This is a genomic window from Vibrio hannami (assembly GCF_029589055.1).
Taxonomy (GTDB): Bacteria; Pseudomonadota; Gammaproteobacteria; order Enterobacterales; family Vibrionaceae; genus Vibrio; species Vibrio hannami.
Genome location: NZ_JARQZP010000010.1, coordinates 1 through 47,316 on the forward strand (window position 1 = coordinate 1; position 47,316 = coordinate 47,316).

The 47,316-nt window shown below is 58.4% G+C and carries 70 protein-coding genes and 1 pseudogene; 24 read left to right on the top strand and 47 right to left on the bottom strand.

Annotated elements, in window-relative coordinates:
- Positions 1-68 precede the first annotated feature (68 nt).
- Positions 69-332, bottom strand: coding sequence for a hypothetical protein (locus P7F88_RS25285; protein ID WP_277829341.1), 264 nt, complete (start codon positions 330-332; stop codon positions 69-71).
- A 573-nt stretch (positions 333-905) separates the two neighbouring features.
- Between P7F88_RS25285 and P7F88_RS25290 the strand changes: the two genes are divergently transcribed.
- The 5 genes from P7F88_RS25290 to P7F88_RS25310 all read left to right on the top strand — a co-directional run bounded on the left by P7F88_RS25290 (position 906) and on the right by P7F88_RS25310 (position 3,689).
- Entirely contained in the window at positions 906-1,217 is a 312-nt protein-coding gene (locus P7F88_RS25290; protein ID WP_277829342.1) for a hypothetical protein, read from the top strand.
- Positions 1,218-1,407: 190 nt separating this feature from the next.
- On the top strand, positions 1,408-1,818 hold the full coding sequence (locus tag P7F88_RS25295) for a hypothetical protein (protein WP_277829343.1): 411 nt from the start codon (positions 1,408-1,410) through the stop codon (positions 1,816-1,818).
- 250 nt (positions 1,819-2,068) lie between these two features.
- Positions 2,069-2,314, top strand: a complete 246-nt coding sequence (locus tag P7F88_RS25300) for a hypothetical protein (RefSeq protein WP_277829344.1) — start codon at positions 2,069-2,071, stop codon at positions 2,312-2,314.
- A gap of 215 nt (positions 2,315-2,529) precedes the next feature.
- Positions 2,530-2,766 (top strand): hypothetical protein, encoded by a 237-nt coding sequence (locus tag P7F88_RS25305; RefSeq protein WP_277829345.1) that lies wholly within the window; start codon positions 2,530-2,532, stop codon positions 2,764-2,766.
- Between the two features lie 623 nt (positions 2,767-3,389).
- Positions 3,390-3,689: a hypothetical protein gene (locus tag P7F88_RS25310; protein ID WP_277829346.1), complete on the top strand. Its 300-nt coding sequence runs from the start codon at positions 3,390-3,392 to the stop codon at positions 3,687-3,689.
- Positions 3,690-6,602: 2,913 nt separating this feature from the next.
- On the opposite strand, the gene P7F88_RS25315 is transcribed toward P7F88_RS25310, so the two are convergent.
- The 10 genes from P7F88_RS25315 to P7F88_RS25350 all read right to left on the bottom strand — a co-directional run bounded on the left by P7F88_RS25315 (position 6,603) and on the right by P7F88_RS25350 (position 13,400).
- On the bottom strand, positions 6,603-6,776 hold the full coding sequence (locus tag P7F88_RS25315; protein WP_277829347.1) for a hypothetical protein: 174 nt from the start codon (positions 6,774-6,776) through the stop codon (positions 6,603-6,605).
- A gap of 14 nt (positions 6,777-6,790) precedes the next feature.
- Positions 6,791-7,138 (bottom strand): hypothetical protein, encoded by a 348-nt coding sequence (locus P7F88_RS25320; RefSeq protein WP_277829348.1) that lies wholly within the window; start codon positions 7,136-7,138, stop codon positions 6,791-6,793.
- A 290-nt stretch (positions 7,139-7,428) separates the two neighbouring features.
- Positions 7,429-8,445, bottom strand: a complete 1,017-nt coding sequence (locus P7F88_RS25325; RefSeq protein ID WP_277829349.1) for a replicative DNA helicase — start codon at positions 8,443-8,445, stop codon at positions 7,429-7,431.
- Entirely contained in the window at positions 8,402-8,800 is a 399-nt protein-coding gene (locus P7F88_RS26570; RefSeq protein ID WP_422128619.1) for a DnaB-like helicase N-terminal domain-containing protein, read from the bottom strand. The genes P7F88_RS25325 and P7F88_RS26570 overlap by 44 nt, the downstream gene beginning before the upstream one ends.
- On the bottom strand, positions 8,797-9,084 hold the full coding sequence (locus P7F88_RS25330; protein ID WP_277829350.1) for a hypothetical protein: 288 nt from the start codon (positions 9,082-9,084) through the stop codon (positions 8,797-8,799). Before P7F88_RS25330 ends, P7F88_RS26570 begins: the two co-directional genes overlap by 4 nt.
- Before the next feature lie 288 nt (positions 9,085-9,372).
- Positions 9,373-9,699: a DNA cytosine methyltransferase gene (locus P7F88_RS26575; RefSeq protein WP_422128622.1), complete on the bottom strand. Its 327-nt coding sequence runs from the start codon at positions 9,697-9,699 to the stop codon at positions 9,373-9,375.
- On the bottom strand, positions 9,696-10,298 hold the full coding sequence (locus P7F88_RS25335; protein ID WP_277829351.1) for a hypothetical protein: 603 nt from the start codon (positions 10,296-10,298) through the stop codon (positions 9,696-9,698). Before P7F88_RS25335 ends, P7F88_RS26575 begins: the two co-directional genes overlap by 4 nt.
- A gap of 334 nt (positions 10,299-10,632) precedes the next feature.
- Positions 10,633-11,043, bottom strand: a complete 411-nt coding sequence (locus P7F88_RS25340) for a DNA cytosine methyltransferase (RefSeq protein WP_277829352.1) — start codon at positions 11,041-11,043, stop codon at positions 10,633-10,635.
- A 1,371-nt stretch (positions 11,044-12,414) separates the two neighbouring features.
- On the bottom strand, positions 12,415-12,867 hold the full coding sequence (locus P7F88_RS25345) for a hypothetical protein (RefSeq protein ID WP_277829353.1): 453 nt from the start codon (positions 12,865-12,867) through the stop codon (positions 12,415-12,417).
- A gap of 386 nt (positions 12,868-13,253) precedes the next feature.
- Positions 13,254-13,400 carry a hypothetical protein gene (locus P7F88_RS25350; RefSeq protein WP_277829354.1) on the bottom strand — a complete coding sequence of 49 codons (147 nt, stop codon included), beginning with the start codon at positions 13,398-13,400 and terminating at the stop codon, positions 13,254-13,256.
- Between the two features lie 16 nt (positions 13,401-13,416).
- Here P7F88_RS25350 and P7F88_RS25355 point away from each other — a divergent pair, with 16 nt between their 5' ends.
- On the top strand, positions 13,417-13,578 hold the full coding sequence (locus P7F88_RS25355) for a hypothetical protein (protein ID WP_277829355.1): 162 nt from the start codon (positions 13,417-13,419) through the stop codon (positions 13,576-13,578).
- A 366-nt stretch (positions 13,579-13,944) separates the two neighbouring features.
- On the opposite strand, the gene P7F88_RS25360 is transcribed toward P7F88_RS25355, so the two are convergent.
- Entirely contained in the window at positions 13,945-14,364 is a 420-nt protein-coding gene (locus P7F88_RS25360; protein ID WP_277829356.1) for a hypothetical protein, read from the bottom strand.
- A 195-nt stretch (positions 14,365-14,559) separates the two neighbouring features.
- Between P7F88_RS25360 and P7F88_RS25365 the strand changes: the two genes are divergently transcribed.
- The 18 genes from P7F88_RS25365 to P7F88_RS25450 all read left to right on the top strand — a co-directional run bounded on the left by P7F88_RS25365 (position 14,560) and on the right by P7F88_RS25450 (position 23,230).
- Complete coding sequence (locus P7F88_RS25365; RefSeq protein WP_277829357.1) at positions 14,560-14,922, top strand: hypothetical protein; 363 nt, start codon at positions 14,560-14,562, stop codon at positions 14,920-14,922.
- Between the two features lie 119 nt (positions 14,923-15,041).
- A complete protein-coding gene (locus P7F88_RS25370) occupies positions 15,042-15,317 on the top strand; it encodes a hypothetical protein (RefSeq protein ID WP_277829358.1) in 276 nt (91 codons plus the stop codon).
- Positions 15,310-15,522 carry a hypothetical protein gene (locus P7F88_RS25375; RefSeq protein ID WP_277829359.1) on the top strand — a complete coding sequence of 71 codons (213 nt, stop codon included), beginning with the start codon at positions 15,310-15,312 and terminating at the stop codon, positions 15,520-15,522. The genes P7F88_RS25370 and P7F88_RS25375 overlap by 8 nt, the downstream gene beginning before the upstream one ends.
- A gap of 567 nt (positions 15,523-16,089) precedes the next feature.
- Complete coding sequence (locus tag P7F88_RS25380) at positions 16,090-16,905, top strand: PD-(D/E)XK nuclease-like domain-containing protein (RefSeq protein WP_277829360.1); 816 nt, start codon at positions 16,090-16,092, stop codon at positions 16,903-16,905.
- 19 nt (positions 16,906-16,924) lie between these two features.
- Entirely contained in the window at positions 16,925-17,473 is a 549-nt protein-coding gene (locus P7F88_RS25385) for a hypothetical protein (RefSeq protein WP_277829361.1), read from the top strand.
- Positions 17,474-17,484: 11 nt separating this feature from the next.
- On the top strand, positions 17,485-17,778 hold the full coding sequence (locus P7F88_RS25390) for a hypothetical protein (RefSeq protein WP_277829362.1): 294 nt from the start codon (positions 17,485-17,487) through the stop codon (positions 17,776-17,778).
- A 219-nt stretch (positions 17,779-17,997) separates the two neighbouring features.
- Complete coding sequence (locus P7F88_RS25395; protein WP_277829363.1) at positions 17,998-18,162, top strand: hypothetical protein; 165 nt, start codon at positions 17,998-18,000, stop codon at positions 18,160-18,162.
- Positions 18,159-18,392 (top strand): helix-turn-helix domain-containing protein, encoded by a 234-nt coding sequence (locus tag P7F88_RS25400; RefSeq protein ID WP_277829364.1) that lies wholly within the window; start codon positions 18,159-18,161, stop codon positions 18,390-18,392. Before P7F88_RS25395 ends, P7F88_RS25400 begins: the two co-directional genes overlap by 4 nt.
- A 108-nt stretch (positions 18,393-18,500) precedes the next feature.
- Entirely contained in the window at positions 18,501-18,809 is a 309-nt protein-coding gene (locus P7F88_RS25405; protein WP_277829365.1) for a hypothetical protein, read from the top strand.
- Between the two features lie 337 nt (positions 18,810-19,146).
- Entirely contained in the window at positions 19,147-19,500 is a 354-nt protein-coding gene (locus tag P7F88_RS25410; RefSeq protein WP_277829366.1) for a hypothetical protein, read from the top strand.
- 79 nt (positions 19,501-19,579) lie between these two features.
- A complete protein-coding gene (locus P7F88_RS25415; RefSeq protein ID WP_277829367.1) occupies positions 19,580-19,816 on the top strand; it encodes a hypothetical protein in 237 nt (78 codons plus the stop codon).
- Entirely contained in the window at positions 19,813-20,256 is a 444-nt protein-coding gene (locus P7F88_RS25420) for a hypothetical protein (protein WP_277829368.1), read from the top strand. The genes P7F88_RS25415 and P7F88_RS25420 overlap by 4 nt, the downstream gene beginning before the upstream one ends.
- A 39-nt stretch (positions 20,257-20,295) precedes the next feature.
- Positions 20,296-20,673, top strand: coding sequence for a hypothetical protein (locus tag P7F88_RS25425; protein WP_277829369.1), 378 nt, complete (start codon positions 20,296-20,298; stop codon positions 20,671-20,673).
- A gap of 270 nt (positions 20,674-20,943) precedes the next feature.
- Positions 20,944-21,150, top strand: a complete 207-nt coding sequence (locus P7F88_RS25430) for a hypothetical protein (protein ID WP_277829370.1) — start codon at positions 20,944-20,946, stop codon at positions 21,148-21,150.
- Positions 21,147-21,329, top strand: coding sequence for a hypothetical protein (locus P7F88_RS25435; RefSeq protein ID WP_277829371.1), 183 nt, complete (start codon positions 21,147-21,149; stop codon positions 21,327-21,329). Before P7F88_RS25430 ends, P7F88_RS25435 begins: the two co-directional genes overlap by 4 nt.
- Positions 21,330-21,430: 101 nt before the next feature.
- A complete protein-coding gene (locus P7F88_RS25440) occupies positions 21,431-21,763 on the top strand; it encodes a hypothetical protein (RefSeq protein WP_422128628.1) in 333 nt (110 codons plus the stop codon).
- A gap of 669 nt (positions 21,764-22,432) precedes the next feature.
- Positions 22,433-22,726: a hypothetical protein gene (locus P7F88_RS25445; RefSeq protein ID WP_277829373.1), complete on the top strand. Its 294-nt coding sequence runs from the start codon at positions 22,433-22,435 to the stop codon at positions 22,724-22,726.
- A gap of 276 nt (positions 22,727-23,002) precedes the next feature.
- Positions 23,003-23,230 (top strand): hypothetical protein, encoded by a 228-nt coding sequence (locus tag P7F88_RS25450; RefSeq protein WP_277829374.1) that lies wholly within the window; start codon positions 23,003-23,005, stop codon positions 23,228-23,230.
- A gap of 375 nt (positions 23,231-23,605) precedes the next feature.
- Here P7F88_RS25450 and P7F88_RS25455 read toward each other — a convergent pair whose 3' ends face one another.
- The 35 genes and pseudogenes from P7F88_RS25455 to P7F88_RS25615 form a co-directional block, all read right to left on the bottom strand.
- Positions 23,606-24,049, bottom strand: a complete 444-nt coding sequence (locus P7F88_RS25455) for a hypothetical protein (RefSeq protein WP_277829375.1) — start codon at positions 24,047-24,049, stop codon at positions 23,606-23,608.
- Complete coding sequence (locus P7F88_RS25460; RefSeq protein ID WP_277829376.1) at positions 24,027-24,344, bottom strand: hypothetical protein; 318 nt, start codon at positions 24,342-24,344, stop codon at positions 24,027-24,029. Before P7F88_RS25460 ends, P7F88_RS25455 begins: the two co-directional genes overlap by 23 nt.
- A 32-nt stretch (positions 24,345-24,376) precedes the next feature.
- Positions 24,377-25,045, bottom strand: coding sequence for a hypothetical protein (locus P7F88_RS25465; protein WP_277829377.1), 669 nt, complete (start codon positions 25,043-25,045; stop codon positions 24,377-24,379).
- Between the two features lie 10 nt (positions 25,046-25,055).
- Complete coding sequence (locus tag P7F88_RS25470; protein ID WP_277829378.1) at positions 25,056-25,316, bottom strand: hypothetical protein; 261 nt, start codon at positions 25,314-25,316, stop codon at positions 25,056-25,058.
- Positions 25,262-26,086, bottom strand: coding sequence for a hypothetical protein (locus P7F88_RS25475; protein WP_277829379.1), 825 nt, complete (start codon positions 26,084-26,086; stop codon positions 25,262-25,264). Before P7F88_RS25475 ends, P7F88_RS25470 begins: the two co-directional genes overlap by 55 nt.
- Positions 26,087-26,122: 36 nt before the next feature.
- Positions 26,123-26,353 (bottom strand): hypothetical protein, encoded by a 231-nt coding sequence (locus P7F88_RS25480; RefSeq protein ID WP_277829380.1) that lies wholly within the window; start codon positions 26,351-26,353, stop codon positions 26,123-26,125.
- Positions 26,274-26,495, bottom strand: a complete 222-nt coding sequence (locus P7F88_RS26580; RefSeq protein ID WP_422128631.1) for an LPD1 domain-containing protein — start codon at positions 26,493-26,495, stop codon at positions 26,274-26,276. The genes P7F88_RS25480 and P7F88_RS26580 overlap by 80 nt, the downstream gene beginning before the upstream one ends.
- Positions 26,419-27,000, bottom strand: coding sequence for a hypothetical protein (locus tag P7F88_RS25485; RefSeq protein ID WP_277829381.1), 582 nt, complete (start codon positions 26,998-27,000; stop codon positions 26,419-26,421). Before P7F88_RS25485 ends, P7F88_RS26580 begins: the two co-directional genes overlap by 77 nt.
- A gap of 256 nt (positions 27,001-27,256) precedes the next feature.
- The gene (locus tag P7F88_RS25490; protein ID WP_277829382.1) at positions 27,257-28,351 is read right to left on the bottom strand and encodes a hypothetical protein; all 1,095 of its coding nucleotides are present in this window, start codon (positions 28,349-28,351) and stop codon (positions 27,257-27,259) included.
- A 16-nt stretch (positions 28,352-28,367) separates the two neighbouring features.
- Entirely contained in the window at positions 28,368-29,105 is a 738-nt protein-coding gene (locus tag P7F88_RS25495; RefSeq protein ID WP_277829383.1) for a hypothetical protein, read from the bottom strand.
- Positions 29,106-29,314: 209 nt separating this feature from the next.
- A complete protein-coding gene (locus tag P7F88_RS25500) occupies positions 29,315-30,274 on the bottom strand; it encodes a hypothetical protein (protein ID WP_277829384.1) in 960 nt (319 codons plus the stop codon).
- Positions 30,252-30,446: a hypothetical protein gene (locus P7F88_RS25505; protein ID WP_277829385.1), complete on the bottom strand. Its 195-nt coding sequence runs from the start codon at positions 30,444-30,446 to the stop codon at positions 30,252-30,254. The genes P7F88_RS25500 and P7F88_RS25505 overlap by 23 nt, the downstream gene beginning before the upstream one ends.
- A 1,300-nt stretch (positions 30,447-31,746) precedes the next feature.
- Positions 31,747-32,481: a hypothetical protein gene (locus tag P7F88_RS25510; RefSeq protein ID WP_277829386.1), complete on the bottom strand. Its 735-nt coding sequence runs from the start codon at positions 32,479-32,481 to the stop codon at positions 31,747-31,749.
- 1 nt (position 32,482) lies between these two features.
- A complete protein-coding gene (locus P7F88_RS25515) occupies positions 32,483-32,881 on the bottom strand; it encodes a hypothetical protein (protein WP_277829387.1) in 399 nt (132 codons plus the stop codon).
- Between the two features lie 498 nt (positions 32,882-33,379).
- Entirely contained in the window at positions 33,380-33,577 is a 198-nt protein-coding gene (locus P7F88_RS25520) for a hypothetical protein (RefSeq protein WP_277829388.1), read from the bottom strand.
- Positions 33,577-35,202, bottom strand: a complete 1,626-nt coding sequence (locus P7F88_RS25525; protein WP_277829389.1) for a hypothetical protein — start codon at positions 35,200-35,202, stop codon at positions 33,577-33,579. The genes P7F88_RS25520 and P7F88_RS25525 overlap by 1 nt, the downstream gene beginning before the upstream one ends.
- A gap of 66 nt (positions 35,203-35,268) precedes the next feature.
- The gene (locus P7F88_RS25530; RefSeq protein WP_277829390.1) at positions 35,269-35,895 is read right to left on the bottom strand and encodes a hypothetical protein; all 627 of its coding nucleotides are present in this window, start codon (positions 35,893-35,895) and stop codon (positions 35,269-35,271) included.
- Positions 35,896-36,082: 187 nt separating this feature from the next.
- On the bottom strand, positions 36,083-36,337 hold the full coding sequence (locus P7F88_RS25535) for a hypothetical protein (protein WP_277829391.1): 255 nt from the start codon (positions 36,335-36,337) through the stop codon (positions 36,083-36,085).
- 47 nt (positions 36,338-36,384) lie between these two features.
- Positions 36,385-36,957: a phage major capsid protein gene (locus P7F88_RS25540; RefSeq protein WP_338405583.1), complete on the bottom strand. Its 573-nt coding sequence runs from the start codon at positions 36,955-36,957 to the stop codon at positions 36,385-36,387.
- Positions 36,848-37,309 carry a hypothetical protein gene (locus P7F88_RS25545; protein WP_277829392.1) on the bottom strand — a complete coding sequence of 154 codons (462 nt, stop codon included), beginning with the start codon at positions 37,307-37,309 and terminating at the stop codon, positions 36,848-36,850. The genes P7F88_RS25540 and P7F88_RS25545 overlap by 110 nt, the downstream gene beginning before the upstream one ends.
- Before the next feature lie 195 nt (positions 37,310-37,504).
- Positions 37,505-38,026, bottom strand: coding sequence for a hypothetical protein (locus tag P7F88_RS25550; RefSeq protein WP_277829393.1), 522 nt, complete (start codon positions 38,024-38,026; stop codon positions 37,505-37,507).
- Between the two features lie 423 nt (positions 38,027-38,449).
- Entirely contained in the window at positions 38,450-38,593 is a 144-nt protein-coding gene (locus P7F88_RS25555) for a hypothetical protein (protein WP_277829394.1), read from the bottom strand.
- A 44-nt stretch (positions 38,594-38,637) separates the two neighbouring features.
- The gene (locus P7F88_RS25560; RefSeq protein ID WP_277829395.1) at positions 38,638-38,916 is read right to left on the bottom strand and encodes a hypothetical protein; all 279 of its coding nucleotides are present in this window, start codon (positions 38,914-38,916) and stop codon (positions 38,638-38,640) included.
- The gene (locus tag P7F88_RS25565) at positions 38,850-40,469 is read right to left on the bottom strand and encodes a hypothetical protein (RefSeq protein WP_277829396.1); all 1,620 of its coding nucleotides are present in this window, start codon (positions 40,467-40,469) and stop codon (positions 38,850-38,852) included. Before P7F88_RS25565 ends, P7F88_RS25560 begins: the two co-directional genes overlap by 67 nt.
- Positions 40,453-40,653 carry a hypothetical protein gene (locus tag P7F88_RS25570; RefSeq protein WP_277829397.1) on the bottom strand — a complete coding sequence of 67 codons (201 nt, stop codon included), beginning with the start codon at positions 40,651-40,653 and terminating at the stop codon, positions 40,453-40,455. Before P7F88_RS25570 ends, P7F88_RS25565 begins: the two co-directional genes overlap by 17 nt.
- A gap of 44 nt (positions 40,654-40,697) precedes the next feature.
- Positions 40,698-41,324 carry a phage terminase large subunit gene (gene terL / locus P7F88_RS25575; protein WP_277829398.1) on the bottom strand — a complete coding sequence of 209 codons (627 nt, stop codon included), beginning with the start codon at positions 41,322-41,324 and terminating at the stop codon, positions 40,698-40,700.
- 363 nt (positions 41,325-41,687) lie between these two features.
- A complete protein-coding gene (locus tag P7F88_RS25580; RefSeq protein ID WP_277829399.1) occupies positions 41,688-42,278 on the bottom strand; it encodes a terminase large subunit domain-containing protein in 591 nt (196 codons plus the stop codon).
- Positions 42,279-42,299: 21 nt separating this feature from the next.
- Positions 42,300-42,617, bottom strand: a complete 318-nt coding sequence (locus tag P7F88_RS25585) for a hypothetical protein (protein ID WP_277829400.1) — start codon at positions 42,615-42,617, stop codon at positions 42,300-42,302.
- Positions 42,598-42,900, bottom strand: a complete 303-nt coding sequence (locus tag P7F88_RS25590) for a hypothetical protein (protein ID WP_277829401.1) — start codon at positions 42,898-42,900, stop codon at positions 42,598-42,600. Before P7F88_RS25590 ends, P7F88_RS25585 begins: the two co-directional genes overlap by 20 nt.
- 213 nt (positions 42,901-43,113) lie before the next feature.
- Positions 43,114-43,281 (bottom strand): Rz1-like lysis system protein LysC, encoded by a 168-nt coding sequence (lysC, locus tag P7F88_RS26585; protein ID WP_422128637.1) that lies wholly within the window; start codon positions 43,279-43,281, stop codon positions 43,114-43,116.
- Positions 43,282-43,533: 252 nt separating this feature from the next.
- Positions 43,534-43,722, bottom strand: coding sequence for a hypothetical protein (locus P7F88_RS25595; protein ID WP_277829402.1), 189 nt, complete (start codon positions 43,720-43,722; stop codon positions 43,534-43,536).
- Between the two features lie 13 nt (positions 43,723-43,735).
- Positions 43,736-44,842, bottom strand: a pseudogene (locus P7F88_RS25600) (DUF4376 domain-containing protein); the annotation flags it as partial.
- Between the two features lie 1,076 nt (positions 44,843-45,918).
- On the bottom strand, positions 45,919-46,371 hold the full coding sequence (locus tag P7F88_RS25605) for a hypothetical protein (RefSeq protein WP_277829404.1): 453 nt from the start codon (positions 46,369-46,371) through the stop codon (positions 45,919-45,921).
- Positions 46,372-46,390: 19 nt separating this feature from the next.
- Entirely contained in the window at positions 46,391-46,654 is a 264-nt protein-coding gene (locus P7F88_RS25610) for a hypothetical protein (RefSeq protein WP_277829405.1), read from the bottom strand.
- A gap of 450 nt (positions 46,655-47,104) precedes the next feature.
- The coding region (locus tag P7F88_RS25615; protein ID WP_277829406.1) for a hypothetical protein at positions 47,105-47,316 on the bottom strand (212 nt) is incomplete at its 5' end.

Below are 47,316 nucleotides of genomic sequence, written 5' to 3' on the forward strand. Positions count from 1 at the left end.
AAACTGCCCCCTCACCTCGATCTCGCTTGTTTTCGTATAATCTACATTGCTCATGTTTTTGGCCTTATTTATTCATTCTGTTCATGTTTGTCGTTTTTGGCGTGATCTTTGAATGGTTGCGGTTTGATGGTTTTGGCCCACCGCCTGGTCTTGCCGCCGTCATCCATGTTGAGTGCTTGGATGCCGTTGACGATGTTTTGAGGGGAGAGGGCTGCGCCCTTTTCTCTTAGTATGTTCTCTATGAGTTGTTTGTCTTTGGGGTCTGTGTCTTTGAGGGTTCTTTTTGCGCAGCAGGAAGCATCGACGGCGAGGACATCCGCGAGGCGGCGCACGGTTGCGGGGTCTTCTGGGTTCTGGCGGTATCCCCGTGTTCGCACGCTGTGTCGCGCCTCGCATGCGCCAGTTTTTGCAGCGCACGCCTTTGCGTGGTAGCGGTCCTACAAATGTGCATGTTTTGGACTTCGGCGCCCACCTGGTGGATTGATCAAGTCGCCGTTGCTCTTTGCGTGAGGTTCTCGACTGTGCCGGAATGTTTGCGCTTGGGCGGCTTCGCCGCTGCCGTTGCTACTCTCTCTACGAATTCATCCCACGTGTTGGGGTGCTTCGGTATGCCCTTATTGATGACATAGAAGCCGCGTCCGTCTGGTTTGCCTCTGATTTGGATGCCATGGCTTGGGCGTTTATCGCGCTCGATCGGTTACTCAAAGAACTGCTTGAAATCGGCCCTATTTTTGTTGTTTGTTGCGTTTATTATCTATATAGGTGTTGACTTAGTAAATTTTCACACCTATTTATGGGGTGTCGCCACTGAGGCGACCCGGACCCTGAAACCACGGAAATCACCGAGAGCGAGATGAACGCTCTAACCACCGCACGGGCTGTCTACGCGAGACATGGCGCTGCGCATGGCTGCACTTGTTGAGCAACATCCATTGCAAGGCGATGACGACGACAGCGACAAGGCCGAAGAAGCACGGCAAGCAATTCATGACGATCCCCTGTCCCTGCGTGGTGCGCTCGGGCTGGGCCAACCTTGGCTTGAAAAGCGAGATTGCCGAGTTCGAGATACTGCTGGCTGGGCCTGCTGCGCGTATCCCATTGGCAGCATTGATAGCTATGGCATGCGGGACAACGTGCAGCGGGTGCAGGGTGGGCGCCCTTGGACCTTCTTTCCTGCATCCTACCGGCGAGGACGAGGTGCTGAACCTCTATTGTGAGCAATTTTACATGGGGGAGATGTGAGCTATGAGCATCTTTAAGCAAATCACCATTCTGATTTCAACCGCCCACTGAGCGAGCGCGCCAAATCGCGCCGCTGTGTGAAGCCTACAATAAGCCCGAGCGAAGCCGGCACGGGACGTGGCTTCTACATGGACAGTGATGACACGATAGGAGACGGCGTTTTCCTTGCGCGTGATCACTGGCTCGACGTGGGCCTACCAATATGGCGCCAATCAGTTTACGGCCATTGTGCTGCGCTTGCCGCGTGGAGCGGGGCTTTCTGAGTGGAGCATGGGCGCAGGCATGTATGCGAGTGTCGGATCCACAATTTACGAAACTGAAGGTTGCGCGATGTATGCAGCCGAACAGGAAGCCGAGAGCGCTTGTGTTGCGGAGGCTGAGTATCAGGAGGAATGGCAAGAGGCGCAGCGCGCGGCCGAACAAGTTGCGGACTTGTGGCGCGAGGCACGCGAACACATTGCCAGCATCCGCTACTGTCGAGCGCCGATTGCGACCATGCGTCATGCCCGCATCGCGGCCGTGATCCAAACGCATTGGGCGACTTGCGCGAGGCACGCAGCGGGGCGCACGCCTTGACGCGCAGGCGCGGCGAGCGCGAAGGGTTTTTCATTATGACCTACACTTACGCCATGGGCTACAAGACACGCGAGGCTGCAGAACTGGCCCTTATCGCAGCGCTTGAGGAAGCCAGATCGCTGGCAAACGGAAAAGGCCCGCGTGCGGATGTATCGCTCTGACATCCACAAAGCCTATCGCTACCGCATCGAGCTGCGTCATTGACCTACCTAGCGTCCCGCCATGCGCGAGGCGTCACTGTGGTAAATCCATGACAGCAAAAGGAAAGATCATGAACCGTAATTACAGACACCAGACGTTGCATCCGAATGGGCTGACGGCGCGTACCGACATGGTGGTAGCTGTGGCAATCCACGCGATTGCTGATGGAAAACGCACTGCGGAACAGATTTGGGAGGCTCCGACCGCAAATGAGTGGGACCATGTATGTATGGCCGTTGAGGAATACATAAGGCACGGCGATTTTGATGCTGATGAGCGGTTATTGCTGGGGTGAAACAATCCCTGACCGCCAATGACATACCCACAGACACGGCGCCGATGGGCTTCTCAGAGCGTCGCACCGGGCGCGGAGGCTCTACCTGCCCGAGACGCAGCTCGCCCCTCACGCATGACGAGAGCGAGCGAGAAGCCCCGAAAACCCGCTGACCTTGGCCTGTTCGACGAAGCGGGCCGGGCGCGAATCGATATGTTTGAATGAAAGGAAGCACTATGGATATCGGACTATACTTTGTTGGTAAACTCAAAAGCTGGCAGCGCCTGACGTGCAAAGCTGGCACGGCTCACAGTTGGCACGCGTGGGCGCGTGGCTCTACCCATTTTTACGATCTGCCCGACAGCACAACCCTTGAGGAGTTTAAGATCGCGGCGGAAGTGGCTTGGGGTGAAGATTGCGACTATGCCGAGATTTGGGGGGGTGGCGGCTATGCTCGCGTAGTTTTTTTCTGAAAGGATGCCCCGCGCCTCCCCATGAGGGGCCAAAGCCGGCGCGGGGCTGGCCAAAGGAGGCCGGAGCCACACCCTAACCCGATTGAAAGGATCTCCGCAATGCTGGACGCTGAGCAACTGGACGCCATGACGCCCCACGAGCGTTGGCGCATCTACGACGGGCTGGCCCAAGGGAAGCTGGCACACCACGCGCTACAAAGTCGAGGTGGCCAAGGCGTTTGGATACACGCGCCCCACCATGGTCCTGCAGCTAATGGCAGGACAAGCCCGGAGCGCATTCCTTTTGCCGTGATTGCGTGCCTTCGCCGACTTGGGCTTGGATTGACCAACTTGAGGAGGTAGCCGAAAGTCTACGGCGCCGCGGCGACCCACGCCACCAACATCGCGGACAAAATCACCCCTCCATAATCGCCCGATCTCAGCTTAACGGCGGCAAATCAAACTCCGGTCCAGTTTTGGGCCGGTTTTTTATGTAACGGAGCGTCAATTGTAAGCGTGCGGGCAACTTTCACCCTTATCTGGATCACGCTCATGTCCCAAAAGCTCACCGCAACCCGCATCTGGCAATCAACCAGCATTGTCGCCTGATGCTTTTTTTCAGCCAGAGGCGAAAGGCGGCGCCGATGGCCATGCTGCAAAAAGGCTACCGGTCGAGAGAAGGCGAGGAGGACGGGTTCTATCTTCCCTTCCCCCAAGGGTTCAAGTTCAAATCTGGCGACACAGTTTTCTACAAGTCCGCCGTTGGGGATGATCAGGAGCATCTGGGTGGAGACAGACGTATGAGCTGGATCCGCGCACGCGTCGATCTTGGGCTGATCGGCTTTGACAGCGGCGGCACGTCCACGCCCGCGACAGGCCCCACCATCGCTTTCGGCCAACGGTTCGGCTGCGGGCGAATTGCGTGTGGGCGCGGCAGTCACTGATGCACGCAGGGCGACGGCGCACGGCTTCCGGCGGCGGCGATCAGTCGCGTAAGAGTTCCGGCACTCCGCAGTGCGGCACGGTGAGGGCCACGACAGCGGCTTACACGCACGTTGTCGGTGATGTTGGGCAGCAGGCCCTTGCGCAGTGGCGAGCGGTTGAGACTGGCGGAACGAATGCGGGCTGCAATCCGCATGGCAGACTGTGGCGCAAGGTGAGGTTCACGGCGTCGGCGGTGATCGACTACAACCGCATCAGCACATCGGCGCGACGTTCACCCTGTCCGGCGTCTCGGCTCATGGCACGCACTTTGACGGCTCGCCGATGGGTGGTCGCTTCAAGCGGGAGATTACGCAGGTCACGCCAGTGTCGGAGAGTGTCACACGAGACGGTGATTTTGCCAGAGCGCCTGGCAACTTGCGTCTCTATGGTCTACAGCACCGCCCCGGTCGCGGCGGACGCGCAAGGCACGCTGGCCCAGAATGCAGGCGGCAAACAAAAAGGTGTCGCCGTGGGAAGCAGGGCTATGATGCTCTCGTTATCGGCGCCAACGCCGCCCACAATAGCTCGCTGAATATTGACCCAAACCACACCGGGTCGCCCGTCACTGTAAGCACCGGTATCTATGTCAAAGGCATGTCGCAGCTTACAGGCGTTGTTTCAAGCGGACGCCCAGAAGCGCTTGCGCCGAATATGGGCGTGTTGACCGCGCATAGCGCGGCTCGGGTGCAAACCATTTCCGACTCGGGCTTTGCCTCGGACGGCTCACCTCATCGGCTGCGGGCCTGCGGACCTCGACTTAACCGGGTTTCCTCTCTCTCTCTCTCTCTCTCTCTCTCTCTCTCTCTCTCTCTCTCTCTCTAACGGCTCGGCTGGAGTTCACGAGGTGGGTTCCCGGCCTACGCTGAGGCGCTTGAGATGCTCCAAGGGCGCACGAATGCTGAGCAGAACACCTACAACGTCCTCACGCGCAACATCATCCCGCATTCCGGCGTGGCATATGACGCACTGGTCGCTGATGGCCCATGCGGGTGATTGGTATGGCGCTGTGCCGCGACCGCATGGCCTCGCGCTCCACTTCGACTTTTACACCACGGCACAGAAGCACGGACGCTGGCCGGATACATCGTGCAGGACGCTATCGACTACGCCGCACGTGCAGAGCAGGGCGGTGTCTGGGAGGACAACGGCGGTCATTGTAACGGACCGAAAAGAGGTGGGCAGCCCCCTCCCGCTGCACGCTCGAAGCGGCTGGCCTTGGTGACAATCGGTTCGCCTTAATGCTCTGGCTGCCGACGACAACGGAAGCCGTTTTCGGCGGCGGCCTCCGGCGTCAATCTGGGGCAGTGGCCGCCAGATCTTCACCGTGCAACAAGCTGATGTAGATCGTGCAAGGGATTTTCCTACTACGTCTGCAAACTTGGGCTGGCCTGAATGGTCGCAGCGATGCAACGTGACGACCCTGATGCCGTGACCTCTGAGGAAGAGCGTCAAAACGGCTTGGGTGTGGGCGGTAAGTGGCACTACTGCGACAGCCGGCCCGCAAATTGGGCGGGGCCATCGACAAACAGAGCTATCGCCACATCATCGCCAAAGCGTCGGCGGCGCACGTTGCGCTGGCGTTGCGCATGTCTCTCCAACGGCGTCACCACTCGTGGCAATCAAACGTGGTTCGGGATTACTACGACCGCCGTATGGCAGGCCCGGATCGCTTTAACGTGCTAACCGCAAAAAAAAAAAAAAAAAAAGGCAGGCAGGCAGGCGTTCGATGCGACCTCCTCAAACGACATTCACCCGTTTGCATTGTGGGCGTGGGAAAATCATCGGGCAAACTATGGCGCTGAGTGGAGTGATCCGAATGCCGGCGGCAGCGGAGGCAACGTCTTCACCGAAGGCGATTTCCGGCGATCCAGCGGCTCATGTTGTAAACGGCGGGCTGGCAGTGACCGCAGGTGTCCTGCGTGCCGAGCGGCGCAATCGGCGCCAACGCTCTGCACCAGAGTAGTGGTGGCTTTTTCATTGCGATACCGGATGACCAAGCGACTTACGAAATCAGCTTCAGAAAGTGCCACGTGTCGGCGTAGCCGGTGATCGGGTTAGGGATCAGGCCAATATGCTATGCAGGCCTGGATGTCGCTGACGGGCTTGTTGGTGACACCGTGCCGCAGCGCGTGGGGGTGCAGCACCATCGCAATCTCACCCGACGGGGAGCTACGGGCCTTACACATTTACGGTGCCTGCTGGCGCCACTCACTTGCGTCACGATTATCCAGTTCATTGATGCAGGTGCAGATTTTGACATTGATAATATGACGATTGCGGCACAGTGACGAGACAGCTCCACCGTGGAGCTATAGGCGGGATTGAAGACCCCGCCGAAAGGGCGCGCTATGCGGTCCTCCTAGGAATCCTCTCCGCTCTCTTGTGGGCTTGAGATGTTCCGTCCCCCGCGCCCCACAAGCGTCTCGATTGGCGTCAGGGGGCTTTTGCGTTTGGGGGTAGACCGTAAACGATATTCCTTCTCCCTCATGGCGAGCTTCAGCATATCGCGCTGGCTCATTTCCGGGATCAAGGTCTCGCGCCGGGCAGTGAAAGGGGCCTTCGGTGGAAGTGCGATGCGCGCTGGCGCTCGTTTTGTCGAGCATGACCATGGCAGTGTCCGCTCCGGCGCAGCGCAGCCCGCGCAAAGTCTCACCGCTTCTGCGTCAGTCATCCTTTCACTCCTCTCTCGGCAGTTCGGCCCACATACCAAAGGCAAGGGCTGTGGTGGGTGCGGACGGGCCGCGCATATAGCAGCCGTCGCATATTGCTCGGCGCTCGCAGATGCCCTTCGCGGCCCGTTCCATATCGTCTCCACGTGCAGAAAATCAGACACGCGGCACGCAGGGGAACAGGTTCAGCCTTGGTGGCGTCAGTCATGTGTCGGGGCTTTCGGTGGTCGCATTGGCTGCAAGTATCTCTCGATAAACATCACCAACAGCGTCCAGAGCATTTTTGCACTGGAAGCATCCGAAACAAACAGGCCTGTGAACATCAGGGCTTGTTAGGTGGTAAAGCCCACTTGCGCTTTGTTCTATCTGTATGTCCATCCTCTCATTCCTCTCTACAAAGTGCGCCTTGGCGCGGGGTGGTTCTCAAACTTCGTCGCTATCGTCATCGTCGCCAAACGCCATGAGGGCCAGCAAAGCCCAGACTCATTGATAATCGGGGTGCTTCTCCCCCTACCGATACAATCGGTAATACCGATTGTATCTTTTTCATCGTCGTCATCGCCAAACGCCATGAGGGCCAGCCCGGAGGCCATGCCGCCGACGACTGCCCACGGCGCTGCGCTCCAAGCGGGAGGCCAAAAGAACGACAGGGGCAGAAGGATAGCAACGCAGACAGCCACTCCCACAAGCGCGCCAAGGCCAATGTGTATGGCGATTTCCAGCCAATCTATCTTTTTCATGTGTCGGTTCCTTTTTGGGCTTTGATGTGTTGCGGGGTGCATTGGGAGATTTGCCGGTTTGCGCAGCGCGTTGGCGCCAAAAATCACTTCCATCCTTTAGCAATCAGATACGATTTTAGCTTTCGGATTTGAATGCCGAGCGGGCGGCAGTGCGGCTTTCGTTCAAGTTCTTCAAGGTTTGAGCGCTCCTCTGCGCAGATCACGGTTAGCCTTGACCGCATTGGCCGCAGCCTCCATACGCGTTTTGATCCGCTTTGCTTCATTGCAGTGTTCGCGCGCAGGGGCTTCCATCAAAACAGGTCTCCCGTTGTCTCGATGTCCCAAAACCGATTGGTGGCCATGTCGCACCCCACAGTGATGGTTTTGATTTCACCCATGCGTGCCTTGGCTATGATGATCTCCATTTTGCCCTTGGACAGTCGCCACTCCTCCTCGAAATCGACCCGATCCTCTGTCTTTGCGGGGGGCTGAGTCTCGCCGCAAAGAATACTCATGGCGGTAAACAAAAGCACGTTGTCGGGGGCGTTTTCGAGATCCCCTGATCCGCGCAGATCGGACAGCATGGGCCGGGCGTTTTCACGCTCCATAACTTTCCGGTCAATCTGAGCCAGTGCCAACACATGCACATCAAGCATTTTGGCCAACTGCTTGAGGTCATTAGCCACTTTTGAAAGCACCTCAAATTGCTTGCCTTGATCGTTGATCAGCTGGATGTAGTCCACCACCAGCATGGATAGAGGGTGATCAGTGCCTTCCCACTTTGCCTTGAGCTTTTTGGCTTCGGAAATGATTGCCGGCATGTCGTCCACACGTGGCGAAAATATCTCGATTGGTAGCGATTGCTGCGCCTTGGCGGTTTCAATCATCTGGCGCGTGAGGTTTTCCGACATCTTTCGCTCAAAAGCCTTGTAGGGGATCTGGCTTTCGATGCTATTGATCCGCGCGGCAAGGTCGCGCTCGGGCATTTCACGGGATACAAAGCCCACGCCATAGCCAGCCTTGGCGGCTGCGTAAGTCATGTGCAGGGCCTTGGCCGTCTTGCCCATAGATGTGCCTCCGGCGAGGATCGTATAGCGCTGCTTTCGCAAGCTCAGCACTTCGTCCAACGTGGCAAGGCCGGATGGTATGGCGGGCATGTTGCCGTCATTCACCTCCAGTTGCTCTCGCACAACGCTGGCATGGGCAGCGAGGAGCGACATGCTGCGCGGCTCGTCGGTTGGCTCCTGTTCATGCACGAACATCTCCAAGCCAGACACCACGTCATCAACGGGGCGATCGGTTTGAATGCCGATATTGCCTCGCGGCACACAGCCAGCACATCACGGCGCCGAGCCATTTCCACGATGACCTTCGCGTAGTCTCGCACGGCGAAGGCTGAGATCGAGGACCCTGCCAAGTGCAAGATACTGAGCGCCCCGGCTCTTTCAGCCCTTCGTCATGGTCCAGCACCGTCTTAAGCGTCACAGGTGATGCGATGCGATCCGCGTTTACCCGGTCTAAAATGGCGGCATACACACGGGCATGCACAGGATCGTAAAAATGCGCTTGCGTCAGGATCCCTGTGACCTTGTGGATCAGGTTATTGTCGCACATGAGAGACCCTTCGAGAAGCTGTTGCTCGGCCTCAATGTTGCTTGGGGCGATGTCTGACTGCGCGTTCATTTTTGCCGCACCTTTGCTATGTCTTGAGCCAGTGTGTCGCGGCGCAGATCAAGCCGGAGCATGATTTCCTTGAACGAAAGCCCTTGGTCCAGCAACTCGCCCACCTTTGCGCGCCGGGCAGCCGCAACCCTTTGAGCAATGGCGTTGCCGCGGCGATGAAACTGTGCCGTTTTGCCGTTGCGGATCAAACTTTCGCCCTTCCAGTCATCGCTCGTGTCCACATCGGGCGCGGGCAAGGGGCGCATCACAGGTGGGCGCCCAAGGATGTCGGCTTCTGTGGTCATTGACGCTCCCTTTCCGCTTTATCTTCCCGATTGTTGTGCGATTGACGCCGTAATCAGCAGCAATTGCGGCGCACGTTCTTGGGTCTTGCTTTATGCGCGCAATCTCCGATTGGTCGATCTTTCTAGCCTGCCACCCATTTGGCAATTTCTTAAACTTAAAGCCTAAGCGTTGCTCCGCTTTGGCACACGCCATGCGGGAAACGCCAAGTCGCTTAGCAGCCTCTCGGCGCGTCAAGTGCTGCAAAGATCTGTAGGCTTCGTCCGGGATGCGTTTTTTATATTTTGTGGTCATTGGTATTCCTCCATGCTGAGTTTCATTCGATCAGTGATCCACGCCACGCACGGCACGGCCATAGAATTGCCCAAGGCCTTGTATTGAGGTCCATCTGCGGCAGGCTTCCCGCGATACGTCACGTCGCAATGATCGTCGGGAAAGCCCTGCAACCTGTGGCACTCGGTCGGCGTGAGACGGCGCACAGCCCACGGCTGAGCAAGGTAGCTGCGCGATGATCCTCCTGATGCGGCTCGGAGACTGACAGTCTCCCCAACGCTCTCAGGAACCGCGCCTTCTTCCCGGCCTCGCAGATCAAACGCCACGTAGGTCTGCTGCTTCATCTCGTGACTTCGGCGCTCAGAGCGCCGCAAATGCCACCGTCACCGCCTTGAAGGCGCACTTCGTCGCGCGTGTTTTGGGCAAAGGCCACCGCCTGCACCTTATTGCGGGCTTCCAGCGTGTATGCGGCGTCATCGGTGCGGTATCCCGCACCCTGCGGCCCGGTGTCTGGATTGTCCGCCACGGCGCGCTCCTGAATGGCTATCGCCGCGCGCCCACCAGTGCTGGTGTGGCTTTGGCTGTGACCCATGGATCGGAGCGGTGGCGAGACACCGCTGGCGTCGTTTTGAACCTCTGTACCCTTGCAATCAAACGCGATGGGCACGAGGGGCGTGCCACGCCCGGTGCCGTCCTCACTGGCGTCAAATCCTTCGCCGCGCAGGGCGTGAGTAACAAATTGCTCCAACTCTGGGTCATAGCGCACCTTGACCGCTGGCTGTGACGAGTTTCGCAATGTCAGGCACAAACAAGCCAGCACCGCAAAGCGCGTGTTGATCCTCAAGACCTTGTTTGTCGCCAAAAGCTGCGATTCAGCGTCGGTGGCGCCGACGCTGGCCAGGGTGCGGCGCACCCGCGCCAATCTGAGCGCGCACAGGTCCATCCTTGCAGGAAGCGTCCAGTGTCGGCGCTACGTCCGTGAAACCACCGCCGTGAGGCGCCTGTTTCAAAGCCTCTGGCAGATCCTTGCCCCGCTTCTCGGCTCGGCGGAGTATTCCCGCGCACGCTTTGGCGCTCAAATCAGTACCGCTGCGGGATCGACGCAGTTTCCAAAATCAACGACAACGAACACACGGCGGCGTCGTTGGGCCACTCCAAAATATTGAGCGTCGAGACCCGCCATGCTGCCCGTGACCTTGGCCCGGAAACCATGCCTGCACTTGGCCAGCTTTCGCCTTTTGGCGGCTGTATGGCATGATCTGATCCGACAATTCCCCCTAAGAAACATCCAAAAGCGTTTCCCTTGTCGGACAAGACGTCCTGGGACGTTTTCCCAGAGGACGGCGAGCTTTTCCATCAGGTCGAGCATCGACGATTGCATGGCAGGTCTCCACAAATTTGAGGGTAAGGTTGCCGCGGGCGTCGTCGGTGCCGCCACGCAGCCCCGCGATAGAAAATGCTTGGCATGGCGTGCCGGCAACGATCAAATCCGGTAAAGGCACACCGCGCTGACGGGCCAGATCCGGCGTCACTTCGGTCATGTCACCCCAAAGCAACGGGTCGCCTTGGTTGTGATCGTGGGGGGCCTTGTAGCCAAAGCGCTGTTGCAAACGGCGCGCGGGAAGGTACTCAATTTCGGAAGCCAGCCGCCAATCTACCCACGGCGCGGCCATTTCAGGGACTTCCAATGCCCGAGCAAAACGTCCAACCGATCATTCGATCCCCCGATACTGCTTGAGCCAGTACGCCGCTTCCGCATTGGGCTTTCCGTCCACCATCATTGAGGGCGGGCACTTGCCTTGCTGCAAAAGATTGCGCGCTGATTTGCTCAGAGCGGCTTCGTCGTAGGTTATTTCGGATTGCAGGAATGGCTCCCACCCGGCAGCCGCAACCACGCAAGAGGTGCCTTGAGGTATTCCCGATCCGTCACAGACGCGATGTAGGCCTTGGTGGCCCGGTTCAGTGCTATCGGGCTGACCATCTCAGCCTTCGGGTGTTTTCCGCGGCAGGCCTTCTCGTAGAGCTTCCAGCAATCGACTTTGCCCGTCTTGCGCTTGTGGCTTGGCCAGATCTGACCCCACCACTCGTTGAAGCCGTTTTCAATTTGCTGAGATAAAGGGTCTGTCTTTGGTTGATCCGGTGTCTCAGCATTTTCTGAGAAAGGTCATCTGTCCCCTTGGGGACTATAGGGGTATTGTTTATGTCTGGTTTACTTACTGGTATAGGTTCGTCACTGATGACAAATCCATTTGTCACTGGCGACAAATGCATCTGGCAAAACACGCAATACCACTTGGTCCGATCATATGCGTTTGCGTTAAAGTTCCCGCTCTTGATTAAGCCGTGTTCTTCAAGGGTTTCGAGCGCCCTTCTGATCTGTCCTGCGCTCATGTATGGAAACAATTCGGACCACGCATTAACGCTGTTGTAGACCCATGCCCTTCCATCGTGGATGTTGCGCCCATTCGCTTGGTTTTTTTCGCACCACCAAACGATATTCTGAAAAATGACAGCGGCATTTACGCCAACCTTTTGAGCGATTTGTGGGTCAAAGCTGTGGCGGCTCATGGCTTCCCCCACTCAATCTCAGTAGACTTAAACCGCATGCACGCAGCTCGGTGATTTCCGCGCGCACATTGGCCGCCGTGCCACCCCACCCCTGCCCTTGAAGGATCTGAGCAATGTCCTCGGCGCCGTAGCCTTCGGCTAAAAGACTGACTATTTCTGCCCTCCAGCATGTCTTGATTAGTTTCCCGCATGTCAGCCCTTCTCCCGTTCGGCCAAAAAGCGCATGATCTCGATGTACGCGCCCATTGTCTTGCTAGACACGTGCTTGCCCACATGAGCGGAAAACTTGCCGCTTTTTTCTATATTAAAATCAACGCGATGCGCTTCATCTGGCCGCTTGTTCTCCGTCCACTCGAATGGCAATGCGAACCAAGCAAATGTCGCTCTCAATCACGTATGCGAGGGCAGCCGGAGACAGTCCGAGAAGATACATTTTGCGGACAGTGCGGCTCCAATGCGTGATGGGCGGATCGGGGTGTATGACGACAAGATCATTCATCGCGCCGCGCCCTGCGATAAAGCTGCTGCGCCTTGGTCATTGAAAAGCCTTCGCGCTCGGCAATCTCCAAAAGGATTGTATACCGTCCTTTCGACCAGCGCAGTTCGTCCATCAGATCCAATGGCCGCGGGATTTCTGCCTCGATCACTGGCTCAACGGGGTTGCGCTTGGGAAAGCCAAAACGATCCGCTGCACGGTAAATGGCGGGTCGGGACGTGCAGTAGATCGCAGCGATTTCTCTCACGATGACCTTGCTTGTCCAAACCTCGTAAAAAAATCGGTCATTGGGTATCATGCGGTAGTGCTTAGACACGAAAAAGCCCTCCAGATGGCGCCGCCTGAAAGTCTTTGCAGCGCTCAGCAAGCGCCCAATCCAGCGTTGCGAGGGCATCGGCGCAGTCCAGATCGTCCACTTCCCACCCGAGCAGGCGGCATCGGTCAGCAACGAGCTCCTTGATCGCCAGCTTCGCCTTGGCCGCCTTGGAGGCCGGGAAAGTCTTTGGCGCTTGGGTTTTCGCCCAGAAAGTGCTTCCGCACGGTTGCCGAGGTAAACCATTTCGCACCGCACACCACGATTGGCCGCACAGCCCCGCACACAGGCCACCAGACCGATCAAGTAGGCAGAGGCGTGCTTTCCCCCTATGAAGGCCTCACACACCACCAGATCAGGCTTGTGCGTGGCTATCAGGCCATGTGCGAGCATGAGAACCCGGAAAAGCGCCAATCTTCTGACCGCCCCTTACCAAGATCCACAGACCACGCCTTTTGGTTGGCTGCCGGATGATCCGACAGCCACGCCAGTTTGGGTCGCTATGTCCAAAGCGACGATCTTCATTCGGCAGCGACCTCGGCATCACCACTAAAGTTGACCGGCTCGACGTTGGAAGGGGCATCGTCGGCGGGATCATCATCTTCACCAGCGTCCTCGCCCTCAAAATCCATTTCCGGCTCGTTGGCAAAAACCTCGGCTTCAATCATGGGAGCCATCATTTGAATGGACCGCCACCAGTCGCGCCGCTGCTCGGGCGTCTTCGAGCTTCAAGCCGGCGCGGATCTGGGATACCGCCTTTTTGTGGAGGCCAGTGCGCTCGATGTATTCACCGATGCGCTGACGCCGCTCGCCGGCCTCAGATGCAGCCGCAGCCTCGGCATTTGACCACGCCGCATGGTTGCGCATGAACTCGTCGGGTTTCAGCCGTTGTAAACTTCCGTGTCAGACATTGTGTCGTCTCCTGTGGTTGGGGGGATGTCTGATCTCGCTCAGTTAGGCGCAGGGGATGAAATTGACGGGGCCTTATGACGCGAGCCTCCTGAGAGGACCGCCAAGCATTTCATCGTTTAGGTACTCACGCGCACCCTTGAAAGGGAGCCTCCCACTCGCGATTGCGCGACCAGCTCGGGACAAAGGTGGGGGTTGAGTGAGCTGGCCGCTCCCATGGACGGATGGACCCCGCCCAAGGAATGACAGGGGCAGATCATTTGAGATCAGCCACGAAAAGGAATGCCGCTGCGACCCCCACGGTCACGACGAACAAGACGAAAAAGGGCTGTCGATACAGGGGCGATCATTGATACAGCGCTGCTCGGCGCGTATGGGGGGCCTGAAAGGAACCGCCATGCAAAACATTCTGTCGTGGGCAGTCGCCATCGCCATGCTGACGTTCGGACCCCTTTGGTCGGACAGCCATCCCCAATTTTGAACATACTCGGTTGGCTGTTTCGGTAGAGCGAAAAGGGCGATCATTGCGCCGCCCCCTTGAATATCCTCAGCAGCGGACGCATTTGATTGCGTAAGCTTGTCGCGCTGGTAAAGCATAAAAGAGCGCAGTTTGGTCTCGGTTTCAGGCCAAATTCGCCCGCCCTTCCGAAGCCGATCTACGATCTCGGAATTGCCAACAGCGCGCTTGCCGAAGTAACTTTGGCCCATTTTGGTTTCTTCCAAAAAAGCGTCAATTTCAGCGGAGAAGTATGGGGTGATGTATCGTCATGTCCGAAGTAATATCCTCTAAAGAGGACGTGTCAAGTGTCGTCAATAAAGGACGTGCGCTGATTTGCGCATTCCTTCACAATGAAAGCATGGCAAACAATGGCTGGCGGACGCGACTTCAAGCCGCCTTTGGACAGTAGCGAAATGTCAATGAGAGCAGTGTCTCTCAAGTCCGGTACGGCAGCACCAGGATACTTGCATTCCATACTTGTCGAGGGCAAAGAGCCAACGCTCAAAAACCTTTTGAGCATCTGCGAAGCTCTGGGTGTTAGTGCCGCGTACATCATTCACGGCATTGATGTTACGCCCGCTCAGCTCGATCTACTCAAGAGGATGCAAGACGCGCCGGAGCGCATCGACGCAGTGCTTACTCTTTGGGCGATCAATCAACCGCCTAACCTTTTCCACTACCGCGCCGCTGCACTTCACTTAGCTTTGCGACGAGATCGATATACTCCGAAACTGTCATCTGACCGCTCTTCAAAGGACAATGCTTTGTCACAGCATTGTTAAAATACGGCAACCCCAAATGTCCTCTAAAGCGGATATTTTTATTTGACTATCCTTTTTTGAGGGATATAGCCTTCCTCCATACCCGCCGCTCAGTCAACACGCTTATGGAGAGAGCCGCAATGCTGACATCGTACTTACACGGCGTTCGAGAGATAGAGTGTGACGGCCCGCGTCCGCTGAACAATAACGCCATTACCCTGACGTTTTTCCGTGAGGATGGCGATTTTGAGCTGACAGTTTTTGACCTTCCCATTGAGGAAGCGGAACTGATTTGTCTCCGGTTTAGCGGCGCACCCGAACCGCTTTACAACGAAGCTGCCGTGCGTGCCGACGAGCGCGCCAAGATGATCGAAAGATTGCAGAAGCCAGTTGGCACAGGGCCTTCAAATGCCTGACCTCACCCTGCCCGCAAAGCCCCCGATCAATCCTGACTGCCCGCGCTGCCGTGGTGATGGCAGTTATCCGATGGACAACGGGCATGGCGCCGAGATCACGCAGATCTGCGAGCTGTGCGTCACGCCCGAATACATGGCGGCTGTGCGCCAATATGAGCGCGACGTGTTTGAGCGGGATCAAAATGTTCGGTGGGGGGCGCCATGACTTATGAGCGGTTCGCCATTTTTGTCATCGGCGCCTTCATCATCGCAATGTCCGTCGCCATGGCTCTGGGCCACATTGGAAATGGATACCTCGATCTGCTTGTTTTTGGCGAGGGTAATCGCTGATGGGCAAAGTCGTAGGCGTCGAGCGCCCGCATTGTGGCAATTTGGGATCGAAAAAAATCGGTGAGGCCATTTCACATAATTTGGTGAGCGGTGTTGGCTATCCAGCCCGCCCATCAACGGAAACAGGCGCCTCATTTCGTCGTCGCCGCATGGAATGCAACGAATGTCGGTGAGCGCTTCAACACAGTTGAGATCAATATGGAAACGGCAGGCTCACATTGCTGATCGCCTTGGGGCTGTGATGGCTCAAAAGATTGCGATTGAGGTCAGCAAAGCACTGGAACCTCACATGAATGGAGGTGTTGAGACATGACCCCCGAAATCCGCACCCTTGCCGATGACGAGAACATCACTGAGCCCGGCTTCTACAACATTACGCTGGACCAGCACCACTCCCAACCCTTGCGATGGCCCGAGTGTCACGTCTGGCGTTTTGCGCAAGATGCAGAGCGAGACACCCGCGGACGTTTGGGCTCTCCACCTGTTGAACCCTGACAGGTGGGAAAAGCCCGAGACCGATGCCCTGCGCCTTGGTCGCGCCATGGCCGCTTTCGTGGAGGGCGGGATTGAGCAAGTGCTGGCTGAGTACATCCTGCTCCCAGAGGACACTCCGCGCCGCCCTACAGAAGCCCAGAGAGCCAAGTACGAGGCGGGGCAAGGAACACCTGCCGGCACGCTGTCTTGTGAGTTCTGGGACAAGATAGACAGCAGCGCCAAAAGCATCCTCAAACCCGATGATCTGGAAATGATCACGAACATGGGCACGGCGCTTGTGCAGGACGAGGCCGCTGTCGCTGTCATGGGCGGTATCCCCGAAGTCACAATGGCGTGGCGCGACGAGGAAACAGGCCTTTGGCTTTTGGCTCGGCCCGACACCATTGCTTTTGACGGGACCGTGACTGACTACAAGAAAATCTCGTCGAAAGGTTGCCCATTCAACCGCCGTCTTGTTGACCGGCGCATTGATGACCACCGCTACGACATGCAGCTTGCCTTTGCGGCCGAGGTCTACGAGCGCCTGACAGGTGACTGGCCGGAAATGGCTGCGATCATCGCCCAGCACGACAAGCCCCCGTTCAGCGTGATCCTGCGTGAGATTGAGCAGGAGGACTTGCGCATTGGGCAATTCCACAACCGCCAATCCATCCGCCGCTTTGCCGAGTGCCTTGCGTCCGGTCACTGGCTCCGGCCCTCGGAGCCGACATTGCCGCTTACCAGCGTCCGAAGTGGATGCGTGAGCAATTCCTTGAAGAAATGAACACTGCCGGAGAAGCACCATGAGCAATAATCTTCCTGACCACGTGGCGGCACCAAGCCCCACCTTCATTGCAAAGGCCGATCTTGCGCAAGGCGCTGCTATCAGCGGTCTTGTCCCAAAGTCTCTTGATGACACGTTTCGTTTGGCCAAGGCGCTCGCTTCTGCGGGCGACATGGTTCCACGTCACTTTCAGGGCAAGCCCGAGGCCACAATGGCAGCGATTGCGCGGGGAATGGAGATCGGGCTTGCCCCCATGCAGGCTTTGTCAAGCATTGCCGTGATCAATGGTCGAGCTTCGCTTTGGGGCGATGCGCTTCCTGCGCTCATGCAGAAGGCGGGCCACCAGCTTGACAGCGGCATCGAGGGCGAAGGCGACAATATGGTTGCTTGGTCGACTTTGGTTCGGGGCGATACGGGCCAGACAATTCGGCGTGAGTTTTCCGTGAAAGACGCGGCAAGCGCCGGGCCTTGGAAGAAGCAGGTGCACCGTGGCAGCAATATCCGAAGCGTATGCTCCAAATGCGCGCTCGCACTCTTGCGTGCCGTGATGGTGCCGCTGACGCCCTGATGGGCCTTCAAGTGGCTGAGGAAGTGCAGGATTACCCGCGCGATGTGACGCCGGCTGAAAAGCCCATGACACCCCTACAGCGCAAGGCCTTGGCCGCACGGGGCGACCTCCCCGAAGAACCCGAGACCGGTCCTGACGAGCCTGAAATCGAGCAGGAAGCCCCCCCCGTTGATGATGCCGAGATCGTTGATGGCCACTGGACGGATGCGGTCGACACCGGCCCTGCTGCACCTATGGATGAAGGGTTTGACGAGGGTACCGTGTACCGCCAAGGCAGGGATGAAGCGGACCATGCGCCTCTATGAGGGCGACGAGGCCAAAGCGGCGGCGTGGCTGGCGGCATTTGATGGCTGGCACGACAGCAAGAAGGGCGACAGCGCATGACCCTGCTTTCACCCGATCAGGCAAAGGCTTTCCCATGCCCCATCGCGCGCACCTTTGGCGACAAGCCCCAAGAAAAGTGCCGCGGCGCAGAGTGCATCCTGTGGAGGTGGCAGCCCCTACCGGCCAGCGACCCAAACTTCATGATGGCAATTAAGGTGGAAATGGACCGACTTGGCGCAGACGCAGGTAAGCCCGGCAAAAACTACCACAAACAGGCGGTTGCCAACGTCAAGGCTGATCCTACCGCTCACGGTATCTCTCTCGATCCCACGCATGGATGGTGTGGGCTTGGAGGTAAACCATGAGCCGCCACCGCCGTAACGCATTGCCCGATGAAATGCTCCTTGAGGCCATGCACCTGACAGACAACGAAGGCCTCACTACAGCTCAGGCCGGCGAAGCTATTGGCGTGAGCAAAAACACGATTATCGGCGTGCGCAACCGGATCAATGCCGAGATTGCGCTGAATCCGTGCCTTTGCAGAAAGCCCGAAAACATCGATGGCGGAATGCCCGAAAGGTGGTGGCAGCGATGAAAGACCTGACAGAGTTTGATCTGCCCGACATCACCCAAGTGCTGCGCCCATACCGCCCGCACACTGCCCAAGCTGCGCTCCGATAGGTTTATGGCGGGAGCTGCGGGTATGCCCTGCACGGCAAGGGTCGCGTCATTCCTTGGCATGTCTTGTGACGGCCCTGAAACCTGCATCGGCGCCCACACAACCCGCCAGGGCAAGGGCATGTCCACCAAGGTCACGGATCTTGGCGTGGCCTATACCTGCTTCACTTGTCACATGATCATTGACGGGGTGGACCCAAAGTGGCGCGACCAAATCATTAAGCAATACCCAATCGCCTACTACCAGCGGTTGCTCGAAGCGATCACCGAGACCCACACCCTGCAAGCGTCCCAAGGCCTTTTGATCGTGCCTGACGCCGTGTGGATCTCCTGACCCACCACTACAGCGCCCGCGTGCGCGACATCATCAAAGGAAAGGCAGAGATATGCCAAGTATGACGGAAGTAAAATGCGCAACATGCAAGACGAGTTTTTCAGCCCGCACTGCTGACGTTAAGCGCGGTTGGGGAAGGTTCTGCTCCAAGTCATGCAAGGCGAAGAAGCAGGGCAGGCTTCTTAGCGTCTAAAGAAACACAAAAAATGTGGCGTCAGCATAACCGAGAAAACGAGCGCCGCGTTTTTTGGGACCAGATTGAGGAGCATGAGCGCATTCTTGATGAAATGGGCGAAACGGCTGACGACAAATGGGGCGACAGTGGGATTTGCAGCCAATGACCCGCCCCCTCATCCTCGCCCTCCTGGCCTCGCCTGCCTTTGCCGACGATCTGCCAAGCTACATCGAGACCAACACCGCCCGCGCACAGACGGACGCCCTCACGCTAGAGGCCCATACCACCGCTCTTGCCCACCTGACCTACACCAACCACGCGGAGCAAGTGAGCGTGCTGGGTGACTTCGACCTTGAGCATGAGGGCTTCACCATCCGCGCCGTTGTCAAAGTCAGGCACGGGAGCTTTGAGACCATCACCGTCATCACCGCCCCCGGCTTTATCGCAATTCCTCCCTACGCCGAAGTGCAGGACGGGGACGCCATCACCATCGCAATCATGCCCGCACTGTTTTGAGAGGACCACAATGACCCACACCCCACCTCACCCCCGCATTGCCGCCACACGCCCTACAGAGCGCGGAAGGAGAAACAGAATGATTTACGCACATGCTTTAGCTCACGCGTTAGCGACAATCCTTGGCCGCACATTTACGTTTTTGCTTTTGCTTGGCGTTCTCGCCCTCTCGAACGGAGTGCCGCCGGGTCTCGATCTGACCTCGTGGGCGCTGCTTTATCTCTGTTTTTATGGGCTTTGCACGATAACGGAAGACCTGATGAAGCCGTTCTGGCGGGCATTCAAAGCGACCCGCACTCAAGGTGATAACCAATGACTGACCTACACAAGCGCGCCGCCGATTTGCTGGCAAAGTGCGAGGGCATGACGGAAGGGCCGAATGCTTACCTGATTGTAAAGCAGGGCCTTTACTATCGCCCAGAGAGCAAGGGTTACACGGGCCTAAAAGCTGAGGCGGGGCGCTACACCCTAGATGAGGTCTCCGTTTGGCTTCCTAATCTGGACAGCCCAAATCAAGACGGCATTTCATTTATCTTGGCCGATGACGCGCCGGAAGCAAGCGCCGCCTGTTACCGTGAAACACTAGACGCTCACAAAGCGGCTCACCTTACCGAAGCCCTCGCCCTGATCCGCGACCTGACCGCCGACCGTGACGCCGCCATCCAAGCCGCTGTGGAGAAGGAGCGGGAGGCGTGTAAGGCCATTGTCAAGGAGCGACCGCCCGAACAGGCCTTTGCAGTCACGGGCGACCGCTGATGCGATTTACAACGCTATAGACGCACGAGGAGACAAGCCATGAGTGACTACATGATTGATGCCGCCACGAAAGAAGAATGGGCCGAACGCGCCCTTGAGGCAGAGGCCAAGCTCGCCGCCCTGTCCGCCATGCCCGCGCCAACCGTGCAGGAGGCGGCGCTAGACTTGGCCGTGGGTGCGCTCACTCGAATTGAACGCGCATACTACATGGAGGCCATCAAGCCGTCTCCAGAGCATATCCGCAAAATGGCCGCGAGGATGAACAAAATAGCCCGTGACGCGCAGAACGCCCTCCGCGCTCTATCCGAGAGGAGACCCCGAATGACTGACCTTAAAGCACTTAGTGAGGCGGGCAACGCCGGGGCTGTGGGCTTCCGACCCCGACCCCGATATGGATTGCACTCTGTTTTTCATTGATACTGTCGACAAGTTGGCGATTGCATCGGGTATGGCGGCAGCAGATGCGCACCTAACCTGCACCCTCGTCAACGCCTACCGCTCCGGCGAACTTGGCGCCCCGCTCTGAGGTAGACGCCGCGCGCCGGGAGGCGTTTGCAGAAATGGCCGCTGCTTTGCGGGCTGTTGAGGTGTCTAAACGCCTCCTAAAATGGAGCGAACCCAGATTTGACGATGATCTAACCGAAGGGGACATAACGGTTGGCGCCCTCGCAGAGAAGGAAGGGAGTGATGGTGTTAGTCAAAGTTTACCATGATGTCCACGCCGACAAGATGGTCACTCAGGCTAAAATTGCGGACGCCGTAGTGGCGGAAATGCGCAAGCAATTGGCCCGGAACAACCCGCCCGCAACGGCGCTGGAAAAAGAAAGGCAGCGTCAGGTTTTCGCAAAAGGCCGCGCCAAACGCCGCCGCACCACCAAGGACACAGACCAATGACACAGAGAGAGGCGCTAGAGGCGCTGTTGGCTCGCATTGCAGCCGCAGAGATAGAGATTGCGGCTGATGAAGAACGTCTCACCGCTAAGAAAGCCAAGGCCAGACGCCTGCACGCAGAGTATCGAGGGCGCGTTCATGCCGAGATAGAGTATATTCTGGCGATGGAAGGGGAGACGTGATGAGGCTTGCGCCATGTCCATCGTGCGGGGATCATCCGTCACTACTCAGATCCCTCCCGTGGTGTCCTGACAAGGGCAACAGAGTGCAGTGCGCTTGCGGCATGTCTTGCGAGGATCACTCACTGGAAGACGCGATCAACGTGTGGAATACACGTATCCCGCCAAAGGTGAAGTCACTGAAATTTACCAACAACGGCTACCAGTGCCTTGTGGGCCACGAGACGGCCCATGTCGGTTACGTTGGGCGCCACTATTCAACCACAAGGATGGGCGTGGGTGGAATGTTTCGTTCCATATCGACCATCACTATTGTGAACTCTAAGCCGTTCGACCGCACACGCGCCAAACGATCGGCGCAAGCCACGCTTGATGATATGGCGCTGTCCCTGCTTTCATTCCCTAAAGCCCGCGCCACCCAAAAAGGTGACACATGACCAAGCAAACCACCATCACCGTAGAGGTCCGATAACATGACCCGCCCGCTTTACATAAGCGAGGCCACAACGGCACGCATGCTCGGGCGAGATCGAGACTGGTTTGAGCGCAATCGGACCACCCTTGAGGCATCCTACGGCTTTCCGAAGATTGACCCCGCGATCGGCAAGCGTCACGCTCCGTCAATTGAGGCATGGGCTGCAGAACGAAACCAGCGCCAGATCCCTTCCGCCTGTGCCGCGGCGCCAAGCAAGGAGAACACTGATGCCTTTTAGAGACAGCCTTTGGGACGACAGCGAGCCTGAATACGCCCCATGCCGCAAGAAAATCCGCGGCACTTACTGGTGGGTTGCTCCGCCCAAATACAAAGCCGCTGGCTACCCCATCAAAACCATGTGCCTTAACATGGAGGCCGATGCCGGCATGGAGTTGGAGAGCGCCGCTCACGCCCGCGCCCTGACCCGTGAAATGGTCACGTGGTATGAGCAAGGCGTGCAAGGCCGAACACCTGCGAACATGGGGCTGGCTGATCGGGCGCTACCTCCACGACGACGACAGCGACATCCGAGACGTGCGCCCCAATACCCGAGAGAGCTACAAGATCGTGATTAAGGGGATCGAGGCGTACCATTGGCGATGCGCTCCTGTGCGAAACGGACTTCACACGCATGAAGAAATGGCAGCGCATCATGTCCGAAAAGGGCCGATCAACGCACTACATCAAGACGTGGTTCAACCACCTTTCGCTGCTTTTGTCCTATGGGATCAAACTGGAAAACCCTGAGTGCGCCCGGATCAAGGCCATACGTGGCGAAATGCGGTTCAAGTCTGCCCCTCGCCGCTCCGTGGCTGCCACCAGAGAACAGATCAAGAAGATCGTGGCCGAGGCTGACCGTCGAGGTTGGGGCAACCTGTCTCTGAGCGTCTTGTTGCGGTTCGAGCCTCATGCTGCGCGGGATTGACGTGTATGGCACGTGGGTGCCTGCAGAGGGCGTCCAAGGCGGCATTCGGCACCACGGAAAAATCTGGGTGCATGGTCTGACGTGGGACAACGTAGCTCCCGATTGCGCCTCGATCACAAAGCAGATCAGCAAGACAAGCGACAGCCTGCCCGAGCCGTACTTCTTTGACCTGACCCATCTTCCCGACATTCGCAGACGCCTCATGCAGACGCCCACTGACAGTCGCACCGGTCCGGTGATCCTGTGCTCGGTGGCCTGCCCCCGAAGAACGACCTCATGTCCAAACGGTTCAAGACTGTGGTGCGTGCTTTGGAATTGCCTGACCATCTGCAGATCCGCGACAGCCGCTCCGGAGGGATCACAGAGGCGAAGGGGATTGTTCATCCTACGGTACTGCAGCATGCCGCTCAGCACCAAAATGGCTCCACGACAGATCGCTATATTCGGGACCGGTCTGCATCTGCAAATCAGGTGATCGAGCTGCGTGCGCGGAACGCCAAGTGAACCTGTTACCAATGCGACGAGTAACGCACTCGTAACAGCCTTGGATCAAGAGTGGATCAAGAAACCTGTAAGTGATTGAAATTAAAGGTGGTGCGGGTGAAGGGACTTGAACCCCCACGCCTTGCGGCGCCAGAACCTAAATCGCCCAAATCCCCAAAACAAACAATGGCCGGGTTATCACTTCCCGCCATTGGCTTGTCAATCTCCCCATTCCCACCACGGCGGGTCGCCCACGTGCTTTGAGTCCCTTCTCGCCCACAAGCGCATCGGCAAAGCCATGCTCGGTGGACCGCATCGAGAGGTAGCCAATACCGGCCCGGCTCATGTTGCCCGAGATCGCGCCGGCAGGAAGCACGCCAGCCAAAAGGCCGACGCCTACCGGCTTGACGCCAATCTGATAGAACGCCCTAGCCGCATTGCGCGCTCGTCGGTGTTGGTTTTTTCACTGTTCCGGTCGCTGACGGCTGGCTTGATCATCTTATCCATGTTGCGCGCGAAGTAGGAAGCGTAGGTCCCTGCAAACAGACTGGTGCTGTCCGTCTCGTACCGGATCCCCGTGCCGACATTGATCAGAGGCTTCAAGCGTCCGGTAAAGCCTGTCCGGTCCAGAGCGCGCTTGGCCAGCCATTCTTCGAGCGTGCCTTCCTCCTCCTGCTTCTCCCATTCCTCAGAGTTGAAGATCGCATCGCGTAGCATGCCGTTGAGAAACTGGCCAAGGAACAGCGCAGATGCCGGCAGGAAAATTGCTGCGGTGCTATTGAAGGCCAGCTTGCCCGCCCGCTTTGCCTTGCTGTCATCATCTTTGAACCCGGCGCTCAAGGTTGCGCCAGATGATATTGCGCGTGAAAGCGTCGATGAACGACATGATCCCAAAGAGCGGCGCAAAGGACGGGTTGTTGCTCAGCATCGTGCGGTCTGTCTTGAGTGGGTCTTGGATTGTCTCGGTGCTGAAACGGTACGTGGCGCGCGACCAAAGCTCCGCCGCATCGTGCATCACGCCATCAGGTACCTCATACAGATCATCGGGCGAAGGCATTCCGCCCACGCTTTCCATCCAATCCAGAAGGCTCTCGCGTTGCTCTTTCGAGATCCCCAATTCGCTGGTCCTCGCCATCGCTGAACCCGTCCGCATCATTGAACAACCGGTCACGTAGGTTGCGCTTGCCCGCAGCGTCCCGGCGCAGGTGGCGCAGGAGGACCGCATTGGCCACGGGCAGCATGGTGGCCCGCTGGTAGTGCGTGAGGGGCGTGAGGCCGTTGGCGATGAAGAACCGCCCCAACGCGCCCTGCAACCAGTGGTTGGCCATTCATCACATCGGCGCCCAAACGGTTCTGCATCAACGTGTCAGTGGCGTAGGGCATAATCAGGCCGATTGTGCGGGCCAGCTCGTGCAGCTCTCTAGTGTTTTTGCGGCGCACAAGGCCCGTGAGGTTCTGGGCGAGGGCGCTAAAGGCGTCCCGCGTATAACCTGACCGCAAGCCTGCAGACATTGCCTCGGGCAGCGAGGACAGCGTAGCAAGCGACAGGAGAGCCATGTTGCCCAAAGTGAACGTGGTGGTCTGGAAAGACTGCCAGCCGCTTCCTGCAGGCTGAATGCGCCCCGTAGCGGCCTGCACCGCCATCTTCATCAGGTCCACGTCCTCCTTGGATGCACCCTTCATCGCATCCAGCATGTTCTTAAGCTTGGAATTGTCGGCCCCAAAAATCTTGGCGTACTCGGATCGGCGCGCTGCAGAAAACGCATAGTCGGTGATCAGCTCGATCGGATTGTCGGGCATGAACTCAGCCATGATTTCGCCCGCCTCGTTGGGCAAGACGCGCCCCTCAAGGAAATTGGCGGTGGACTCTGATGGAGCCAAAATCGTTCAGGTCGCCAGTGCGCAGGCCGCGCAGCCACTTCTCTGCAGAGTGCTTCGCATAGCCATCCCGCAAGATGTCCAGCACCTCGGGCTTCATTTGTTCGATCTCGGCCTCAAGGTCGTCAATTTTCTCCTGACGCTTTGCCTTGCCTTCATCCGTCTTGAGATCATCTATTCCGCGCTTGAGCTTTTTGAGGGCCTTGTGGGCAGCGAAAAACCCCTCCACGGCATCCCTGTCACTGCCCGAGAGCTTTGGCATTGACGTGCGCACTCGCCCTCGGCATTGGGGTCGGTGGCGCGGATCAGGCCCTTGTAGATGGACCGCATGTCCTGCATCTGCCCTTCCTCGTCGGTCGCGTTGACCACTTCGCGCTGGAACAGCAGTCGATACACTTTGGCCGCCCGATCTCGGAACTTGTCAGGGTCCGCAGACGCCAAATCCGCATCGTAGATGTGCGGCAGGTATCCAGACGCATACCCCACCTTCACACCAGCGCCATCAAGGTCGTACCAGACTTCGTTGAGGATTTGACGCAGATCGGCGGCGAGGCGCTTCATCTGGGGCGAGGCGTCCTTCACTTCCACGTTGGTCAATAGGCGGCGCAGGTCGCGCAAATCGTCTTGCTTGAACGTCCGCGTGACGCCCCGCATGCCCCGCAGCGCCCGCTTTACGGCCAGATCAATCTTGTTGATGTTGGCCCCCGCCTTCTGGCGCATGTTTTGCTCCCAGATATTGGTGGTCAACTTGCCGCGGCCGGGGCGCTTCCCAATCGCCTCTGCGATGTTGAGCGCCGCCTGCCGTGCCTCTGGGTTGGTCTGGCGGTCGGCAATGGCAAAGGCCGTGGCCGCCGTTGTTTGAAGAACCTGCCGCCCAAAGATGCGCATGCCATCAAGTGCCGCGTTTGCCTTGTCTTTTGACAGCGCCGGCATGTCCTTCATGACTTCGATGGTGCGCCCCCACTCCCGAGCCTCAGAGGCGGTCAGATTTTCAAACATGGGCGCCATCGTCGCGCAGAAGATCCCGCGTCGTCATCAGGTCGCGCGTGTCTCGGGCTTGCGCGCCGGCGCATCCAGTCCAAACAGCTCCACGCGAGCAATGGCCCGCTGCATTGTCACCATGGCGTGATGGAATTGCTCAAGGTCCACTTCCTTTGGGAAGGTCAGCCGTACCCGCGCATCGTCGCTATCCTTGTAGTACCACTCGCCCTTCGAGAGAAACGCTTGGGGCGCGTCCGAGATCGAGGCAACCTTTTGTTCCGACATAGGCCTCAAAGGCCCGCGCGAACATTTCCGCTGGGTTGGTGTAGTACCCGCCCGCAGAAACCATTTCATCGTAGGCCTTTGAACTCTTGAAATACTTTCGACCAGTATTCCTTCGGCGGCTGCTTGCCCTGCTTGACAGCATCCAGCGCCTTTTGTGCCTTTTTGGCCTTTGGTGTGGGTTTGCCATCCGGCCCTGCAATCGCTGCCTGTTGCTCAAGGCGCAAAATCATTTCGCCCAAAGGTGTCTGGTTCCCATACATCGCCCAGATTACGTGGGTGAACGCTTCTACAAGATCGCCCTTGGGGCTTTTGGGTGGCGCCACCTTCCCGTCCGTCATGTCAACAGAGAGCATCCCCGTGGCTTCCCCGTCCGCGACTTGCTGGGACAGGTAGTTGTCCAGAGCGCGCCCCCACTCGTGAGCAAAGCTGTTGCTCATATCAGAGATCGTGATGGTTCGATCAGTGCCGCCGTAGCTGAACATGCCCAAGGCGCCGGAGAGACGCCGCTTGGACACAAAGGCGAGGTTGATACCCTTCCCGTCGATCTCAAGCCCCATGGCCTTCTCCGGCACGCCCATGACGTGCGAGAGCATCTGCAGTTGGCGATAGGCGTTGAGCATTTGGTCCATCACCTTGCGCTCATTCAAGTCTGTGCGGGAGCCTCCGTTACCTTTCGACCAGCGATGTTTTTTCGCTGTACCGCCTTGAGGGGCAGCTCGACCGTGATGCCAAACGACTTCTGGATTGCCTTGGCCACGATCTTCATTTGCTCCTGCATGGGCTTGTTCATGGCCTCTACAGGATCCGCACCCGCAGCGCGGAAAGCATGGTCAAACACCGATGGGCGAGACGTGTAGCTGAAATCCAGAAACTCGGGTGACAGGGCGCCCTTGGGCCGCCGCCCTACTTCTGCGTCTGCGAAAGATCCCGCATCGCTTGATCGGTTATCAGCAGGCGTTTGCGGGCGCTCAGGTTTTTCGTTCTTTCCGGCGCGCTTAGACGCTTTTTCCAAAAACGCACAACATCACGCTTAGCGTTTTCGATTACAGACCACTCAAAAACTGGCTCGTCCAGAGCTTCAATTACGTCATTTTTTACTAAATCTGGGTGGGTAAACACTACCTTGAAAAACTTAGGTATTGAAAAAGCGCCCCTTCGAGCCTCGTCGCTCCGAGCCTGATCGCTCAGGACATCGCCCATTAGGCTCATTGTTTCGACTTGAATTTTCAGGTCTTTTTCGACCGTGCCGAAAGCTCTTTCCGCGTCAACTTTCCGTCGAAGCGCCTCAAAATCTACCTTCCCACTATCTGAAACATAATTAATAAGTCGGTCCTTGATCTTTTCCGCTTGATCTTCCAGCGATTTCCTTAATGCCAGCGCCGCATCTTCGCTGGTTTCTTCAATAAACCTCATTTGCGCGTCTGCCAGTCTTGCAACCACTTCATCTGGCAGGCCAAGAGCTTCAAAATGTTCAGCCTTCCATGCGACAACCTCAATGTCATACGCATCAAATTCTGGGTGAAGCCGCGTAAGCGCCTCGCGTTGCTCTGCAGTTTGCTTAAACCTTTGGCGGGAAGCTACCGGTTTTGAAGATCCCGCATCGCTTGCGCCGCCTTCGTCATCTGAGGCTCGTTGTTCTTCTTGCCCGCCTTTTCGAGAGCTTGGGCCAGGTTTTCCCGAGCTGTCGAGGAGAGAGGTTTGTTCTTGCTGGTCTGGGTCTGTGGCTTTTTGTCGGGCATTTTGCAGCACCTCTTGGCTGTCTTTGGCGGGAACGGCCTCAACGCCGGGCAACGTTTCAGTGGTCGCATCTTGCGCCATCGCGCCTTCGATTGCAAATTCAAGGAAATCCGACAGCGCCTTTTGCGAGGCGAGGCGGGCGCCAGCCGGGTTGTAGATCGCGTCCATGATGATTGCGGCCTCGGGCGACACGCCTTCATCGAACATGGCCGATTGAGCCTTGAAGCCCGCAAGGTCCATGTCCTTCGCGCGAAGATCCACAACCTTCTGCACGGCCTCAAGGATTGCCGGGATAAAGTTGCCCTCGGCGGCTCACCTCGCCGCGCTCCATAGCGTCCTGCATTTGGGCCACGCGCGGCGCGAGATCGGTCAGGACGTTGGAAATCCCTTTGATGTCGTTGTCCACGCTCTCAGCCACGCGCGAAAGCAGAGCGGGATCGCCATAGGCCTTGGAGAAAATTGCGTTGGACACACGGCGCTGACCGTCGACACTCAGGCCGCCCTCGGGCGTGAGCATCCGGTTTTGGTCTGACTGAGGCAAGCGTCCGATAAAGGCGCGCACCATGTCACGGTTGCCGGCGCTGGTGATAGGTCCACCGCGGTAAAGCGCCAGAACGTCCTTGTCGACCATCCGGGCTTCTGCGCGGGCCTCCTCGACGGCTGACATGGCCTGTGTGGCCGCCTTGTTGGATTGATAGGCAAAGGCCTCACGGTCCACGTCAGTGACCCGCCGCGCAATGACGATCGGGTTCCGCATGCTGGCTGCCTCGGGGAAGTCTGCCTCAAGGCCCGCCCGATACTCATTGGCCGTGCCGCGCTGGTAGGCACGCCGCAGAGCGATTGTGCGTCCGTTGCCGCTCTCCACCATGCCATCAGGGCCGACAACGGGAGCGCCGCGGTCGGTCTCAGGGGATTGATACAGGCGGGCATAGTTGGGCGCGTTGGCGATTTGCTCGATCTGCACTTCGCTGTTGCGGTTGCCCTCCTCGGTTCCGCGGCTGAACGGATTGGTCAAAACGCTGGTCGTCGGACGTGATCAGATCATCCGCCTCCACCACCTGATACTCCACATCCACGGGCGTGTTGTCCGTGGTGTAGACGGTGCGCCGGCGCTCGGGATTTACAGGGGCAGGCTGTTCTTCGGCAGGCTCGACAGCACCACCACCTTGAGCCACGCTTTGTGCAGGTTGCTCCCTTTCAACGGTTTCAGCTCGCACTCCCCGTTCAGGGCCAGCTTGATCTGTTGGGCTTCCGGGGAGAGATCGCCCCCCACTTGCGGAGTGCCTTCACCGCCTTCTTGGGCTTCACCAGAACTATCATCGGGGTCTCCTGCGTTGGGGTTTCAGTACGTGTCGTTTCAGCAACGATTTGGCCTGCCGTGGTTGGGGCGCCGACAGCCAAGCCGCCGATCACTTCCGCGCCCACTTCGCCGGGATCAATCTCGCCGGTAGTGGCCAGTTGCGCCCCAGCCTCGCCCGCACCCTCACCGGCGGCCTCGACCACGCCACCTGCGCCAATACCCGCCACGCGCGCTGCCTTGGGTGCAGCGGCAACGGATCGCGCAATTGCACCGCTGACGCCGCCCGTTACCGCATCTGCCGTCCCGATCACCGCCGCACGCGCCCGCGCTGTGTCCAGAATGCCTTGAAGGGCATCGGGATTTGCGGAAATCCACGCCTCTACCGCAGCGGGGTCCGTGGCGTCCACGTTCGCTTCGGTAAGGGCCGAATTGATCTCTTGGGCCACCGAGACACCGACTTCTGTGCCGCCGCCGACAAGGCCACCCAAAACCGCAGCCCCGCCCGGTCCCGCCGCCAGCGAACCAACGATAGCCGCAGCCATGGTGGGCGCGGATGCAGGAAGGGACCGCAAGGCAAACGTCCGAGCCACGCCATACGGATCAGCGCGAAAGGCGTCGTTCATGTCTGTGACTTGCTCAAACAACGTGTCGCCTTCCGGTGCGCCGAACCGTTGCGCCGATGGGTTCATGGGGATTTCTACCGCCCGCGCCTCAAGGTCGCTCACCTTGGCGGCTTGCTCGACCAGCGTGGCAATTCCATCCGCCGCCGCATCATCAAGGCCCGCTTGATAGTCACGCGATGTCGACGTGGTGGCAGAAACCATGCGATCCGCCGCGCGCTGACGCAAGAGGATGATTTCGTCACGGACCATTGCGCGCCGCATCGGGATCGGCCTCTTGCAGCACGGGAAGCTCTGCCTCAAGGGCCTCGGCCTCTCGCAGCCACGCCTCGGCCTGCGCTTCCTTGCCGCCCTGAGACGCAAAACCGCTCGTGGCTTCTTCGATGGGTTGCAACGCGCCCGCCGCACGTAGGCCGGGAATGATTGTTTGCGCCATGAGAAGGCCCGCTTGCAGGTCTCCCGCTGCGCTCGAAAGATCAGGCGGCAGCGGAGCTCTCTGGCGCAGGGGCAGGAGCAACAGGTTGGCTCTGCCCGGGAGCAAGCACCCCGAGACCATCATTGCGCGCTGTCCACGGCACGACACCCGGCATAGGCGCGGGAGCGTTGTTAAACGCTGGCACGGGTTCTTCCGGAGGGGCAAACAGGGTCGCCAGTGACGATGGAATGTCGCGCGGCGCAGGCGCGGAAAGCGCGATCGGGTCTACACCTTGAGGCATGGCCGGTGTCGCCATTGGATCTGGCGCAGGAGAGATTAGATCATCAAAAAGCCCGCCGGATGGCGAGCTTTGGGGGATAAGGTCGTCAAACGAGTACCCCATATTTTCCTCGCAAAATCAAAGTGTGGAGGGGTCGATCCCCATGTCCAGAAGGCGTTTTTTGACTGCCGCTGGATCAGCCCACGCGGGCAATCGCATCCCGAGCTTGGAGCAAAATATCGCTTTCGGTGGGCTTTGCTGCGGGCGCTTGGGGCGCGGAGGTTGTCGGAGTGGGAACGACCAATTGCTGCGCTTCCATCTTGTCGTATCCCTCTGGCGCCAAGCCAAAGAGCCGCGAAAGCATGGGCGCCGGCGGGGTTGTTCGGATCGTCAACCTCAACCGTTTCATACCCCACCTGCGGCAGAATTGCGCACCATGGCATCATCAAGGGTTGGGTAATCGCCAGAGCGGTAGGCCTCAAGCACGGCACCCCGCACCACTTCCGTATCACCTGCACCTGTCAGCTTTGCATTGCGAAGGTACCGATCAAGTCGTGAAAGCTCCGATTGGGTCAGGGCGCGGGGTGTTGGGGGGTGGCGGATGGCGTTGCGCCCCCGCCCGAAGATCCACCGCCGGAGCGGCGAGGCTGCATGGATTGTGTGATCAAGGATGCGATCGGCCCGCTCGGTGTCAGCTCGGGAGACCCAAAGCCCATGGCGCCCATTTGGATTGCCGCATTGCCAATCTTTGGGGCATTGCCGGAATACTGAGGGCCAGCCTGCAGTGCATGGATCATCATGGACGCCAAGTCACCGCTCAAACCAGTGCGCCCAATGTCCTCACGATACCCTGCGGTCTGATTGTTGAGGAGCGCTTGGGACACTTTGAGCCTCGCTATCCGCCGCCTGCGCAGGGTTGCCGACGACACCGCTGATCAGCTGCGCGAGGCTTTGCCCGAAAAGAGGATTGTTGTAGGCGGATGTTTGCATAATAGGGCCTCGCTTTGTCGCCGCACCCTATGATTTGCCGCGCAGTTACATCTACGCCAGGAAAAGCTGCGTCAGCGTGCCGCCGCCCGCGCCCCCGACGCCAGAAAGCCGCGGCGCAAAGATGTCGCCAAGCCCAAAGCGACCCACGCCGGCTTTGCCTGCAGCTTTGCCCGCCATGCCTGCACCCAAAGACCCACTCAGCATGAGAATGTCGCCAATGGGAGAGGATGAAGCTGTGACCGTAGCGGGCTGGATGCTTGTCTCCGAGCGCGAGGCGTTGATAGAGCCGCGCCGATTGCTGCCCGTGGTCTGCACTTGGCTACTCATGCGGCCAAGCGCGTCTTGCACACCGCTGAGCGTCGTCCCTTGGGCGCTCAAAAGAGCAGCAGCATCGAGTATCTTGCGGGTCCGCTTCATTTCTCCGGCAATGGTCGCGCCAATGTCAGCATCCACATCTGCATTGGCAACCTGCGCTTCGAGCTTGGGTGCGGCGTATTCTTCGACGGCCTGCGTAATCAGGTTGCCAGGATCGGTCGCTTCCGCCTTGGCTTTCTCGGCCACTTTGGTCGGGTCCGCCTCAAAGAGAGCCTGCGTCACAGCGTTGGCTTGCTCAAGCTCCATCTGGGCCTGCCGCTCCGCCTCTGCCTCACGATTGGCTTGCTGCATTTCCAAGGCGATTTGGTTCTGGCGGTTTTGCTCCCCAATCGCATCATTCTGGATTTTGTTGTTGTAGAGGCTCCCTGCGGTAGAGGCGCCAATGGCCGCAAGCTCAAGTCCGGTACACATATCAGGCCCCCACGACGCGGCCTGTGCCGCTATTCAATCGGTTTGGCTGCACGCGGCGCTGGATTGAGCCAACTTGGTAGCCGTTCTGCGCAGAGCCGATACCTTGCGCCAGTCCTGCAAAGACGTTGCCGATCGGGTTCAATTCAGGAATGTCCGCACGGAAAGTGGCTGCCGATTGGAGCGCGGCATTGCTGGCCGCCGTGGCGTCACCTGACGCGCGAAGTCCCGCCTCAAGTGATTGCCGCTGCTGGTTCATTCGGGTTGCTGTGCTGGCGAGATCGGCTGCAATGTCACCCTCAATGCCCGCGCGCTCAAGGGCAAACGCCTCCCCAAGATCAGCCTGCTTCCGCCCTGCCACGCTGGAAGTCAGCTGGCCGGCACGTGCAAGGGCAAAGGTCAAATCCTCAAGGTACTCGGTCTTTAGATTTGTCCAACTGCAAGCACATAGAAGTCACGCATCGCCGTTTCACGCTGCGCAAGAACGTCATCCATATTATCAAAGACGGCGCCGATCTGCGTCATGCCCTCGGCAATGCGCGCTTGGCGTGCTTCTTCCTCCGCGCGGTTCTCCGTTCCGCTTCGGCGCGCTGAAAGTCTTGAGCTGAGGTGTCTACGCTGGGTCCGCCGCCGCACATATCAATCGTCTCCTGTCCACGCGAACAATAGGTAGTCCTGTTTGTTACGCCCATATTTGCGCAACACACCCTCCTGAGAGGCGCCCAAGAGACGCAGCCATGCGTGCGTATCGGTATGGTGAGCGGGCGATACACACTCGGCCCTGTGGGCGCCCGCATTGCGCACAGCTTGCATCATGTCCCTGCGCGCCACATTGGTGACTTCACGCCATATGGACCGCCATTGATCCGTACCGACGCCAAACAGAGACCAGACACCGGCCTCACACGAATGGCGCCATCAAGGCAAGTACCGGAGCGCCCTCGTGATAGCCAGCCCATTTGAAGCCGTTGGACGTGATCAGATATTCGGAAAATGTCTGAACGGTGAAGGTCGAAGCGCCGAAAACGTCCTCTTTGGAGCGCTCCGACATATTGTTGCACACATACCGGATTTCAAAATCACTCGGATCGGCAAACATTACTTTTGGCGCCCTGTCTCGTAGTGGACCAGTATTTCAGAAAGCGATGCTGCAAACTGATCGCTCGTAGTCAGGCGCAAAGCAAGGTGAGTGCCAGATGCCGAAAAGTCGATCCGGTCCATTGAGCGCGTGCTGCCATGCACATCAGCAAGGCGCTCCCAATGCAGGTTGCGCTCATTCCCGTGAAAGTCCGTTGTGAAGTCAACGGCCCATGACCCGTCGCACACAAGGTCAATCCCCGTGAACTGCTTGATCGAGCCTGGGCGCTCAAAGTCCATGAAGGGAATAATGACCTCCACCTGCGCGTCGTCGTATGCGTCACCGCCGGGCCCGCCGTAGGTGTAAACTTCGTCAGCAAAATTGCGCATAATGATGCTGTCGTTCACCTCGCACCAGTCAGCCACCCACTGCCCCTTCACGTCTCCGCTGATAGGTGCCGCATTTTGCGGAAAGGGCAGGTCAAATGTGGACCATGCTTGAACGCCGGCGGATGGATACCGCGCCAAAACATGCACTTCATTTCGTAGCGCCAGCCAGAACTGGCCGGTTTGCTTGTGAATGCTTCCCGTGGCTAAGTGGTGAAACAGTGAGTTGCTGTATTCAGGCGAGGAGGCCGCAAACAGGGCTTCCGCATCGCCATCATCCGCTTGCAGTTTCGCGCGAATGTCGCGGTCAATCGGAGAGCCAATGTCGGACACACGGGCGAGGTTGGAGCTGTCTCGGGCCTGCAAAGAGCGGATCCCGCTGTTGTTGAGATAGAGCAAGTCGCCAGACCCATACCCCGTGACGGATCGTGCCGCCAAAATGGCATCGTCCACGGTGCGCAGATATTGGTTCAAAGCCGGATCTGGATCGACTTGCCAAAACTGCATGCCGCGCGCGCCCATGACGACAAGCTGCCCAAAATAGTCTGCCAAAGCCACCCCGGCCCCAATGGGCATACCTTGCGTGGTGATGTCGATCACCCATGATCCGGCGCCAGACATATCCTGCGGAGCGCCAACGGCGGATGCGTAGAGCGTCCGGTTCTTTACCACGTAGCCCTTGTTGCGAAGGACGCGCTGGAACTCGCGCCCATTGTTATCGCTTACAGACACCTCGGCGTTTGGAGTTTCCTCAGAAAACGAAAGGTAGGTGTGCTGAAAAACCCAATCAAAAGTTGAAGGATCAAGGTAGGCCTCCAAAATGTAGGCATTGTCCCCGTAGGGGTACGCTGAAACCACGTGCAAAAGGGCCGCGTTGCCGGCAATGGGCTGTGTGCTGGCCTGCACCCAAATGCTTTGAAGTGACCGGCCAGTGTTCACGTCTTTATCCACAGTCACCGCTGTTGTGGTGGTTTCTGCCGTGAAGTTTTGCGAGGGCATGTCATCGCCCTGGTGGCGAAAAACCACGCTGTTGTCCTGAAAGGGGCTGGAAAACGGCCCCGCAATCTTGCCCTTGAAGCGCGGGTCTTGCCCATAGGCTGTTAGGGCTTCCTGCATAACCCAAGCCTTGCGCTTTTCGATTTGCCCGCCCTCGTTGATGAAGGCATTTCGCAAAACGAACAAAGACCCCGATGGGGTCGTTTCGGTGGAGCGCCGAAGATCGCGCCCGCTGGCAAAGTTTGAGACAACGTAATAGGGCATTACGACCCCTTGGATGGAATATAATCTATGCCGGGCCGCAAGCGCTGCTGCGGGCGCCCAACGAGATCAATCGGTTCGCTTTTGATCATGCCTTGGCGTTTCAAGATGGTGTCTGCACGTTGCTGCGCCATCGTGAGCTTGAGCCTCAGCGTCAGCCTGGTTGTTGCGCCCAAGAATTTCGGCAGCGGCACGCAGAACGATTACATCTGCATCCAGCGTGCAAACATCGTCATCCTCCACCATACCCCCCAAAGATGCTTGCCCTGTCACTTGCAAGGTTTGCTCGACGTTTCCAATGGGCCAAACCTCGAACTGTGTGGGCCGATCGGCGCGAACCTCGTACCGCATGATTGGCTCAGCGCGATGGTTGCTGTTGTAGATTGATCGCTCTCGCGGAGAAATCTTGTGGTTCACGGGAAGCCAGTCATCCCCATACGCCACGACCACTTGGGTAATCATCGTGAAGTTGATCGTAGAGGGGAGGGCCACATACTGCGTGTCAGCAGGAATGGTCACAAGCACTTCAAGCTCGCGCGTGGGCCAATCATCTGACATTGCCATGCCGCGCTCGGTGCGATTGATGATCTGGTTCAGGCGGGCCTTGTTGAAAGCCGAATGGCCGGAACCTTGGGAGATCCCGGCCTCAATGGCCACTTCATCACGCAGGGTGGCGAGTGTGATCCCGCTGCGCATTTACTTGGCGGCTTCTTGGCGGGCTTGGCGGCGTCCTTCTCCGCTTCGGCCTTTGCTTCGGCGTCGGCCTTTGCTTCGGCGGCGCGCTCCTCCATCAGCTTGATGGTGGCATGATCAAAGGCTTCCTCGGGCAGCTCAAGGTCGGAAACACTTTTCGGAAGGCCGCGGTTGCCGGGATAGATGTCGCTCACGCGGGCGGGCTGCCATACACGGAACGCAGGCGGTCGATCTCCACGGTGCTGTTGACATCCACCTGACCGACAACGACCGCATTGGCGATGCAGCACAGATCAGCGCCGCCCTCGCTCACGTCATTGATCGCGCGAATGATGGGGATTTCCGTAGCGCGCAAGGCGCCGGGACCGGCCTTGACGACTTCGGTGGCGCCATGGCCCCCGTCTTGCAGGATTTTGACGGTGCATTGGATCAGGTCAATTTTCATGGGTTGTGTCCTTTGGGGTGGGACGGGTACCTGAAGGCCCCCATCGGTTATGCGATTTCCAGAACCGCCGACGAGTTGCGGCGACGTGCCACCATCTGCCCCGTGCAGAGCAGGGATTGGTGGAACACAAACTGGTTGTAGGGGCGCTGCGGCGTGCGACGGCGCTTCCAGTCACCCTCAAGAGGCTTGAGCATGATGTCGGAGCTGTCCCAGATGTAGGCGTACTTCGACCGGCCAAGGTCATCGAGGGTGGGATCGTACACGACCGGCACCTTCTTGAAGTACATTTCACCCATGGAGCCATCTTGCGCCTTGGTGAAGCCCGTGTCCGAGTAGTTGCCGTTTGCCCGGATCTCCATTTCCATCGCCTCGATGAAGTCAGAACCGGCCATAAAGCAGTCAGGACGCCCGCCAAAGCGACGGAGTTGACGCCAGAGCGTTTGCAGCTGTGTCAGCAGTGCGCCGCCGTTGGTCGCAGATGCCGTGATCCGGTTGCCGCCAAAGTTAGCGTCAAACGAAGCCGCACCATTGAACGCCGCCGTGAAGGCGTAGTTGCGCCAGCGCGGATAGGTCACGTTGCTTACACCCCCGCACGTCCCGAGCGTCGGAATGTCCAGAATGAACGACCGGATGCCGGCAAGCGCGGAGGTGCTCTACCGAACCGTCGCCCCAGAGCAAGTTGTTCATGGTCTTGGCGTATTGCTCCACGTAGTCAGCGTTTGCTTCTTCGAGAACATTGGCCAGCATGATCATGCCGCGGTCTTTCTTGCCCATCTGGTTGAGCGGGCGCGGTTGGTCCTGCACCAGAATGCCCTGACCTTGAGCCTCGGTTTCCGAGAGCGTCAGACCAATGTGGTGTTCACGCCAGATCCACTCGCCCCGCAGGCCGTTGCCGGGGTTGTAGAAATTCACCGTGTCGGTGTGCGAGAAACCCGTGACGCCATCATTCGTGCCACCAGCGCCGGTCTCCATCTTGAGGCCGATGCTGATTTTCTCCTTACCGCCCGGGAAAGGCTTGGCCTTGCCTCGAACTTGGAAAGGAGCGGCTTGTCCTGGATGCCGCTGTTGAAAAGGCCATCACGCAGGTAGAAATCCAGCGTGGTGGCTTGGTAGTGCGCGATTTGCGCTGCAGAGAACCCTTCTGGGACATCTGTTAGATCCTTGTATTCAGCCCGCCAGTGGGTTTGCCGTCATCGCATCAAGTGCGGACTTCGGCGCTGGCGTTGCCGGTTGGGAACGGCTTGTGCTGGAAGGTGTCGGCATGGTCGCGGGACGCGCGGGGCGAACAGAATTGGCCTTCACCAACTCATAAGCCCGGTCGATCAGCGCAACGCCCTGCTCGGGCGTCGTGACTGTCGCACCCATTTCGAGCATGGCCTTCACCTGTTGCTGCACAAGAGGCGATTTCTGGGCGAAATCAGGATCTTCGGCGCGTAGAGCGGCTTCCCGCTGCTGAACGGCTGTGGCAATGGCCTGTTGCGTGGCCTGCTGACTTTGAGCGGTCTGCTGTTGCTCGGCGTGCTTCCTTGCGGCCTCGGCCTGCGCTTGCTTCGTTTGAGCTTGCGCGCGGGCGCGGGTGAGTTCTCGTGCATCGTCCTCGGTAATATACCCATCTTCGACCCGCTTCTGCAGATCTTCGGGGAGCACGGCTGCCAAGCGCCTGTTGTGCTTGATTGAACCAAGGACCAACCATTTCCACGAATGCCTTGTAATCCCCTTTGGAGAGGGCCGCCATGGCATTGAACGCCAAGGTGACGTTCTGTGGCTCGATGTTGTTGTCCTGCACAAAGGTTTGCAGCTGCGTGAACCGTTGTTCCACTTCCTGCAGGCGCGGCATGTCGGATTGAGCCTCTTGGAGAGCGGCTTCGGCTTTGCGAGTTCCGCGTATTCAAGTGACCAATGCGTTGCTGGACGCTTTTGGGGAGTTTCTTGAACTCAGCATCGGGGATGCGGTGTTCATCTTCGGGTTCACCATCGGTCTCGGTTTCTGCCGTGGCCGATTGCTCGTCGTCTTTGCCTTCCTGATCTTGCTCGGACGCTTCTGCCTCGCCTTCCGGCTCAGCTTCCTCCTCGTCACCGCTGTCAGCCTCATCTGGCTGGGATTGATCGGTGTCAGGGAGCCTCGCTTTCGACAAGAATGTCTACAAGCGATTTTTCCGCATCCGTTGCATCTGACGAAGATGCACCATCCGTCGCGTCTGGTGAGGACGCCGTTTCCACCACCGCATCGAGTGCAGTCTCGTCGTTCTGAGCCATGTTTTCCTACCTGGTTCACTGATGCGGCAGGGATGCTCAGAAATTTAAGTTACGGGAAGCGCAGCGGAGTTTGGCCCGGCTGCCAGGGGCATATTTGGCTGCGGCGCATTTGCGGCCCCGCCCTGCCCCGGTTGAGCGCCGCCGCCGTTGGCCATGGCTTGCGCTTGGCCGTTCATGGCGACAATGGACAGAGCGCTCATATCCAGAGCGTCCTCGTAGTCAATCCGGTCATCAAGCACGCGGATCAGATACTTCATCACCCACTCGGGGCTGACGCCGGGGATCTGGAACAACAGCGGCACAATGCGCTCGGCCACCTGCATGTCGACGCCTTGGTTTTGCATGGCCCGACGATCCTGCTACGACTTCGAGCCTCAATTTCATCTGCGATTGCCTGCATGTCGGGCGTTGGCCAAAGAGCGCCGGTCTCGACAATGCGCGTGACACGCTCTGCATCCATTTCCTGCAAAAGAATTTGCCCGCCTGCCCGGGCCATTTCAGTAAGAAGGTCATCCAATTCATCCGTGGATGATCCCAAGACGGACTGCCGGCTGCCTTCCGCGATGTTGCTTTCCGTGGCCGTGGCGTTGGACGTTCCACCCAAATTGGCCTCTTGCGTGCCGACAGAGCGCAGCACGTCTTGGAACGCAGGCCCGGTGTTGTAGAGATTGGGGTCGATCGCGCTGACAGGGAACGGCTGCAACAGGTCGGAAATCTTCTGGCCTTGGGCGAGTGCCAGCAATGGAATTACCGAATGCGCCGTGCGTGCCGAAAGAGTTTTGGCGTCGACATCAGGCAGTGACTTCGACGCCACCCATCCCGGTCGCGCAGCGTGACGGTGATCGCGCAAGGCCTCACCGGCACGGTTGATCTCGGCTTGCTGTGACAGCATCAAATCTACGTCAGAGGGCGGGAATGGGTCATCCCCATCATCCATCGCGTTGGGGGCAAAGACGAACCACGGGTAGAACCGATCTGTGTAGGTCGTGGGCGTGTGCGGCCTCGACAAGGTAATCGTTGTGGCCATCGCACACCACGCAAACCGTGCCGGTTTGCTTGTCCCAAATTTCAAAGACGCAGGCGACCTCTCGCTGTGGGCGCCTTCTTCGCCGCCGATCTTGTAGGTTTCGTGCGACCCGGTGACATCAACTTTGTAGATCGCTTTGATCTGATCGGTGGTCAGCTCGTACTTTTCGGATACGCGCGAACACCCGACAAAGCCGGGAAGGTAGGTTAGATTGCGGTCGGGGATGATGTTGCGGCTGTCGGGATAGTCAAGACGCAGGCCTTCGCTCACGACGATCTGCTCTTGCTCCTCGATCACCTTGACCATTTGTAACAGCTGTTCGTACTCAGCCTCGTTTTCATGGATTTCGCCATCTTGCAGATCGGAGGCAAGACGTTCGATTTCGGCAATGCGCTGCATATGGCTCGCCACTTGAGCCTGCCCGTCAGGGGAAAGCTCATTGGCCCGCTGGAAGGTCTGCTTGAAGTAGGCAACGCCGTTGATCAAAGACGACCGAACCTGCTTCTTCATCATTTTCTTGGTGGGCTGCTCCTGCTCCTTGATCTCGTATTCGTAGAGAATGGACAGGGTTTTCCCCATGCGCTCCGTCTGCTCGGACATCGTGCGCGACTGTTGAGCATCCGCGAGAATTGCCATGGCGGCTTGCTGTTGAGTGATCTCGCCGCCACCGGCCAGCATTTGCTTCGCCACCTGCAATTGCTGAGCCGTTCCATCCCACACCGACGACATCAGGCGTTTGGATTTCTTGAACCGGAACCGCGGGTTTTTGGCGTAGAGGGCCGCCGTGCGCTGCTGCACGTGGCGCATCGTAATGTTGGCAACGTAGGGTCGATCAGGGTCCGACATCATTTTCTTGTCGAGGTTGGGCCATTGGTAGCCAGCGGGAGAATTTCCGCCAGAACTGCATCCGATCAAAGGCATACGTCCAATGCGTCTGATCTTGCTTCACGCCATCAATGAGGCTTTGCACCTGCTCGGCGCGGGAGGGGGCAAGATTGGCCTTGTCGCCACGCTGGATGTCGCTTTCGGTCATGGAGGATCCTCTTTTTGCCCAAATACCGAATGCAGGGAGTTACATCACCAGCCCCGCGCGCGACCGCCGTTGCCAGTATTGGCGGCTTCTGCAGCCCATTGCTGCTTCATGTGGCCAAACGTACCGGGTTCTGACCCGCGCGTGTTGATCACCGATCCGGCCTCAAAAACATCGTTCATCCGCATACCGATGTTGGACACGGTGTCCACAAAGTCATCGTATCGTCCGTTGGGGAACTTTAGCATTTCGGCCTTGGCGTCACCCCACCACGGAGCAAACCGTGGAAACCGGATCAAGCCTTGGGCGGCGCGGGCGCGGGCGGCGTGAGCATATTGCACTTTGTCTTGGGTCCGCATTTCCATCATGAACGGGACATAGACGCCTTCTTCGCTCATGCGGGCGTCGATGAACGGGCCAATAGAGCGGGCAATCTGCCCTTTTTCCGCATACCAGAATGTGGGTTTGTGCTTTTTGATCACTTCGATCACATGCTCGACAGCAAGGTTAGAGGCCACGCGCTCCCAGAACACATCGGGCATAATCCACGCGATACCGCGCTCGCAAATGCCATAGGGGATGATGCAGGTGCGGTCTGCGTAGTTTTTGGTGGAGACTGCGTGGTCCGAAGTGGCAAACATCGTCAAGCGCTCGGCGTAGCTCGTGTGGGTCATACTCATAAATCCCGTCGAATTGGTAGAAGGCGCCTTCCTGCGGAATGGGGTTGGACTGGTAGAGCGCGGCAAAGCCCATAGGGTCGGCGTCCCGCATTTCATCCAGGTACCTTATGCCAAACTTTGAGGGCCAAAGGGCCGCGCCGACTTCACGCCCAAGAGGGTCATCTTCCGTGGCGATGGCGGCAAGGTTGGTCACGTTGAAGTCTTTGGCCAGCTTTTCGGAAAACACAGGGTTGTTTGGATCGGTTAGGCTACCGGGAAGGTCATCGTCTTGTCCAGCGCGTTTGAGAGATCAGGATAGCGGCCTTGTCGCTGTGCCGGCGGGTCAGCAGGGTTTTGGTGAACCACTGCCACAGATCCTCACGGAGCCTCGGGGTTGCGGGCTTCTTTGTCGTCCTTGATCGGGTCATCCAGAATGATCAGGTCGGCGCCGCGCCCTGTCATGGTAGAGCGCCGCCCCAAGGGGTACAGATTGCCGCCGGATGCGTTTGTGAGGCGCCCCTCGGCGGTCTTTTTGAGGCGAAAGTCTGGGAAAATTTGCTTAAAGCGCTGAGATTGGATGATCTCGCGGATCTCGATGCCGAAATCGCCGGCAAAGTTTTCGTTGTATGTGGCCACGAAGATGTCGCGCTCGGGGGTGGCGTCCCAATACCAAGCAGCAAAGCGCCGCGTGCAAAGCTCGGACTTACCGTGCCGTGGGGGTGCGTTAAGGATTTCTTTTTGAGCCTCGCCGCTCTCAATCCCCATGGCGGTTTTAGCCATGAGGCGGTGGTGCGGCTGTGCGTCATATCGGGTGCGATGCGGATTGGACATATCCCGCTCGACCGGCATGGTCATTTCCGCAAACCGGATCAGGTCGTCGCGCGCGTCCTGCAATGCCGCCTCGTATTCGAGGAGGTGCAGCAAGCGCTCCATTTGCTGGCGGACTGTTGGGGCGGACTTCTTGGGCATGGCCTTCTTTCGAAAGGGTGGTTAGTCGCGCGGCGGGTCGCCTCGAAGGTGCCTTCCAGAACGCAGCATCAATTCATTGTACGACCACTGCGACGTGAGAGCCGCCTTTTCCGCTGCGTCACGCGTTTTTTTGCTCTCGGCTATCAGCTCACGCAGGGTCAATATGATCTCGTTTTCCTCAACGGTCTTAAATTCCTCTTCGACCTTTGATATCCGGTCCTCAATCCCGCTTGGCGTTCTACCGTTGGCCTTTCCGCGGCTATGGGCGATGATCGCGCTCAAGACCGTTGTGACGCCAACAACAAGAGCAACTTGGACCTCAATTGCTAGGTTCTGCACGCGCCTGCCCTCGTTCGTATTCTAGGCGGATAGCGCAATACATGCCCATGACCGCACCAAGTCCCTGAGCCGTCCATGCCTGCCATGCCTGCCATGCCTGCCATGAGGCATTAGAGAGAGGCACAAGGTAAAAAGCTACAGCAAGGGCCGCAAAGAGCGCTGCGAGGGCCGTGCTGCACACAAAGAGTGTCTCAGGGCTACGCTTCCAGTTGCCGTTTCGCGCCAAAGCCACAAGGCTCAGAATGCCCACACCAAGCGAAGGCCACGCCCCAAGCGTGCGCACCCATGAGCGCTGCCAGTCCATCGTAGACGCTCGATGCAAAAGCGTGCGGGAAAAACAGGAAGCCAAGGCCCCGGCGAACTGCCTCAATCGCAAGAATGAACAGAAACGGTCGCGCACCCCATCCCCAAATGTTGTAGAGGAAGTGCCTCACTGCGGCCCCCTCCACAATCTCCGCAATCGCCTCAATCTTGCCGTTGGCACACGTCGCGCTGTTTAGCGCCTCGTAGCCAGCACCGCCAGCTCGCGGACAGTCGTTGCTTGCCGATCCGATATCGCGCACGGGGTGAGCGTTTCAGCGGGAAACGTCGGCGCGACCTCAACGAACTCCGTCTCCGCGCAGGCGGTCAAGAGTAGCGATAATATCAGGGGGTAAAGGCGCATCTGGGCCTCCCGTCAGTAGAGCCTCAACGGCGGATTGGTATTCTGCGGATTGCATGGCGAAGCGCTTGGCGCGTGCCGCCTCTACGTCGCGGGCAAGGCGTGCTTGTTCTCTCTCACGCTCTAGGACGCCCACAGAGCGCTCTAGGCGGGCATTGTCGGCCCGGACACTGGCAAGCTGCCGAGATTGCACAGAGTAGGCCACCAGAGCGAGTATGGCGACTCCCCCAGCCGCAATGAGCGCCCAGCGGGTTATCACGTCTTGCCGCCGTTCTTTTTGGCCCGCACGTAGATCACCTCTACTACGCCGCCAATTGCCAAGCTTAGAGCCATTACAAGGTCAGGATCTTGCGCAAGGGCCGCGCCAATCTGCGGAGAACCGATCACGCCCGCCCCCACAACGTAGCGCAAGGCGATGCGCGCCCAAGGTCCGTAGTCAATCATGAGAACCATCCTTTCATGCGTCCCCAGAAGCCCCGTGGCGCGGGTTTCGTCTTGATCTGGGGGATTGGCTCCACATCGGGCGGGAGGGGCGTGGCGGGGGCTTTCTGTGGTCGTAGCCGGCCTCCGCCAGTGCGCGCTCAAACGCCACCGCGTAGCCGGCGTATTTACCGGCCTCAAAGTTGCCGTTCCAGACGCGCCGTGCCTTGTGGTAGTCACGGTGCGGTCCGTCTACAAAGTCAGAGAGCTTGTGGCCCGTGGCCCACCCTTCCAGCATTGGGCGCACTAGCGCCTTGGTCGAAAGCTCGCGGTGCATCATCGCTTCGGGTAATTTGATAAGGTCAACGCCAAGACGTGCGCCCCATTTCGCGTAGTTGCGCCGGCCCGTGATCTGCCCAATGCCGCGCCCGATGAACTTCCAGCCATCACCCGGCTCAGTGTTGCCGAGGTTCTTGCGCCCCCATGCTCCGCCATAGACAGTGTTCGCCAAAAGTCGTGGGTTGCCGGCCAGAACTTCGGGGGCCAAACCTTGCCGGCGCGACTTGCTGAACACCTGCTTGATCCGGGGCGCGCGATACCAGAGGCTTTCCTCAACAGGCTGCATTCTCCCGCCCGTCTCTCCGTATGCCGTGGCAAGAATGTAGGCGGTTTGGCCGAGGTCTGCGCCTTGCGCCACGCACTCCGCAATGATGCCCTCGCACCCGTCAACCTGAGCCTGCGTCAGAGACGTGCCGAACACGCCACTTTCGCGCCGGCGAAGGGCGCTGAAAAATGCCTGTAGGTTCATGTCTGACCACCCTGTTGTGATGTCCACCGCGTCCAGCGCGCCGTCATCTGCCGCTGCCATGATGTTTGCGCTCAACACCGCCTCCCGCGAAAAGCACGCTTGGATATGAGCTTCTATCGCGTTGGCCGCAGCCGTGATGGCGGCAGCATTGAGGGGCGCAAACACACCGGGCGCGAACTTCCAGCTCGCAATCGTGTAAGTCGCATCTGCCTGCGCCTTGACATACGCAGCAGTGATCTTGGCCTGTGTGACGCGATCCGTGGCAAGGGGCTGGCTATTGAACGTGATGCCGCCTTCTTCGCGCTCAAACCGATATGCAGCCAATTCCTCAAGGCGATTTGCCTTTTCTCTGCAAGGCTGAGCGTGGTGCCTCGCGTCACCACCCCATCACTCACAGTGTCGCCCGGATAGGCCAGCGCCACTTGCGTCCAGCCTGTCAGATCCAAAGGTTCAACGCGGCTCACAACCGTGACCGTGTTTCCATCAAGTTGCACCCACATCATGCGTAGACCTCCACAAGAGCGTAAACTTCCTCAACGCCAGAGATATTGATCGCCTGCGGGGGAGCGCCGTGTTCACAATGAACTCAAGGCGATACTCTTTGCCCGCCTCCACCTGCCAGACACCGCTACTCGCGCTGTTGTCACCACCACCTTGGATGAACGGGAGGGACGCACCCGTGGCGACCGCGCTATCCGTCACGCACCAGAGGCGCGATGTGATAATATCCCGCCCCCGCACTGTGGTTTTCACAAAGCCGCTTATCGCAGGCGTGAAGGCGTTAGACGCCAGAGACACTGCCGCGTTTTCGTTCACTTCAATGGTGCCGAGGTCGCAGGGTCGTCCACGTGTTCGCGGTGCGCGACTGCCCCGCCGTGCCTTGCGCCTTACTGTCGGTCAGAAGCGCCACAAGACGACCCGTTGCGGAAAGCCCCAGTTGAGCCTGCCAGCCAGACCCTTGCCGGATTACGCGCACCTCAGAAAAAGCGGGCAACGTGTAGCTCGATGCGAAGTTGATTTGCTCCGAGCCGTTCGTGGTGACGGTCAACGCCGCATTCCGCGTTTGCAGCACGCACCAGAACCCATCCGCGACCGTAGCAGCCGCAGGAAGCGCAGTCGCGGCCGCCAGCCGAGAAGAACACGCTTCGCCCAATGTCAGACGCCAGAATGTCGCGGCGCCGTTTCGGGGCGCGGGCAGAAGCGTGCCAAGGGCGGCGACGGATGTGGACGCCCCAAGAATAGACGCGCCAAAGTCAGTTGTTGGATACACAACAGCAGCGTACCAAGCTGTGCCGTCCGACTGCACTCGGGCAAATGACCCATCAGGGACAACCTGAGTGAGCGCCCCGTTGATCGTTTGGGCGCCAGAGGGATCAAGCGTCACATCCCCGCCGCGAGCATACACAAAGCACTCAAGCGCCCGAGAGACGTATCCCAAGCGTCAGAACCAGATCAGAGCTGCACGAAAAAGACTTCCCATTGTCATCGTTCGTCACAACCCGATCGCCGGACAAGGCATCCCAAAGCGACAAAACGCCAACAGCAGGAACGTCACTCAAATAACGAGCAAACAGGCTCGTCCCATCACAGTAGACCTGACAAAAAGCACCAGCAGGGATCTCCGCGCTCGCACCCCCATCAATCAACATCCCGCCAGACAGAACAACAGCACCGCCAACAGCATCGACGTAAATCGACCACCCATTCGATGCGCCAGACGGAACTGTAAGCGTCACGCCGGCCAAACACCGAAACAACTTGCCGCTATCAGTGGACGAAAGCGCTTGGGCAGAAGAAACAGAAACAACCCCAACAACCCCGTTAAATCCATCCGCACCACGACGAATAACCTCAACAGTAGGCATCACGCTCCCCCCAACAGGATCAACAACAGAAAGACGAAAACGAACCAAAACCTCGGACAAAAACATCCCCGTCAGGCCAATCAACCCAAACCTCAAGATCCCAATGCCCAACAGGAAAAACAGTCGTATCAACACACCGCACAGTCACAGTGTCGCCAACCGCAGCCGTCACATACGAACCGCCCAAACCAGACGGAACAACAACACGACACGTCGCATCCCCAAAGTCCTCGCCAATAGACCGAACCTCAAGAAAAGCGTCTCTCCACGCACCAATGGCCAAAAAACGAAATCATCCATGCCAGCCAAATGACACACAAAGACACGTTACGGGGAGAACAGAACCAGTTTTGAAAATCCAAAAATTGGGGGGAGGTCTAATACAGGAATGCGGGCGGCTCCGAGCGGGCGCCTCGTGGGGTGGGGGCGGCCTCCCCCACCCATTGCGCGCTGGCCCTGCCCCATCACGCACCACGCTCACAAACACACACTCACGCGCTGGGGTCATGCCCCACCCCTATGGTCGGGATCGAGCTTACAGATAGCCTATCTGGTGCGTCTATGGTGGTTTATGCAGGGTTATCAGGCCCTTGGCTGCATCCAGTTACCAATGGCCAAGGGTAACGGCCCAATCTGGCCTTAAATGCGATCAGGTCGCAAATAGTCTAAAAACGACATGATTTGGCCTGTTTTGGGGTCTCAGCCCCGTGTTTCGGGAGACCGAATGTCGTTTTTAGGATAGTTTTGCGCCCAGCATCTTGCGGAGCTTGGCGATCTCGTGGGTGATCTGCGAGCGGTCAAGATCGATGACCCTGCCAGCCTCTTGCCGCTCCTGCGCCTTCTGTATGTCCATCATCATCTTGATAGCGTTTGACTTGGCGGTCTGGGAGGCGTCGGGGTCGTTGATCGTGTTTTGGCAGGCCGCAAGTGCTTGAGAATATAGGG

Excerpts from the sequence above, each read along its gene's own strand:
- P7F88_RS25595 (WP_277829402.1), bottom strand. The coding sequence starts at position 43,722 with ATGATTGACTACGGACCTTGGGCGCGCATCGCCTTGCGCTACGTTGTG.
- P7F88_RS25560 (WP_277829395.1), bottom strand. The coding sequence starts at position 38,916 with ATGCAGGTGGCCGAGCGCATTGTGCCGCTGTTGTTCCAGATCCCCGGC.
- P7F88_RS25570 (WP_277829397.1), bottom strand. The coding sequence starts at position 40,653 with ATGACCGAAAGCGACATCCAGCGTGGCGACAAGGCCAATCTTGCCCCC.
- lysC (WP_422128637.1), bottom strand. The coding sequence starts at position 43,281 with ATGCGCCTTTACCCCCTGATATTATCGCTACTCTTGACCGCCTGCGCG.
- P7F88_RS25335 (WP_277829351.1), bottom strand. The coding sequence starts at position 10,298 with ATGGACCTGTGCGCGCTCAGATTGGCGCGGGTGCGCCGCACCCTGGCC.
- P7F88_RS25300 (WP_277829344.1), top strand. The coding sequence starts at position 2,069 with ATGACAGCAAAAGGAAAGATCATGAACCGTAATTACAGACACCAGACG.
- P7F88_RS25475 (WP_277829379.1), bottom strand. The coding sequence starts at position 26,086 with ATGTTTGAAAATCTGACCGCCTCTGAGGCTCGGGAGTGGGGGCGCACC.
- P7F88_RS25545 (WP_277829392.1), bottom strand. The coding sequence starts at position 37,309 with ATGGAGACCGGCGCTGGTGGCACGAATGATGGCGTCACGGGTTTCTCG.
- P7F88_RS25305 (WP_277829345.1), top strand. The coding sequence starts at position 2,530 with ATGGATATCGGACTATACTTTGTTGGTAAACTCAAAAGCTGGCAGCGC.
- P7F88_RS25450 (WP_277829374.1), top strand. The coding sequence starts at position 23,003 with ATGTCCAAACGGTTCAAGACTGTGGTGCGTGCTTTGGAATTGCCTGAC.
- P7F88_RS26575 (WP_422128622.1), bottom strand. The coding sequence starts at position 9,699 with ATGAAGCAGCAGACCTACGTGGCGTTTGATCTGCGAGGCCGGGAAGAA.
- P7F88_RS25400 (WP_277829364.1), top strand. The coding sequence starts at position 18,159 with ATGAGCCGCCACCGCCGTAACGCATTGCCCGATGAAATGCTCCTTGAG.
- P7F88_RS26570 (WP_422128619.1), bottom strand. The coding sequence starts at position 8,800 with ATGAACGCGCAGTCAGACATCGCCCCAAGCAACATTGAGGCCGAGCAA.
- P7F88_RS25425 (WP_277829369.1), top strand. The coding sequence starts at position 20,296 with ATGAGTGACTACATGATTGATGCCGCCACGAAAGAAGAATGGGCCGAA.
- P7F88_RS25520 (WP_277829388.1), bottom strand. The coding sequence starts at position 33,577 with ATGTTTGCCGATCCGAGTGATTTTGAAATCCGGTATGTGTGCAACAAT.
- P7F88_RS25555 (WP_277829394.1), bottom strand. The coding sequence starts at position 38,593 with ATGGCTCAGAACGACGAGACTGCACTCGATGCGGTGGTGGAAACGGCG.
- P7F88_RS25395 (WP_277829363.1), top strand. The coding sequence starts at position 17,998 with ATGATGGCAATTAAGGTGGAAATGGACCGACTTGGCGCAGACGCAGGT.
- P7F88_RS25420 (WP_277829368.1), top strand. The coding sequence starts at position 19,813 with ATGACTGACCTACACAAGCGCGCCGCCGATTTGCTGGCAAAGTGCGAG.
- P7F88_RS26580 (WP_422128631.1), bottom strand. The coding sequence starts at position 26,495 with ATGCTGTCAAGCAGGGCAAGCAGCCGCCGAAGGAATACTGGTCGAAAG.
- P7F88_RS25460 (WP_277829376.1), bottom strand. The coding sequence starts at position 24,344 with ATGGCGAGGACCAGCGAATTGGGGATCTCGAAAGAGCAACGCGAGAGC.
- P7F88_RS25310 (WP_277829346.1), top strand. The coding sequence starts at position 3,390 with ATGGCCATGCTGCAAAAAGGCTACCGGTCGAGAGAAGGCGAGGAGGAC.
- P7F88_RS25290 (WP_277829342.1), top strand. The coding sequence starts at position 906 with ATGGCTGCACTTGTTGAGCAACATCCATTGCAAGGCGATGACGACGAC.
- P7F88_RS25415 (WP_277829367.1), top strand. The coding sequence starts at position 19,580 with ATGATTTACGCACATGCTTTAGCTCACGCGTTAGCGACAATCCTTGGC.
- P7F88_RS25315 (WP_277829347.1), bottom strand. The coding sequence starts at position 6,776 with ATGGACATACAGATAGAACAAAGCGCAAGTGGGCTTTACCACCTAACA.
- P7F88_RS25380 (WP_277829360.1), top strand. The coding sequence starts at position 16,090 with ATGCAGAGCGAGACACCCGCGGACGTTTGGGCTCTCCACCTGTTGAAC.
- P7F88_RS25365 (WP_277829357.1), top strand. The coding sequence starts at position 14,560 with ATGAGAGCAGTGTCTCTCAAGTCCGGTACGGCAGCACCAGGATACTTG.
- P7F88_RS25530 (WP_277829390.1), bottom strand. The coding sequence starts at position 35,895 with ATGCGCAGCGGGATCACACTCGCCACCCTGCGTGATGAAGTGGCCATT.
- P7F88_RS25405 (WP_277829365.1), top strand. The coding sequence starts at position 18,501 with ATGCCCTGCACGGCAAGGGTCGCGTCATTCCTTGGCATGTCTTGTGAC.
- P7F88_RS25525 (WP_277829389.1), bottom strand. The coding sequence starts at position 35,202 with ATGCCCTATTACGTTGTCTCAAACTTTGCCAGCGGGCGCGATCTTCGG.
- P7F88_RS25375 (WP_277829359.1), top strand. The coding sequence starts at position 15,310 with ATGCCTGACCTCACCCTGCCCGCAAAGCCCCCGATCAATCCTGACTGC.
- P7F88_RS25480 (WP_277829380.1), bottom strand. The coding sequence starts at position 26,353 with ATGTCGGAACAAAAGGTTGCCTCGATCTCGGACGCGCCCCAAGCGTTT.
- P7F88_RS25535 (WP_277829391.1), bottom strand. The coding sequence starts at position 36,337 with ATGAAAATTGACCTGATCCAATGCACCGTCAAAATCCTGCAAGACGGG.
- P7F88_RS25565 (WP_277829396.1), bottom strand. The coding sequence starts at position 40,469 with ATGATGTCGGACCCTGATCGACCCTACGTTGCCAACATTACGATGCGC.
- P7F88_RS25605 (WP_277829404.1), bottom strand. The coding sequence starts at position 46,371 with ATGCCTACTGTTGAGGTTATTCGTCGTGGTGCGGATGGATTTAACGGG.
- P7F88_RS25440 (WP_422128628.1), top strand. The coding sequence starts at position 21,431 with ATGTCTTGCGAGGATCACTCACTGGAAGACGCGATCAACGTGTGGAAT.
- P7F88_RS25505 (WP_277829385.1), bottom strand. The coding sequence starts at position 30,446 with ATGGCGCAAACAATCATTCCCGGCCTACGTGCGGCGGGCGCGTTGCAA.
- P7F88_RS25500 (WP_277829384.1), bottom strand. The coding sequence starts at position 30,274 with ATGCGGCGCGCAATGGTCCGTGACGAAATCATCCTCTTGCGTCAGCGC.
- P7F88_RS25385 (WP_277829361.1), top strand. The coding sequence starts at position 16,925 with ATGAGCAATAATCTTCCTGACCACGTGGCGGCACCAAGCCCCACCTTC.
- P7F88_RS25355 (WP_277829355.1), top strand. The coding sequence starts at position 13,417 with ATGGACCGCCACCAGTCGCGCCGCTGCTCGGGCGTCTTCGAGCTTCAA.
- P7F88_RS25445 (WP_277829373.1), top strand. The coding sequence starts at position 22,433 with ATGAAGAAATGGCAGCGCATCATGTCCGAAAAGGGCCGATCAACGCAC.
- terL (WP_277829398.1), bottom strand. The coding sequence starts at position 41,324 with ATGACCCACACGAGCTACGCCGAGCGCTTGACGATGTTTGCCACTTCG.
- P7F88_RS25320 (WP_277829348.1), bottom strand. The coding sequence starts at position 7,138 with ATGAAAAAGATAGATTGGCTGGAAATCGCCATACACATTGGCCTTGGC.
- P7F88_RS25370 (WP_277829358.1), top strand. The coding sequence starts at position 15,042 with ATGCTGACATCGTACTTACACGGCGTTCGAGAGATAGAGTGTGACGGC.
- P7F88_RS25435 (WP_277829371.1), top strand. The coding sequence starts at position 21,147 with ATGACACAGAGAGAGGCGCTAGAGGCGCTGTTGGCTCGCATTGCAGCC.
- P7F88_RS25350 (WP_277829354.1), bottom strand. The coding sequence starts at position 13,400 with ATGATTGAAGCCGAGGTTTTTGCCAACGAGCCGGAAATGGATTTTGAG.
- P7F88_RS25510 (WP_277829386.1), bottom strand. The coding sequence starts at position 32,481 with ATGTGTACCGGACTTGAGCTTGCGGCCATTGGCGCCTCTACCGCAGGG.
- P7F88_RS25580 (WP_277829399.1), bottom strand. The coding sequence starts at position 42,278 with ATGCCCAAGAAGTCCGCCCCAACAGTCCGCCAGCAAATGGAGCGCTTG.
- P7F88_RS25330 (WP_277829350.1), bottom strand. The coding sequence starts at position 9,084 with ATGACCACAGAAGCCGACATCCTTGGGCGCCCACCTGTGATGCGCCCC.
- P7F88_RS25430 (WP_277829370.1), top strand. The coding sequence starts at position 20,944 with ATGGTGTTAGTCAAAGTTTACCATGATGTCCACGCCGACAAGATGGTC.
- P7F88_RS25410 (WP_277829366.1), top strand. The coding sequence starts at position 19,147 with ATGACCCGCCCCCTCATCCTCGCCCTCCTGGCCTCGCCTGCCTTTGCC.